This window comes from Petrotoga halophila DSM 16923 (assembly GCF_002924615.1).
In genome coordinates this window covers 1-57,671 of record NZ_JALY01000131.1, presented here as the reverse complement: position 1 = coordinate 57,671, position 57,671 = coordinate 1, and the positions used below count along the sequence as shown (strand labels likewise).

Below are 57,671 nucleotides of genomic sequence, written 5' to 3'. Positions count from 1 at the left end.
GCGAAGGGGCGCTAAAAGAGCCTAAACACAGTAAAAAATAACTAAAAATTGGAGGATGGAAATGGAAGAAGAAAGAGAACTAACCTTTTCAGACATACTCAGAATTTTTAAAAGAAGAAAATGGACTTTTCTAATTATTTTCCTCTTAACTATCTTTTTAACAGCGTTTTATCTGTTTTTCGTTGCAACTCCCACGTATGAAGCAAAGCAGGTTATAGAGTACAAATCAAGTTCTTCCCAACCAAGTGTCTCTTTAGGGTCTATGTCTTCTGCAGCAAACTTGTTAGGAATCAGCCAACCCTCTGATTCAGGTTTAACTACCGAAATTGAAAGGATGAAATCCGATTGGGTGTTGGCAAACGTTGTAAAAGAGCTCAACCTTGTAGAAAAAGCAAATGAAAACAAAGGATTAATTGCAAGGTTAAGAGGCACAGAAGTAACAGAAAGAGACCTCATTGATTCACTAAAAGAAGGTATAAATATACAAAATGTTCAAGATACCAATATGATAGAAATAAGTTACCAAAGTTCCGATCCAACTATGGCTGCTTCGGTTGTCTCACTTGTATATTCTTACTACACCGAATATGCAAAAAACCTTTATTTTGAGGATTCACAGTCTTATTTGAATCAAGTTGAAACGTTATTTGAAGATGTTTCTCAGCAATATGATCAGATAAATAAAGAGGTTTTGGATTTCCAAACTGAAAATAAATTGGTAGCCTCTTCCTCAACTTCATCGGGAACATTCGACAGTTTAATTAGTTATTACTCAGAAACCTATATGAATATACTGAAATTAGACGCCGAGAAAAACCAATTAGAAATCAGAAAGCAAGCTATAGAAGATAATATTTTCAATCTGAGTCCAGAAACTAAAGAGTTTATACTAACAAACACAGAAAAAGACACGCCTGTTAAGGATATAAAATCTAAATTAGTAAGTGACAAAATAGAATTAGAAACTTTAAAATTAAATTCCCCTAGTTCTCCAAGAATTGGAGCTTTGGAAGCGGAAATAACGGTTTTAGAAAACGAACTGAAAACGAATCTTGAAGCGATTTTTTCCAACGACTTAAACTTTCTTGCATCGATCGATATGGGAACTTTTAACGAATACACAGGGATAATTACACAACTCCAACTATTCGATGTGACCAAGCAGGTGTATGAAAACATGCTTCAAGTTATAGATGATGAGATTTCGAAAAGCTCTCCCATTCTTTACGAATATTTTCTGTTAAAACAACAGCAAACTATCCTTCAAGCTAGATATAATACTTTACTAACTGCCTTAGAACAAGAAAGGATGAAGGCATCACTATACGATAACAAATTCAAAGTAATAACCTCAGCCTACATACCAGAAAATCCTGTATCACCAAATACCACCCTCACTTTAGCTATTGGAGGGGTATTAGCAATATTCTTAGGAATTTTGGGTGTTTTTGTAAGAGAAGCAAGCGATAAAACAGTGAAAGATCTATATGAATTTGAAAGTTTATTTGGGGTTCCTGACATTATTTTAGATGACTCAAACGATGCTGAGAAAATAGTTAATTATGTTTATAAAAAAGATTTTAAAAAGTTCGGGTTGCTATTTTTGGGGAATTTTTCAGTTGCCCAGAACCTTTCTCAAAGAATTTACAACATCTTAAATACCATAAAACCTAATAAAACAGAGTATTTTACTTCAAAGGGAAATGAAGATTACAAAGAAAAATTTGAAAAGTTTGAAAAGTTTAAAAACACTAATGAGGCTTTTATCATGTTTGACAATTTCAACAACGGTGATTATATACTATACAGAGATGATTTAGAAAAGATTATTATATTTATAGAAGAAAAAACAACAAACTTGGAAGATATAAAGGAGATTTTCAAAAAAGAGAAGGATCCCACCGTTGTTTATGTGAAAAAATAAAAGTTCAACTAAAGATTAAAGAAATTTCATTTATTTTGGTATAATGATTTTATGGGAGAATTTAGTATTCCTGCATGAAGAACGTTAAAGCTCCCCTAGGGGGTTAAATATGGAAAACGAATTAACATTCGAGGATATTTTAAAGATATTCAAAAAAAGATTCTGGTGGTTTTTTTTAACCGTTGTTTTAACGGTAGTAATTACCCTAATCTACCTTTTTAACACTACTCCTATTTATGAAGCAAATACAACCATGAATATTGACCTCTCTCAACAAAGTTCGGTTTCAGATATTTTTGGTACACAGATGGGGATAACTTCATCTAAGATATCGACAGAAATTGAATTGATAAAAAGTAGAAGAAATCTAGAAAAAGTAATCGACAATTTAAACTTAATGGAATATTTTCAAGCAAAAGCTGAAAACCCACAAGAGGTCACAAGAAACAGTGTAGTTCGTGCTCTCGAAGGAATGATCACAGTCTCACCTGTTAACGATACAAATATCGTACGGATATCTGTTCAAAGTGAAGACAAGGAACTTGCAAAAAGTATTGCTGATAATTTAGCAATTGTGTATAACGATTTGTTAAGAAGCTTGTCTCAAATCGAGTACACGGCAAGAAGAAGGTTTATAGAAGAGCAAATTCCACTAGCTGAACGCGATTTGAACGCTGCTCAAGACAATCTCAGAAATTTTAAAGAGGGAAATAATATCTTTTTGTTAGATGAAAGGGCAAAATTTATATTACAATTTCTGGTTTCCTTCGATCAACAGATAAACACTTATCAGATCCAAATGGAAGAAACAAAGATAAGACTGCAAACATTGAATGATACCTTAAAAAGTATGGATCAAGAAATCATTTCATCTGAAACAATTTCGATAAATCCAGTCGTAAGTAATTTAAGAAATCAAATAGTTAATATCCAGGTTCAGCTCGCAGGCTTGGAAGGTACTAAATCTCCTAGTGATCCTGAAGTTTTGAGATTAAAGGAAGAGCTGAATCAAGCCCAAGAGATGCTAAAAAATGAGATAAGTACTATTGTAACTTCCCAAGTAAAAACCGCTAATCCAATGTATATTAGCTTGTATTCACAATTGATCCAAGAACAAGCCGGGCAGCAAGTTCTTCAAGGCACAATACAATCTTTAACAACGTTAAGAAACACATATCAATCCCAATTGAAGCAATTACCTGCATTGGAGCAAAGACTTATGAATTACGAAAGAGAGGTAAGAGTAAAAGAAAATCTTTATGTTCTTCTTTTAGAAAAATTAGAAGAGGCTAAGATTGCTGAAGCAGGTGTAATTGGGACTGCAAGTATAATAGACCCTGCCTTTGTTTCCCCAAATGCTGTTAAACCAAATAAAACTCTGACTGCCGCAATAGGAGGGATTTTAGGGATCTTTTTAGGTATACTTGTAGTTTTTCTCATCGAGTATCTGGATAAAAAGGTTAAAGATGAAAATGAATTGAAAATGATAGTTAAGGGGTACCCTGTTCTTGGTAGAATTCCTCATTTGCATGTAGACAACGAAACAAAAGATGAATTAATAGTATTAAGGGATCCAGTCTCACCAATCTCCGAAGCCTACAAGATGCTGGCTTCCAATATTAACTTTTCTAATGCTAAAGAACCTAATGTTATTACCTTTTCCAGTGGTGGCCCCGCTGAAGGTAAAACAATGACTGCTGCCAATGTTGCTATTTCTTACGCCCAAAGCGGTAACAAAACCTTGTTGATAGACGCCGATATGAGAAGACCCAGAGTTGAAAGGATTTTGAATTTAAAAAGTAAGAATGTAGGGCTAGTTAACCATTTATTGAGAGGAGTTTCTATAGAACAATCTGTAAAGAAGCCGTTTGAGTCTCTCAATAACTTTTTTGTTTTACCTGTTGGAACTTTACCTCCAAATCCTACCTCTATATTAACTTCAAATGAATTTAAAGATCTACTCGATAAACTCAAGGAGTATTACGATAAGGTCATTATTGATCTTCCACCAATAATGGTTGCCCCTGATGCTATGATCGCATCTAGATATTCAGATGGACTGGTATTAGTGACCCGTTATGGACAAACTTTGAAACCAACTTTAAAAGCTGCAATTGAAAACATAACAACATCGGGGTTAAAACTTATTGGAACGGTTATAAATGATGTAAACGAAAAATCTTCTAATTACTACTACTATTATTATTACTCTGATGACGGGGAGAAAAGCAAGGAAAGGAGGAGGAGAAGCAAAACCAGAACATAAGGGCGATAAAGGGGATAAAATAAAATGTATATTGACATTCATTGTCATCTATTACCTGGAGTTGATGATGGTATAAAAACTATTGAAGAAACATTAAATGAACTGAGAAGGTATAGAGAAAACGAAATTACCGATGTTATCTTTACGCCACACGTTAACCATCCTTCTGTTAAAACAGATATAACCATCATCAAAGAAGTTTATCAAAAGGTAAAAGAAAGAATAAAAAATGAAATTGGTTTAAGGACTTATCTTGCCTCTGAATTATATCTAACTCCAGATTACAAAGATTTTATTCCGTTTAATTCCTTTATCTTGATAGAATTTCCAACACAACCTATGCCTATTTATGCCCTCGATTCGATATTTAATTTACAATTGGATGGTTATGAAGTTATTCTCGTACATGTGGAAAGATACAAATGGTTATATGAAAGCAAAGACATCATTCAAAGAATGAAAGAAATGGGTGTACTCTTCCAAGTCAATTTTGAAGGTTTAAAGACGCAAGAAGGTAAATATTATTTTGATAATTACTTGGTGGATTTTTTAGCGACCGATAATCACGGAAGTTCGAATAGAGAAGAAGTGGATTTAAGCTTATTTAAGAAATATTCCGAAATAACTAAAAACGCCTTCAATATTTTAGGAATGAATTCTTAACTAGAATTTTTAAAATAATTCCTTATGGGGCGGTGGGCGGGAAAAGATAGCAATTTTTTAGATAATTCCTAAAGATACTTTTTAGATAATTCCTGAAGTAGCTAATTTTAAGTAATTCCTTATAGGGCGGCGGGCGGGAAAAGATAATAATTTTTTACATAATCCCTTATTTAGCTTTTTTGCATAATCTCTTAAAAAACTTTTTTAATAATTCCTTAAGCTACTTTTTTAGATATTCCTAAAGATACTTTTTAGATAATTCCTGAAGTAGCTAATTTTAAGTAATTCCTAATGGGGTGGTGGGCGGGAAAAGATAACATCTTTTGGAGGTGTCGGTAACGAAGCTCGAATTAATGAGCAAAGAAGAGTTTGAAATATACAAAAAGAAAATGTACGAAGAATATTCAAAAGTTTTGGCTGAGAATTTGTTGATTCCATACCAAGAAGCCTTGGTGAGAGCTGAGGATCAAATTGATACCATCTGGAACGAAGATATGAAAAAAGGGAAAAACTACGGTTATAATGTTATAAGCACTAATAATGAACACGTTGGAAGAATATGGGTTTTTGTCAATTACAGTTCTAAAAAAGCGTTTATATACGATATTAGGATTTTTCCTAAGTATCAAAAAAGGGGATTTGCAAAGAGCGCTATAAAAGAATTAGAAGAAATATTAAAAAAAGAAAAGGTAAAATTTCTTGAATTGAATGTTTTTGGGAATAACAAAGTTGCGTATAATATGTATAAAAACCTTGGATTCGACGAGACAAACATTAATTTGATGAAAGGGTTTCAAAAACAGAGAGTTGTTACTTTACCAAAATTTTTGAGGTTTTTAGAAACTCTCTTTTTAAAATCAGGGTATAGAATAGTCGCTATCGAAATGAGAAAAAAATTAAAATAAAAAACCTCCGTAAGGAGGTTTTTAAGTTATTTTGTTTACTTTTAAATTAGAATTGTACGCCTGCGTAAACCTTGAATTTTGGTCTCAACTGGAACTCACTCTTATAAACTTCGTCATAATCCTCAGCTACTGTTGGTTTTTCAAATAAGACATCTGCACCTACATTCATATTGAGGTTTTGAACTACGAAGTTTGCTCCAGCTCCACCGCCGAAACCTAAACTGCTTGTTACAACGTCTCCTAATCCGAAGGAATAGTTAAACAAACCTTGTACATACATTCCAAATGGTAAGTCTGGCAAGAAAGCGTTTAAGCTCTGTCTGTAACCAGCGTTGACACCTAAACTCATTTGAGATAAATCTGTAGCTACATCACTTTCATTGACAAATTCTGCTGGAAAATAATAATCAAAAGAACCGCCGACTAACAACGCTCCACCTTCTACACCTAATTCATCGTACAGATAGTTTGCACCAACACTAACACCATGCATCATCACAGATGTTGCAACATCTGTGTCACTAGCCGCTAACGATGCATTCACATAACCACCTGTGACTTCAAATGCAGCGAAGCTAAAAACAGCCAACATACCTACCAACAACGTTGCAAAAACCTTTTTCATCTTTTTTCCCTCCTCTCTGAGATTTTATAGAAACTATGATAAAAAAACCCCACTAATCTTTAGTGCTTATTGTATCACATTTATTTTATATCTCTAAGAAAAAATAAATACATTTTGTTGAATTTCGATGAAATCCGGTGTACTTTGTTTTAAAAGATTAAGAGAAACTATGTAATCTAACCTACTGTTTTTTTGAACAAACTTGTTTGTTAAATCGTTTTTATAAGAGTAATCGTTTTTATAATTTTTGTTTTTGACGTTTGGATCTGATTTGATAAATTTGTCAGAATGACTTTTAGATCGGTTGTGTGATGTACTTGCCATTGCGTTAAAAGCTGAATTATAGTCTTGGTTATAGTTTAGATCATTTAACTCTTTAATTTTTACAGTGTAATCATCTGTAGAAGCTAAATAATATACACCTATCGTAATCGTTGATTTTTCTTTTTGATCCACTTCCATTTCGCCAATCAATTCCATTAAATTGAGATTACCATGAGTTGAAGAAACTAAAGACAAATTATCCAAATCGGTAAATCCAGTGTAAGACGTATTACTTGCAAAAGATGAAAAAACAAACAATAGAAAAATTAATAATATGCTAGTGAATTTTGTAGCTTTTATCATAATTACGTCACCTCCTGAAATAACCCATTGTACTATTTATGAAAACTTATATCTACGCCCCTTTAATTTGTTTGCTTTCAATGGTATAATAGACTACGTTCCTTAAAATTAGATTAAAAGAAAGGGGTAGTTCAGATGTTTGATCCATTAAAATTTGCTTATCCATCAAGAAGGATCCCCATTTATGCGAAAAACGGAATGGTAACAACAACAAACCCATTAGCTTCTGAGATAGGTATAGATATTTTAAAAAAAGGTGGTAATGCCTTCGATGCGGCTGTTGCAGTGGCAGCAGGCTTGACCGTCTTGGAACCTACTTCCAACGGTATAGGTAGCGATGCCTTCGCTATACTTTACAAAGACGGTAAACTATATGGATTGAATTCCAGCGGATACGCTCCAAAAAATCTCACCTTGGAACTAATGAAAGAAAAAGGGTTTGAAAAAATACCTCCGTTTGGTTGGGAATCAGTAACTGTTCCAGGTGCTCCGGCTGCTTGGGCAACTTTGTCTGATAGATTTGGTGTCCTTCCTTTTGAAGACTTATTAGAACCATCCATAAAATATGCAAGTGAAGGTTTCCCTGTTTCGCCTGTGACAGCAAAATCATGGCAGAGCGCTTTTAAAAGGTATAAAAAAGAGTTTAAGGGAGAAATTTTTAAAACATGGTTTGAAGTATTTGCCCCGAATGGGAAGGCACCTGATGTTGGAGAAATTTGGGAATCAACTTATCACGCCGAGACTCTAAAATTAATTGCTGAGACAAAAGCAAAAAGTTTTTATTCTGGAGAGTTGGCAGAAAGGATGGTTACATTTTCAAAAAAGACGGGGGGCTACTTTTGCCAAGAAGATTTAGAAAGTTTTGAACCTATATGGGTAGAACCACTTAGTGTAAATTACAGGGGATTTGACGTATGGGAATTACCACCAAATGGACAAGGTATAATTGTTTTGATGGCTTTGAACATACTAAAAGGCTTTGAAATGAGATGTAAAGAAGATCCAGAAAGTTACCATAAGCAAATAGAAGCCTTAAAGTTAGCTTTTAGCGAAGGATTGAAATATATTACTGATATAGAAGAGATGAAAGTATCAGTAGAATCGCTTTTATCAGAAGAATATGCAAAAAAGCGAAGAAATCTTATAGGTGAATATGCACTATTACCAGAGGCTGGAGATCCATATTCCGGAGGAACGGTTTACTTTGCAACCGCGGATAAAGACGGAAATATGGTTTCTTTCATTCAAAGTAACTATATGGGATTTGGTTCTGGAATAGTAGTTCCAAATACTGGTATAAGCCTTCAAAACCGAGGAACAAGTTTTTCTTTGAATGAAGAGGATCACAACTGTTTAAAACCATTAAAAAGGCCATACCATACGATTATACCTGGATTTATAACCAAAGAGAACAAAGCGATAGGGCCTTTTGGAGTTATGGGAGGGTACATGCAACCACAAGGTCATCTACAATTTCTTAATAATTTTATTGATTTTCATTTGAATCCTCAGGCAGCTTTAGATGCTCCAAGATGGCAATGTGTAAAGGGCAAGGAAATTATGGTAGAAAAAGAATTTCCAAAGTATATCCTTGAGTCTTTAATAGATAAAGGTCATCAAATAGAAATTTCATTAAATCCTTCTAATTTTGGAAGGGGACAATTCATATATAGAACGGACGATGGTGTACTGATAGGGGGCACCGAACCAAGAGCGGATAGTAACATATCTTGCTTTTAAAAGAAATTTAATGTAAATTCCAAAAAGATTCTAAAAAATGGTGGTACAATATAGTTAGATAAGCTAACTATATTGAGGTGAGTAAACTGACGCAAAAGGTTATTAATCTGCTTATTTTTTCGTCCATAAGTAGCTCTTTTTGGGCAATTTATAGGGTTGTTTTTAATTTATTTTTAAGAGATTTGGGTTATACAAATCAGTTCATTGGTCGAATGACCTCTTTTGAGATGTTGGGTGCTGCCATCCTAGGGATCTTAATAGGGATCCTGGGGGATAGAATCGGAAAGAAAAAAATGATAATTATATCTTCCATAAGTTTTGGCATTCTATTATTGATCAGAAGTACGTTTCCCTATAAAAATATTTTATTAATCCTTGGATTTTTAAATGGTGGATTCATGACCTCTAGGAGATTACTTTTGGATTCTTATCTGATGGATGTTACCGATAGTTCAACTCGAGGAGCTGCTTTTGGATACAATTTTGCTATTTTTATGGCTAGCGGTGTTTTAGGGAATTTCGTAGGTGGTTTTATGGGAGAATATCTGGGTTTAGGGTTGACTCTTTACATAACAGGGATATGTTATGCCATATCACCCATATTATTAAGAAAATTACCCGAAAGCGTTAGAGATAAAAGAGTCACCCTTCAAAAAGTTTTAGACTTTTCCCAATACAACAAAGAAGAAAAATACATTTTAAAGTACTATCTTTTAAGAACGGCAGCAATATCTTTTGGAGCGGGATTGTTTGTCAATTTTGGGAATATTATATATAAAGACCTATTTAACATGTCCCCTTCTTTGATAGGTATATCTCTATCAATTGCACAATTTGGGGCCGCTGCTGGCTCTGCCCTTTCACCAGTACTTGGCAAAAGATTTGGCCCTTTTAAATATACGTTCATTTTAAATGGGATAGTTATTCCGTTGATTATAAGTTTGGGTTTTATCCGAAATCCTTTTATTTTTATTGGTATTTACGCTTTGAGATTCACTTTTATGAATATGACCAACCCTGTGGAAACATCCTCTGTTTTGAGTGCACTACCAAAGAACAGAGTCACATCGATATATAGCCTGAGGAATGCTGCCAATTTTTTGACAAGATCTTTGGCTGCTTTCATATTCGGAATCGTAAGTGTATTACCCAATGGTTATACTTATTTGTTCTTAATTAGCTCCGTGTTTTATACCGCGGCACTGATTTTTATGTATAAATTATTCGTTCCTTTGAGGAAAAACGGCATTTTACATCAGTTGTACAGTAATAATTCATGACAAACGCTTTAATACTACTTCTCTTTTAGGGATTGAAGACTGGGCTCCTTTTCTTTCAACAGAAATTGCGGCAGCGGTATTGGCAAAGTTAAGGCTTTTCTGTAAATCCTTTGTTTCTGAAAAGGCTACGGCAAAGGCTCCATTAAAGATGTCTCCAGCACCGGTACTATCAACTGGGTTTACTTTTAGGGGTTCAATTTTCCCTAAGTTTTCATCTTCATCAATGTATTTAACCCCTTTATCTCCCATCTTCACAATTAAATTTTTTACCTTACTAATTCTTTTAAATTCAAGCATTGATTTAGCAAGGTTGTTTTCGTCGAAATCTATCTTTTCTTTTTCACAAAGGAACATAAACTCTTTATCGTTGGGGTTTAAGAAATCTATACCGTTTAAACTTTCCATCTTTGTACTTCTAACAGGAGCGGGATCGTAAATAACAGTTATTCCTTTTTCTTTTAACTTAGAAATAGCATACTCAACGCTTTGGATGGGAATTTCATTTTGCAATAAACAAATATCTATTTCATCACCATATTTATCAAAAAACTTATCTATTTTCTCCTTATCCACCTTATCGTTAGCACCTGAGAAGATAATTATTCTATTCTCACCATTTTTATCAACCTCTATATAAGCTCTACCTGTTCTTTCATTCTTTTGCACGTAATAACCTTCTATTTTATACTTTTTAAAGTTTTGAGAAATTTGATTCCCATATTCGTCATCACCTAGGCAACTACAAAAGTAAACAGGCTTTTCAGATAACTTAGCAGCTGCAACGGCTTGATTTGCCCCTTTACCGCCAAAATAAAAGTCTAACGAAAGGGCTTTTTGGGTTTCTCCAGGAAGTGTAAAATGTTCAACGTTGAATACAATATCCATGTTACTGCTACCAATAACAGCGATCATTGGCCTATCTCTCCTTTGAATAATTTCAGTAAAAGGGGCATAACGCCCCTTTTTAAGTTATTTTGTTACTAATTGAAGTGGAACGGGGAAGTAAATTGTCTCTGTACTCAAATATTCATAAGCTTTTTCAACTGCCAGTTCTCCCATTTTGTAAGGTTGTTGAGCTATTGTTGCACTAAGTTCACCTTTTTCAACAGAAGCTAATGCATCGGGAGTGGCATCAAATCCCACAACAATGATGTCTTGTAACTTACCAGCAGCCTTTATTGCCTCCAATGCACCCAAAGCCATTTCATCGTTATGAGCAAAAACGGCGTCTACGTCTGGATAAGCCTGAAGTAGGTTTTCCATAACAGTTAATCCTTCAGCCCTATTGTAGTTTGCTGTTTGTCTGGCTACGACTTCAATACCAGGATATTTCGATATTTCTTCGTTGAAACCTTGGCCTCTTTCTCTTGCAGAAGAAGTTCCCGGAACTCCGACCAATTCTATGACTTTTCCTTTTCCTCCTAATTGTTCCGCAATGAAACTACCTGCCATCCTTCCTCCAGCAATGTTGTCTGAAGCTATGTGAACTAGAACTTTTCCACCATTTGCACTTCTATCAACAGTTATTACTGGGATTTTAGCGTCGTTTGCTTCTTCAATAGCTGCTACAATAGCGTCGCTGTCAGTAGGATTTACTAAAATCATGTCGACTCTTTGTAATATCAGATCTTCTATATCGTTTAGTTGCTTTGCTGGATCGTCTCGGGCATCAACTACCAACAGTTCTATCCCTAATTCATTAGCTTTATCTTCTGCACCGTTTACTAAGTCTACAAAAAATGGGTTGTTTAATGTTGAAACCGATAAACCTATCTTTACTCCAAAACTAAACGTTGAAACAAACAGTACTAACAAAACAAATACTAACACCTTTCTCATCTTTCTCTACCTCCTTTGATATGTTTTTCTCAGCGCCCTTCCCCCGCTCCCCACCCAACAGGAAAGTGGAAGCATTATCCCTTCGCCTATCGAAAAATGGTTTTATTCCTCTTTTTCTGAAAGAACAGCTAACAGTATTATGACTCCTTTAACTAAATCTTGATAAAATGGGGAAATATTCATCAAGTTCATTCCGTTGTTAATTGTTCCCAGAAGAAGGGCACCAAACAACGTTCCTAACACTCCACCTTTTCCTCCAGCTAAACTTGCTCCGCCCAAAACGACTGTTGCTATTGCGTCAAGTTCATACCCTTGTCCAAAAGTGGCTTGAGCACTGTTCAATCTTGCTGTCAAGATTATGGCGCTGATCGCACTAAAAAGTCCGCTCAACATGTAAACAACGGTTTTATATCTATCTACGTTTACTCCACTGAGTTTCGTGGCTTCCTCATTTCCTCCAATTGCGTATATATACAATCCCAACTTTGTTTTTTTCAGTATGTAAAGGGAAAGAAAAAATATACCTAACATGATCAAAATGGGCACTGGTATACCAAATATATCCCCTCTGCCCAAAAATCTAAAACTATCGGGGAAAAGTGATATGGGGATTCCTTCAGTGTATGCTAAGGTTAAACTCCTTCCTATAGCCATTGTAGCTAATGTTACAATGAAAGGCTGAATCTTGCCTTTCGATATGACAATTCCATTAAATGCCCCTATCGCTGCGCCAATTAATAAGCCTACAATTATTCCTAATAGGACTCTTCCATCTTTGACTATGGAAGCCATAACAACAGCACTAAAAGCAAAGGTTGAACCAACAGATAGATCTATTCCTCCAGAAATTATTACAAGTGTCATTCCGAAACCGAGTATAGCCATTATTGAAACTTGTCTAATGACATTAACGATATTATAGAGATTAAAAAAACTGTCTGTAAAAATTGAAAGTACCACAAACAAAATGATAAAACCAACAAGGGCAGGATTTTTTCTCATAAAAACTAAGAGAGATTTAAACAATTTCAACCAACCCCATTCCAGCTTTTAGTATTTTTTCTGGTGTCATTTCTTCCTTTTCCAATAAAGCTGTTTTTCTTCCTCTGTGCATTATCAGAACTCTGTCACATAACCCCAAAATTTCCGGAATCTCTGAAGTCACTAATATCACTCCCATTCCTCTATTAGCTAAATCGTTTATAAGCTTATAAACTTCTATTTTAGCTCCAACGTCTATTCCTCGAGTAGGTTCTACAAGGATCGCAATTTTTGGTTGTTTCAACAAAAATTTTGCTAATACAACCTTCTGTTGGTTTCCGCCAGATAAATTTTTCACCTTCTGTTTGTCAGACGATACTTTTATATTATATTTTTTGATCTGATTTTTAGTCTCTTCTATAGCTTTTTTCCAATCAATATTGAAAATAGGAGCGAATTCTTCAGCATTTGGAATAGTTATGTTATCAACAACAGTCAGTAGCTGGACAAGCCCTTGAGATTTTCTGTCCTCAGGAACCAAAACTATACCTTTTTTTAAAGCTTGAGAGGGAGTCTTAAGCTCTTCTATCTTTTGTTCATCAACAATAAAGTTTTTGAAAGTTGATTTGTATGCTCCGAAAAGTCCTAATGCTAGTTCTGATTTTCCACAACCAACCAATCCTGTTATTCCAAATATTTCCCCTTCTCTAACTTCAAAAGAAAGTGGGTAAACCTTACCAGGAATTTCAAATTCCTCAACTTTTAGGGCAATTTTATCTCTTACCTTATTAAATTTAGGGAACATATCTTTTATTTCCCTTCCTACCATCATCTTTATCAGGTCATCTTGGTTTAGTTCTTCTAAATTTCCAAAACCTACCAATTTACCATCTCTAAGGACGGTTACTCTATCAGCTATTTGATATACTTCTTCAAGTTTGTGGGTTATAAAAATAATAGAAATACCTTTTTCTCTAAGATCCCTCATAACCTTAAATAAAGTACTTGTTTCGTGTTCGGTAATTGTAGCGGTAGGCTCGTCCATAACGATAATTTCGGCTTGTGATGCTATAGCCTTCGCAATTTCCAACAACTGTTTTTCTGATACGTTTAGATTAGAAACCTTTGTTTTCGGGTCGATATCAAAATCAAGCATATTCAGATATTTTTTTGCTTCGATAGCCATAGATTTAAAATCGATATTTAAGTAATTGCCTTTCTCTTTTCCTAAAAATATATTTTCAGCAATCGATAAATTTTCAGCAAGCATTAATTCCTGGTGTATTATGGCTATTCCTCTTTTTTTAGCTTCTATCGGCGATCGAAAGATTACTTTTTCCCCATTTAAAATTATCTCGCCGCTATCTGGCTGATAAATTCCACCAAGTATTTTGATTAACGTACTTTTGCCGGCTCCGTTTTCCCCGAGCAGGGCATGTATTTCTTTTTCTTTTAAGTTGAAACTGACTTTGTCAAGTGCCACAACCCCTGGGAAGGTCTTTGTAATATCTACCATCTCTAATAACATTAAAAAATCACCCCTGAAATCAATATAATGTTTGAAAAGGGTGTACATTCTCCAGTTCTTATAAAAAATTTGGAATTTTTTGCCACATCTTTAAACTCTTCATGTGATTTTTTCTCTATCTCAATATTTGAAAATATATCGATCACTTTTTGATAATTTTTAAGATTATTTGCTTCCATCTCATCAGCAATAATTACTTTCTCAACTTCTAATTCGCATAAAACTATTTTGATAGTATCAATAAAATTTGGTATACCTTTATCAAAAACTAAGTCAACAAATGTGGCATCTTTAGGTATTGGATAACCCATATCAACTATACTTAACATATCTTTATGTCCCATTGAAGCAACAAAGTATGATATCTGAGAATTGAATATGCCTTGCTTTTTCAACTTAATTTCTCCTCCTCGTACTTTCTCGAATTATTATTTCGTTCTCAAACTGTTTTACAGGAGTGTGATCTGATTTCCTTGAAAGTATTGTAAAGATCATTTCTCCGGCCGTTTTTCCCATTTCATAAATAGGTTGTTTCACAGTAGTTAAGGGTGGAGAGAACATTTTACTAAAAGCAATGTCATCGTATCCAGTAACGCTTACATCATTTGGCACTTTCAAGCCCTTTGATTTAAAATGTTCTATAACTCCATAAGCCAACAAATCATTTGCACATACTACAACGTCGGGAAGATTTTTAATCTTTTTAGCCACCGAAAGCCCCGATTCATGGGTGTACTCTCCCTCGTATATTTTGTAATCTATCTTATATTCATTTGCAAAATCTTGGAAGGCTCTTAATCTTTCAGCTGCGCTGAATATTTCTTTTTGGCCGCTTATAAATATGAATTTTCTGTGATTTGAATTGTATAGGTATTCCAGTAATTTATACATTGCGTTGTAGTTGTTTGAACAAACGTAAGAGAATTTATTGTTTTTAATGACCCTGTCTATGAAAACGGTTTTAACATTCCTATTTATGAGATTTTCAACATGGTCACCTATGCCTGAGTACAAAATCCCATCGACTTTCTTTTCGATTAATGTTTTAAATAATTTTTTTTCTTCAACAATGTTGTTATCCGAATTGCATATCATCAAAGAAAAGCCTTTTGATCTTAGAAAATCTTCTGCTCCTCTTACTATAGTTGCAAAAAAGGGGTTGGCAATATTTGGGATGATTATACCTATTGTCTTTGTGTATCCAACTCTTAAACTCCTGGCAAGAGAATCAGGATAATAATTAAACTTTTCAATTGCCTTTAAAACTTTTTCTTTCGTTTCTTTTTTTACCGGTAAGGAACTGTTTACCACCCTTGAAACAGTTGATATGGAAACCCCCGCTTCTTTTGCTATATCTTTTATAGTTATTTGTTTATTCATAAAAACCACCTTGTTACAATTATTATGCAAACGTTTTCGAAACTGCTTGTTTTAAGTATATCTCTAAATAATTTAAATTGCAAACTTGATTATGGGGGATTAGAAGAAATTAGACGGAATTATAGTCGATTAACTTGATTTTTCTTTTGTTTTCTTAATTTTATTCATTTTTCTTCTTTACTTTTGTTGGAACTGTATAAGAATAAGACTACCAAAGTGATCAAATAAGGTAACATGGAAGTGATTTGTGGTGGAATATTGAAGTTTTGAAGGGTGAAAGTTACACTCTCAAAAAATCCGAACAGTAAAGACATTAAAAGTATTCCTAAAGGACGACCTTTTACCAAGATTATTATAGCCAAAGAGATCCATCCTCTACCGTTTGACATATTTTCACTGAAAAGGGTAACATAGCCTAAGGATAAGTATGTTCCACCCATGGAAGAAAGTATACCTGAAAGTAGTATAGAGGTAAATTTCATTTTATTAGGGTTAATGCCTAAAGATCTTGTGGTTTCTGGATCTTCCCCTGTTGCTCTAAGTCTGAGACCGAATTTCGTGTGAAATATTATAACTTCTAGCAACAAAGCTAAAAGTATTGATACGTAAACAATAAAGGGATGATTGTTCAATATTTGTGAGAGTATAGGAATTTGATTTAAAATAGGTATATCCCATGTTGGAAGAGATTCTATCCTTGGAGATATGAAAGCACCTTTTACATCGAAGATGTTCCTTAAAAGATACGTAGTTCCGCCCAAAGCGAGCATATTTATACCAATACCAGTTAAGAATTCGTCTGTTTTAAGAGACAACGCAAATGCTGAAAAAATCAGAGCAACAACAGCTCCGGAAATCACTGCAAACAACATACCCATTGCCCAACTTTGAAAAAGATAGCTTCCCAAAACTCCGAAAAAAGCCCCGATGAGCATCATACCTTCCATAGCAATGTTGAATACGTTAGCGTAATAGGTAAAAGTCCCCCCCAACGCTGCAAGGAGTATAGGAGTTGCGCTACTAAAACTGTCTCTAATTAATAAAGAAATTATATTAGTCAGAGGATTTCACCACTCTTTTTGCTTTCAGAGAAGCCTTGATTTTATCGCTGTAGTAAGATATCGTACTCCTTGTTGAGACAACCAATAAAACGATTATAGCCTGAAGAACCATTGTGAATTCAGAAGGTATGAATACCTCGAATTCCATACCTATCCCACCTGCTTTAAGAAATCCGAAGAATACGGCAAAAACAGATGTTTCAATCACTCCGTTACCCCCCACTATGGCAAGCATTACTCCATCCCAACCGTAGTTTGCTCCGATTCCTTTAATAAACCTATGTTGAGTTCCACCCAATATCAACAAAGCCCCCGCTAATCCGGAAAGGAACCCTGTGTAAAACATAACCCAGATTAAATTTTCTTCATTTTTACATCCGCCAATCTTTGAAAAGTCATAATTATGTCCCATCATCCGCCATTCGTAACCTTTTTTTAGATAAGTTACAACAAAAAATGAAACAAAGACCATAAAAATCGCTATGAAAAAACTTATATTTATTCCGTTTATAGTGGGAAGAAAAAATTCTCTTTTTATCATATGAGTGGCAGGAACGTACGATTTTTCATCCAAAAATGGATATGTTGCCAGGTACAAGGTCAAGTAATCTGCTATGAAATTCAACATCAAAGTGGTTATAAATTCATCCATTTTGTAATACTTTTTTAGTACACCAGCCAAGCCACCATATAAACCACCAATGATACCAGAAATTATCAAAATAACAAATATCCCCAATACTCCTGGTATGGGTAGATAGTATCCCAAAAGTGCGGCGGTCAAGGCTCCGACAATCAATTGTCCTGGTTCTCCAAGGTTCACCACATTTGAACTGAACGCTATCGCTGCAGACATGCCCGTTAATATCAATGGGGTAGCGTTGTTTAAGGTCGAAGAAAGAGAAAACCATGAAGCTAATCCGTAATTAAATAATGCTCGATAAGCATCGATAGGCGAATTTCCCTGAAGTTTAATCAGAACCGCAGCTGCAAGAAAAGATAAGGCTATACCAACGATTCCTGTTAATATTTTATTTAAACTTTTCATAGTTTAGCCCCCAGCATGTACTCTCCCACTTCTTCTTTTGAATGGATGTTGGGGTCCAATTCAGCAACTATTTCCCCTTTTCGTAAAACGTACAACCTATCGCACATAGATAAAAGTTCATCCAGATCTGCAGAGATCAACAAAATCCCTTTTCCTTTTTTTCTCATCTCAAGGATAACGTTATGAACATATTCGATTGAACCAACATCTAATCCTCTGGTTGGCTGGTCCAAAAGCAAAAATGGTGCATCGAGGCTGAATTCACGCGCAACTATTAATTTCTGCTGATTACCTCCCGAAAGACTTTTAGGAACATCGTTTATACTTCTTGAAAGGATGTTGTATTGATTGATCAAATCTTTCGCAAATTTTTTAGCCTTTTTCCAATCCATGATATATTTAAATTTTGATAATTTTTCGCCTAAGTGGTGAGTCATGGAAAGATTTTCTGTTAAAATGGCATTCAAAGCTAATCCGTATCTTTTTCTGTCAGCAGGGATATAACTTATTAGTCTTCTTCTTTTTCTGATGGGGAGCTCTGTGATATTTTGATCTTCTATAAATATTTTTCCGTGGTGCGGATAAATTTCACCAATTATTGTTTGTACGATCTCGTATTGACCATTGCCTTCAACGCCTGCTAAACCCACTATTTCACCTGATCTAATGACAATATTGATGTTTGACAATAGATTTATCTTTGTTTTATTAGAAGCAACAGTCAAATTTGCACATTTAAAAATTTCTTTACCTGGTTCTTTTGGAACCTTCTTCACTGTTAGCATAACCTCTTTACCCACCATCATTTTTGCCAATTCACCTTTTGAACGTTTTTCGTTCTTTAAAGTTGAGATAATTTTTCCTCTTCTCATAACTGTTATAATATCTGAGATTTCCAATACTTCTTCCAATTTATGACTGATAAAAACAATAGTTTTGCCAGTATCTCTAATATTTCTAATCTCTTTGAATAGTTGTTGAGTTTCTTGAGGTGTTAGTACGGCTGTTGGTTCATCAAAAATCAGCGTGTCAACCTTTCTGTACAGCAATTTTAGGATCTCCACTTTTTGTTGGGCTGCGACAGAGAGGTTAGAAGTAGTTGCTTGTAGATCGACAGACAGATTAAATTTTTTGGTAATCTCTTCTAATTCATTTAATATTTTTTCTTTATCTAAGAAGCCGAAATTTTTTGTCTTTTCCAAACCCAAAACAACGTTCTCGTATACCTTAAAAGAAGGAACGAGCATAAATTCTTGGTGAACCATACCTATACCAAGTTTGATAGCTACGTTTGGGTTAGTTATTTTTTGTTCTTGATTATTGATAAAGATCTCACCACTAGACGGAGGCACCATACCGTATAAAATCTTCATCAATGTACTTTTTCCGGCTCCGTTTTCGCCTATAATAGAGTGAATTTCTCCTTTTTCTAAGGAGAAATTCACTCCTTCTAAGGCTAAAACATCAGGTGGGTATATTTTATATATATTTCTTATTTGTATATATGACATTTAAACCACCTACGGATGATTATTCTCTATACTCTTTGACCACAATCTTTCCATCCGCAACATCTTTCTGAACCTGTAATATTTTTTCTACAGTTTCTTTCGGAAGAATCTGATATGTGTATTCATCGATTGCTAATCCTACCGCTCCGGCTTTTAATCCGAGTTTGTACAACGTGCCGGGTTCATATCTTCCATCTACTATGTCTTTAAAAACTAGTTCAATGGATTTTCCAACTTCTTTAAGATCGCTGGTGATCACATGACCTGGGGCAAGACCATTTTGATTTGAATCTACGCCAATAGCATATTTTCCTTCTTCTTGGGCTGCTTGTAAAACTCCCGATCCTGTTAAACTTGCGATTTGAAATATTACATCCACACCCTGAGAATAAAGTTGTAAAGCGGCTTGTTTCCCTTTTGCAGGATCATCCCAACTTCCCACGTATATCGTTCTTACTTCAATTTCCGGATCTATGTAATGTGCCCCTTGTTCATAACCATATACAAAGGATCTTATTACTATATCGTCATCTCCACCTACTGCTCCTATTAGTTTTTGAGGGTTTATTCCTTCCAATTCCGTCATTGTTGTAACGATACCTGCTACAACTCCAGCTATGAAAGCCCCTTCTTCTTCAATGAAATCAACGTTTGATATTATACCCTGTTCATCTTCGACTACGGTGTCAATATTTACGAATATCTTATTGGGAAATTGTGTTGCTATGGTTTTTAATTCTTCTTCAAAACCATAAGAGATTACAAATACAACATCTGCCCAATTTGCAGCTGTGAGTAAACTTGGATAATAGAGCGAAGGATCAAAGTTGCATTCAATTACCCTTGTTTGAACCCCGTAATCATTCTCCAGTTGTTTTATGCCAGCATAACCGGAATCATAAAAGGATTGATCCCCAAGGGAACCGTTTATTACGTAAGCGACCTTTTGTGGTGCTGCAAAAACTGTGAAAGAAAAGAGAATAACAATGAACACAAAAAATGTGAATCTTTTCATTTTTTACACCTCCCGTACGATTTATTGTACTGACTTTATGAACTTTGAAATCTACGTTAGCGCCCTTCGCCCCGCTCCCCACCCATAATCTTTAAGGGGCTTGGCCCCTTAAGAACCCCAAGTTCAAGATCAAAATCATTTAAAAACATTGTTTGCTCACTGCGGCAAACAGGGCTCCGCCGTGTACCCCTTTTAAAGTCAAAATCTTATTTTTGAAAATCTTTTTATTGCTAAAGTGTTCACGATTTATTAATACCATTTTGGGCGCTTAATTGAAAAGTCCATTGGGCTAAAGTGGAAATTTGGATCTTTGAAAAATCTGGTAAATAGGTTTCCAACGTGTCTTTCAAAGGGGATGACCAATAAGTCGGAAAATCGTTTGCACCATATATGATACCTAATATCGTACCTACCTCACCAGCATTACAATCAACGTCATAACCGAAAGAAGAAACGATCTTCATGGTTTTATCAAAATCCCCTTCTCCAAACCATAAAGAAGTTAAAATCGAGGCAGTATTTGGATACAGATGAACCCAATTATAACTTTGGAAATACTCCTCTGTTTTTCTAAGGACGCTGATCCAATCATTATTTGTTTGGCAATATTTTACTACATTATCTACGACTTTTTTAAATTCAGTATTTTTTGGAATATAATCCAATGATTTTTCGATTATTTTTCTTGGATCTTTTTCAGAAAAAGCCAAAGATGTCATAACAGCACTATGTACGCCACCGTATATACCGTTACCACTGTGAGATACCTGTGAATCTATAAACGCTAACTTTGCGGCATTATATGGATCGCCTGGTTGCAATAAACCATGAACCATGCATCTCATCTGTGCTCCTATCCATTCTTGAAATGGATTATTAAAAAATCCTGACTCGGGTGGGAATATTCCTCTTTTAATATTTTCAAGAGCTATCAACTCAGCACTCCATCCAAATGGTATGTAGGATATCCAATTTTTTGCTAAATCCTTTGAAGAGATCTCTTCCCCCTTCTCTTCGTAAGTTTTGAGAAAAATTAATTCATAGGTTACATCGTCGTTAATCGTTGAAACTTCACCTATGTAAGTACCCAATTGTTCAGAATATGTTTCTTCCAACTCATCATGGGTGTATCCTTCAAGTTTGGTTCCCATAGATCCACCTGCAAGTTGGCCTAACCAACCACCATAAATCTTGTCTTTTAGATTATCAATATTATTACACTTTAGCCTAGGAAAAGAGTTAGAGATATCTTTCCATTCCAAAGGTCTATCAAACTTTTCGTATGCGTTATTGTACATTGAATCGGCTTTGGAAAGAGAAAAGAAAATTTCTGAGGTTATAGCCTTTAATTTAGAGTAATCTTTATTTTCTAATGCTTCGAAGCCTTTATCCAGCAGCAACTCCGCTTGGTTTACGTTTTTTCCCATATTTTCTAAAGATTGGACTGCACCAACGATGAGAGATTCTGGGGCGTTAGAACCTGGAACTTTACTATCCCAAAGGGTTACTAATATCTCTTTTGAGAAAACATTCATTTTTTCTACGTCTTCCCATTTTTCGATGTGATCTTTTTTTGGTTTTGCGTTTCTTCTTCTATTAAATTCGTTTTCCCATGCCTTCATAATTTTTCTCCTTTCTTGAAACAAGAGGAGCTCTAATGATATAATTATTTTATCACATTAGTTGCTTAGGAGGATGATTAAAAAAATTATGAATGAATTTCTGATTTTAGGGCATAGGGGGTACAGGGCAAAATTTGTCGAAAATACGATCGAAGCTTTTAAAAAAGCCAGAGAATATGGTGCCGATGGTATTGAATATGATTCGAGATTAACTAAAGATGGAACGTTGGTTGTTCTTCATGACGATAATATTAACAACAGAAAGTTGAAGAAATTAACTTACGAGGAGTTAAAACAAATACATTTTAAAAATGGAGAGACCATTCCAATGGTCGAAGAAGTTATCTCTAATTTAGATGAGCAAGCTATTCTTAATTTAGAAATCAAAGAAGTTGAGGCGGCTGTTCCTTCCTACGTAATAACTAAAAGAATGAATGCAATTGATCGAACCCTATTTTCTTCTTTCAAAATTGACGCTTTGAGAAAGGTCAGAAGTTTGGATAAAAGTGCAAAAGTTGGATTACTGATTGAATATGATCCTTTAAAATACGTAGATGAATTGAATAAAGAGATCGATCTTTATTCTTTGAATCTTTGGATAGATGCTTTAAAAGATAATATAGAAATTTCTAAAGAGTTCTTGCATAAATGGAAAGAAAAAGGTTTGAAGATATTTTTATGGACGGTGAACGATCCCAAGGATTTACACACATTCAAAGGTTTATACGACGGTATAATTACCGACGAGGTTGAAAAAATAGTTGAAGTAAGAAGACAAATCGCAAAAGAGAAACTTTAGAGATGAATCTTTCGGGGAATGGGTACGTTGTATAGCTCTTCTGCTGGTTTTTCATTGTAAAAAGGACGTGTACACCATGGACATCCCGAGGTTTTTTTAGTTTCTTCCATATCTACTTTCACTTCTGGCAATTTTTGAAGGTTACCTTTCGAATCAAAGAGAAAATCAGCTTTTTCCACCTCGTATTTTAGGATGATTTCTCTGGCGATCTGGATTTTTCTGTACCTAGATAAAGAAGGAGGTAAAAGATTTTCAAATTTTGTACCCTTTATGGGGGTAAAAGAAAACAGACTTACCAATATCTTAAACTTTTTCATTTTTAATAAAAACTCTATAATATTTTCGTCAGTTTCTCCTAATCCCACGATTATGTGTGTTGTAATTCTATTAGGGAAATCATTTGAAGCATTTATGAGCATTTTTTCGTAGAATTCGTATCTACCGCCTCTGATTTTTGAGAAAAGTTCTTTGTTTGCTACATCTATAGCCATTCCAACCCTATCAACGTTGTACTTTTTAAACAAGGTTCTAACTTCTTCAATATTTCTTGGCCTTATAGAAACAGAGATAGGTATTTCTGTTTCTTCCAAGAAAGATAATAATTCGTTTAATTCGTTCCAATAATCTAAAGAAGAAACAACTTGGATACATATACGTTTGAATTTTGTTGGGATGAAGATATTTTTAAAAGTTTCTACAGATATTTCAGGCCATTTAATTCTTGATAATAGATCTGTGTTACTTTGAGCATTCCTGGCTTGTGCACAATAAGAACAGTTGAAAAGGCACTTTTCCCCGATCATGAGATAAGCTGTGTAGTTTGGAAAGTCAATTTTTCCTTTTTTTAAACCGAGTTCTACAGCTGTAGCATAGGATAAACGCAATTTAAATATTCCTCCATTCACCTATTGTTTCGATATATTTGTTACTTAGCGTGTATTTTCGATGTATACGAAGTCATATCCCTTATATTCAAAAACATGAATAGTCGCTTCTTTCGTTGTTGTCGATATTGTTTGTTTAATTTCATAACTATTCAAAAACTCTTGAGGCGTTAACGCAAAGATTTCTTCCACTTCATTTATTAATTCAAAGGCTTCTGTGATTTCCTTTTCTTTCAAATTTCTGTATTCAAGGATCCGATAGGCATATTCATATGAAAGCACAGAAAAGATCAACGTTGGGATCATAATAACAAAAGTCAACACTACTTTCAAATTAGAACGACCCCAGAAGTATAATAATTAAAATTATCAAAAGTATACCTATTATTGAGAAACCAGCTATTATCAGTACATCTAATGAACCTATTTTTTTATCAATAGGTATACTTTTATCATTTTTCATTTGGACGTATAAATCTCCGATAGTTTTTGTTTCGTTTTCGTGTTCAGTTTTTTCTTGAGACTTTCTTAAAATTTGAAGTCGATTTTGGTCTACTGAAACCTTTAACTCTCTATGAACTACCGCTTTACCCAAAACCCCATTCCCTAGATCTACTTTTAAAAATATATAGTCGCTTGAAGGAATCAACTCTTTAGATATAATTTTTCCCTCGACTACTTCTCCCATTTTTTTTTCGCCTTCATTTTTATTTTCAATTGGTAAAACTATTATAGGTTCACCTATATCCAATTTAGAAACGGAATAACCTTCTATGGGGTCTATTATTGGATAGATTTCGGTTGCATTTTTAACGTCTTCTCTAGTTAAGTATTCTTTTAAACCTTCTTCACCTTTTTCTTTAACGGCTGTTATCCAGGTTAGATCCTTATAATCAAATTTTTGGGCTACAAGCTTGATCTTTGTATCTCCAGACCATTCACTTAAAATATCGCTCAAAATTGATTTTAAAACATAAACATCTTCATCTTCTATAGCCATAAAGATTTTTGTCCCTGTGACCTCGAATTTCATTTTTTTTAGCATGCTGTAGAAGTAGGCTTTGAACTGAGTTAAAAGGTTATTATTTTTTTCCTTAGACAATTGATAATACAGCATATCGATGTCTGATTTAAAATCGAGATAATCTTTTGTTATATCAGGAAGATCTATTTCTCTAAGTTGAGCCCTACTCAACAAAAGAACATTAAAATAGGGGGTTTGAGCCTTTTTACCAAACATATATCCCACATACGTTTCACCAGTTAAATTTGAGGTTGCTAAAAATTTTAATGCATAAAAGTCCATATTTTTTCCCCTTTTCTTGAATATACGTTTTTTCTAAAAATTTTTTGTTCACTTTGATATTCCTTCCCCACTTTTTATTTCTTCCACATCATAATCATTTAAATCTATCTCGTTGTCTATTACACAATTTTTCCCTATTATCATCTTGTCTTTTATCTTCGAGTTGAAGCCTATTACAGTTATATCTGAATTATAGATCTTTTTATCGACTTTTGATTCTGAAAATTTGCCTTTTCCTATCTCAACCGAATCACCGATAATAGTGTTTTCAGCAATAATTGTTTTTTCTATATACGAATTTTTGCCGATAAATACGTTATTCATTATTATGGAATCTTTTACATAAGTTCCCTCTGAAACGGTTACCCCCTGGAAAATTACTGAATTTTCAACTGTACCATATATTTCTGATCCTTCACTAACAAAGCTTTTTATTACACTAGATCCCTTTGCAATGAAAGCAGGTGGTAACTCTTCCGATTGAGTGTATATTTTCCAATTTTCATCATGAAGGTCTAACGGAGGCAAGGGAGAAATTATCTCAAGATTACAGTCAAGATAAGATTCTAAAGTTCCAACGTCTCTCCAATACCCTTCAAAGTTGAAAGCATACAGTTGAGAATTTTCTACTAGCGATTTGGGAATAATATTTTTTCCAAAATCATGTTCAGAAGTATTATCTTTGGCATCTCTTATTAGAGCATCTTTTAGAAAATTCCATTTGAATACATATATACCCAAAGAAGCCAAGGTTCCTCTTGGTTCTTTGGGCTTTTCTTGAAATTCGATTATTCTATCGAAAGGGTCAGTGACCATTATACCAAATCTATGTGCTTCGCTCACTGGTACTTCCATACAGGCTATAGTACCATCGGCATCTTTTTCTATATGATAATCTATTATATCGTTGTAATCCATTTTATATACATGATCCCCTGACAACAGTAACACAAAATCAGGTTTATACCTTTCTATGAATTCTATGTTTTGATAAACCGCATCGGCTGTTCCTTGGTACCAAGAAGTTCCTGATCTGCTTAGATAAGGGGGCAAAATATGTAAACCTCCGCCTTTTATGTCCAAGTCCCAGGGTTTTCCTATCCCCAAATGTTCTACTAGCCTATGTGGCATATATTGAGTGACAACACCTACTGTATTTATATTTGAATTAACGCAATTACTTAAAGTGAAATCGATCATACGATATTTTCCACCGAAGGGTACGGCGGGCTTTGCTAAATTGTTTGTAATTACCCCAAGTCTTGTTCCTTGACCTCCAGCTAAAATGATAGCTAAAACACGCATTTCAATGCCTCCTTTATAGAACAGCCCCTTTTTCTATAACGTTGATCTCGTTACCTATGCCTTCCAACTTTCTCCCTGATCTTATCCTTACGTTTTTATCAATTATTGTCTTTCTAATTACACTTCCTTCCTCTAAATAACTTCCTTGAAGTACTATACAATTTTCTATTACTGAACCCGCTCCAACGTACACATCCCTAGAAAGGACAGAATTTCTAACAACTCCATTTATTATACAACCATCAGATATAAATGAATTGGAGACTTCGGCGTTAACGTTAATCTTCGGTGGGACCGAATCTTTGAGCTTAGTATATATTTTTCTTTCTGGTGAATAAAACAATTCATTTCTGACCTCTTCTTTTAGAATATCCATATTAATATTATAATAATCTTCCACAGATTTTTTTATATTTTTCCAATAACCATCAAAATCGTAAGAAAAAACTCTCATCCTGGATAAATTGGGAATGATTATATCTTTTAATAGATCGAATTTACCGTTTGATACGTTGGCATATAGAATTTCCATCAAAAATGCTTTGTTTATAAAATACACACCTAAAAAAATCTTATCAGAGCGATATTGGGAGTCCTTTTCATAGATTTGTGTGATTCTGTTATTTTCGTCTGTAATGACTTGTCCATATTGGCTAAAATTTACTCCCTCTTCTACAGTTTTTGTTAGCAACGTAATATCTGCGCCGTTTTTTACATGGTATTTAAAAAGCGGTCTAAAATCAATATTATATATATGATCTCCAGAACCAATTAAAACAAAATCTTCGTATGATCTTCTCAAAAAGGTCAAATTTTGAAATATTGCATCCGCTGTTCCTTCATAGTACATTTTATGACTTTGAGGGCTTATAAATGGCTGAAGTATGAATAATCCCCCTCTTTTTCTATCCAAGTTCCATTCTTTACCGCTTCCCAAATGATCCATGAGAGACCTAGGATTGTATTGAGTAAATACTCCTACGTTTGTGATGCCAGAATTTACCATATTACTTAACGTAAAATCTATTGCTCTGTACTTACCAAAAACAGGAACGGCTGCACTAGTTCTTTTTAAAGTTAATTTATCTAAATTATCTTTGGTGGATCCAGAAAGAATAAGACCTACAACCCTCATAAACCTCACCTCTTTGATGTTTACAACTCGTTTTCAAACCCGCATAGATATTCAAAAATCTCATTTTCTTCAAAGAAAATTTTCCACTCTTGTTCAGCACTTTGAATCGAATCTGAGGCATGTACAATGTTCTTTCTGACACTTATCCCAAATTCTCCACGAATGCTTCCTGCTTGAGCTTTTAGGGGATCCGTTTCACCGTTTATACTTCTAACAGCTTCAATAACCCTTGGGCCTTCTATAATCATAACAACCACAGGTCCAGATAGTATGAATTCTATCAATGGTTGATAAAAATCCTTACCTTGGTGTACTTTGTAGAGCTCTTCAGCTTGTGCTTTTTTCATCTTTATCATCTTCATAGCAACTACTTTTAGGCCTTTTTGTTCATATCTTTTGATTATTTCACCAATTAGTCCTCTTTTAACAGCGTTAGGTTTTATCATCACAAATGCTTTTTCCGCCAAATTAAGCTCCCCCTTCTATTCATCTTTTAAAGATTCGACAATATTGAAGCTCGCTGCTCGCCTTGATGCGACATAACTAAAAAAAATGGATACAAAACTGTTTATTAAAAAGGCTATCAAAAAAGAGCTGGCTGTTATCTTAATGGGTAAATATTCCACATAAAAGAGGCCTTCGGGTAATGGGATCTTTAAAATAATTAGAAACCAGCAGGTTAAAACACCGGCAATAACTCCAAGTACAAATCCTACTAGAGATATTAAAAAAGTTTCTAAGATAAAAATAGTAGTTACTTGTCTTCTTTGAAAACCAAGAGCCCTTAAAATAGCTATCTCTTTCTTTCTAGTAAAGACAGAGAAAGAAACCGAGTTTGATATACTGAATCCAGAAATCAAAAGAATGAAAAAAGTTATCATAAAAGCTATCAAGCTATCAAATTGGACTGCCTTAGCCAAAGTTTCATTGGACTCTTCCCAAGTGAGGGCGGAGTAACTAGAAAGATATTTTTCTTTAAATTGTTGAGCCTTGTTTGGATTTTTTAAAAAAATGCCGGTATATTCTTTTGAGTTTGAATTTTGAGACAATATGAAAGTTGAATCGTACGAATATACCCCAGAATCGAATATTCCTGTAATGGTACTTTCTTGGAAAATCGGTAATAGGCCCTTTGTTCTAACAGTTATTATGGTATCACCAATTTCAACATTGAGATTATTCGCTAATTTATTTCCTAATATAAGCCCGTCGGTACCCTTTTCCTCATTTATAAATCCTTCATAGATTGATAGATCATCCAATTCCATAAGCTGAGAGAAGGCAATTTTAGATTGGTTTATAACTGCTACAGAGGAGATGTTGAAATTTACAATTTTGTCTATTTCTGATGAGTTTTGAGTGTAATTTCCTCTAACAACTAGATGAGGATAAAAATTAGTTATTGAATCTATTAACAAGCTATCGAAACCATTTATTATTGAGGTAACTACTATAATACCCCATACCCCTATTATCATAGCGATGAGTGAGAATTTAAAGTTTTTTTTCGACCTTGTGAAAAAAGAAATAGCCAAAAGTAAAACCGGATTATTTCTTTTACCACCTTTCATTGAGAACCACCAGAGCATCGTAATCCGTTGGATCGTTCAAATTTTCTGAAATAAAATCTATCAACTGGAAATATTTGTACTTATCTTCTATTTCGATGAAATTTGTTCCGAACGTCTCTTTCAAATCTGCCTTTATCTTTTCCTTAGTTTCTTCTTCGACGTTCCTAAAAAAAACATATGAATATTGGTCACTTAAACCATCAAAAGTTTCATCCAACACCTTAATCTGATACCCCGGTTTTTTCCATACGTCAAAAACATATGTATAAAAATTATATAATTTACTAGAAAAATTTTTGGTTATGAGAATTTTTGGTTTATCATTGCTTTGGTCAGAATATGTTTCAAAGGTTTTCAACTTGTATTGAATTTGGGGTATTTTACTTTCATCAACAACTACATAGCTATCTTTGATTAGATAGGGGAATGAGATAAATTCCATCTGGGCATCCTTCGCTTGGTTATACAAAAAAAGTAGATCTTGGATTTCAAAAGAATTAATCGTGTCAGATAAACCTATATTAATAGCTTCAAGGAGTTTATTTATTCCAGCAGATTGAACTTCATCCAATAAAGCCAATACAACATTTTTTTGACGTTCCATCCTTCCTAAATCTCCCGATGTATCTCTATACCTTACATAATATAACAATTCTTCACCGTTTAACTTATTATACCCTTTTTTAAAATCTATGTGTAAATTTTGATGGTAATCTGAGTAACTCATATCTGATTCTATGTATATATCTATTGGAGCAAACAAGTCACCAATACTTTTAAATATAGAATAATCAAAAATTATGTAATCTGAAATCTGAACACCGCTTAATTTTTCGACCTCTTCTTTTAGCCTGTCTATGCCGTAAATTTCATAAACAGAGTTAATTCTTCTTTCACTTTGATCGATACTGATCAAAAGATCCCTTGGTATGGGTAGAAAAACGATTTTTCCTTTATCGATTCCCCCTAAGATTATGACATCAGTTCTTGTTGAACTTTCGATGTTCTCGTCCATTCCCAGGACTAAAAAATAGTAAGGAAATTCTATGGGGGATAAATCTAATTGAATATTCTTACGTAAAGGTATTATAAAACTGAGTGTCAAAAAAATCAGAAAAATGAAAGATAATATTCTTAAGATATGTATTTTCAAATAATAATCACTCCACGATCTCTTTGACCCTTTCAAAAGCCTCTACATCCGCGTATTTTCTTTCGATTGTTTGATTTGCTATATTGATTTGAATAGGTTCATTTAAAAGGAGTGGAACGGTTAATTTATCGTAATTGGTAATAGAGTACTTTGAAAAGCCATCAATGAGGGCATAAATACCTTCTTCGTCTAAATTGGTCGACCTATCGTAATTTTTGACTATATCTACGTATCCTCCCAAACTGAAAACTTGCCAAAATCTTATCTCACTATTCTTCAAAACGTCAAAAAATCCATCGATACCTTTTAAGTTGCTGCCTCCTAATTTACTTATAAACTCGTTGGCAACTTCATCATTTAGGTAGAAATAATAATTAAAATTTGAGTTAAGATCAAACAACTCCAAAAAATCGTTTGTCACTTTATCTAAATTTTCAGAAGATAGAGTAATGTAAGACTCTGGAAATGTAGTTCCATCTTCTACTTTGACTATCATTATCTTTCTGTTATCGTTCAGAACCCTTATAAAATATAGCCCATTGTCATAAGATGCTGTATAAGTTACACTGCTCGAAGCTGCTACAGGATTGTTGATGAATTGGTTGTATCTATATAACATGAAGCCTAAAAAAGCCGCGATTATAGCGATAATTATTATCAAGATAAGCCATATTCTTCTGCCTCTTTTTCTTTTTCCTCCAACATACACATTTGCCACAAAACACACCTCCAACATGCGAATTCCTTAGATAATTTAGAAATTAAAAAACATCAACGAGAGATGCTCTCAATGAGCATCTCTCAAAAATTTTATTTGTTTTCTAAAAAATTACTTAAAACTTCTTCTAAATCAGGTTTACCGATTTCTTGCAACTCGTAAGTTACCCTAACTGTAGGTTTTTTTATGTCCATAATTCTTGTTAGATCAATTGGTGTACCTATAACCACAACTTCGGCATCGGATTTATTGATGCTTTCTTCCAGTTCTTTTATCTGTTTTTTTCCATAACCCATTGCGGGAAGTATTTTATCAAGATGAGTATATTTCTTATAAGTATTTACTATTGAACCAACTGCATAAGGTCTTGGGTCAATTATTTCAGAAGCTCCAAACTTTTTGGCAGCTATGAAACCGGCTCCATAGGTCATTTCGCCGTGAGTTAAGGTTGGACCATCTTCAATAACAAGGCATCTCTTTCCTCTTATAATAGAAGGATTTTTGACGAACAAAGGAGACGCAGCATCGATCACTGTTGCGTTTGGATTCCATTTTTCTATATTTGCTCTTACTTTTTCAATGCCTTCCAATGTTGCTGTTTCTTCTTTATTGATAACTAGAACATCTGCCATAATAAGATTCGTCATTCCAGGGAAATAGGATACTTCATGACCGGCTCTGTGTGGATCGACTACAACGATAGATAAATCGGGTTTATAGAATGAAAAATCGTTGTTTCCACCATCCCATAATATAACATCGGGATTTTCTTCTTCCGCCTGTCTCAATATCTCTTCATAATCAACACCTGCATAGATGACAGAGTTCCTATCTATATGAGGTTCATACTCCTCTCTTTCTTCAATTGTACATTCGTGTTTATCTAGATCTTCGTAAGTGGCAAACCTTTGTACCTTTTGCTTTACTAGGTTCCCATATGGCATTGGATGTCTGATTGAAACTACTTTTAAACCTTTATTTTTTAGAATATCCAAAACTCTCCTCGTTGTTTGACTTTTTCCTGAACCGGTTCTAACGGCACAAATCGAGATAATAGGTTTTTTGGATTTCAACATAGAATTATTGGGGCCCAGAAGTTTAAAATCTGCGCCACTAGCAAGCACCAAAGAAGCCTTTTCCATTACATACGAAAACGGCAAATCGCTGTAGGATAAAACTACTTCGTCGATGTTGTTTTCTTTGATAAGATTGACTAAATTTGCTTCTGATTCTATGGGTATCCCATTGGGATACAACTCTCCAGCGAGTTCTTTGGGGTAAAGCCTTCCTTCGATATCAGGAATTTGTGTGGCTGTGAAACAAACAACTTCGTAGTCAGGATTATCGCGATAATAAACGTTGAAATTATGAAAATCTCTGCCTGCTGCTCCCATTATCAAAACTTTTTTCCTCAAGAGTATCTCCTCCTTATAAGTGGCATACTAGCACACCTAGGGCCTCCCCTTCCTCTAGATAGTTCGCTGGAGGGTATAGTTAAAACTTCTATCCCCGATTTTTCTAATTCTCTGTTGGTAATGTAATTTCGGTCGTAGGTGATAACCTTTCCGGGTTCTATTGCCAAACTGTTGGAGCCATCATTCCACTGCTCTCTGTGTGATGCTATTATATCAGCGTTTCCACATTTAATAATTTCGACATGATCTAAATTAAGATGTTTTTTTAATATGTTTTCCAAACTTTCTTCTTCTTCATAAAAATCAAATCCCTCTTTAGACTTAGTAATAATGAAAGTATCTATATCTTCTCTTAAATTTGCATGTACTAGAAATTTATCGTAATCAACCATTGTGAATATGGTGTCTAAATGCATATAAGCCCTATTATCAGGTATTATAAAAGCAATTATCTTCTCAAAGGTGTCTTTATTTTCTTTTAGAAACTTCTTAGCTAGGATTTCAACAGCTTCTGGTGAGGTTCTTTGAGAAATCCCTACCGCTAAAACTTTTTCGCTTAACACTAAGATATCCCCACCCTCTATTGGATAAGGGTAATCTTTCTCGTAATACAATGGGGTGCCTTCAAATTTTGTGTTGTATTTTATGACATATTCCATAAGCATAACTTCTCTTCTTCTTGCTGAGGTTTTCATTCTGTTCACGCAGGCACCTTTTCCCAAAATCGCCACAGGATCCCTTTGAAAATATAGATTCGGCATAGGTGGAAGGAAAAAAGGTAACTCTATATCCGCTCTTCTAACCCTCAAGGAGAAGATGTTTCTGTTAATTTCTAGTTCATCAGAACGTATACCCGATATTATAGTATCCACCATTTCTTTGGTATCTAGGGAAAACAAATAATCTTTTAAAAGAGCATAAATGAAGCTATTGTATATTTCTGAGAATTGTAAAAACTCTTTGACAAATTTTTCTTTTAAATCCAAATCATTAAGCGTTTCCGTCAACAATTCAGTAAGATACAAAACTTCTACACCGTTCTCTCTTAAAACATTTGCAAAGTAATCATGTTCTTCTTGCGCTTTATACAAAAAAGGAATATCGTCAAATAACAGATCAGAAAGATAATGAGGAGATAAATTTTCTAACTCTTTTCCCGGTCTATGTAGAAGGATTTTTTCTAATTTTCCGATTTCTGAATACACAGATAAATTCATGACTTTTAAGCACCAACCTTTTCCTTTCTAATATTATACAACAAAAACTCTTCTAAAAAATCTCATAGCTTTGTAAAAGTGTTGGGGCGTTCAAAGTATCAAGCACTTTTTCTAAAAGTATGCCTTCCCTTTGGGGATATTTATAACCATAACTAGCTTTTAAACACGTAGAAACGAATTGAGTAGCCCTGTCTATTGCCATTGGTACACTGTCTCCGTTTAAAAGACTACCAACGATAACGCTTGCAAAGGAGTCCCCTGTACCAGGGTATAAGGCTTTTATATAGTTATTGGTGATTTTCCAAAACCTATTATTTGTCCTTTCATAAGCTAATACCCCTATTTTTGATTTAGATTCATCAGGAACACTTGTTATAATAACGATTTCTGGGCCCATGTCTGACAAACGTTTTAACCAGCTTTTCAACATCTCTTCACTAATATCTTGGTCGTACTTTTCATCCAAAAGAAAACAAGCTTCCGTTAAATTTGGTGTTATTACATGAGACTTGGAAACTAGTTTTTTCATATCTTTGACCATGCCTTCAGTAATGGTAGCGTAAAGTCTCCCGTCATCCCCCATTACTGGATCAACGACTACTAGAGTTTCATTTTTCTGTGAAAAATATTGTATAAATTCCATTACAATATCGATCTGTTTTTCTGAACCTAAAAAACCACTATAAATGGCATCAAAACTCAGGTCTAATTTTTTCCAATGCGATATTATATCTTTCATATTGTCTGTTAGATCCAAAAAAGAGTAATCCTCAAACCCCCCTGTATGGGTTGATAGTATGGCAGTGGGAAGTGGGCAGACTTGAATCTCCATAGAAGATAATATAGGAATTACAACGGTTAAAGAAGCTTTTCCAAAACCTGAAAGATCGTGAATTGCCGCAACTCTTTTGATGGGTTTCTCTTTCAAATACATCATTCCTTTCCCCTAAGATAGGATGTTAAACTCTTTTGCTATTTCTGCACCAAGTTGGGCATTGTTGTAGACTAATTCAATATTTGCTTTTAAACTTTCCCCTTTTGTTAATTCGTTTATTTTTGAAAGTAGAAAGGGGGTTAATTCCTTACCTTTTATTTTTCGCCTTTTAGCCTCTTCTATTGCGTTTTCTATTGTTTTATCTATTTCCTCAAAATCCAGTGAATACTCTTTAGGAATAGGATTTGCAATAAAAATGCCCCCTTGTAGGCCCAAGTCCCACTTTGTCTTCATTATTGATGCGATTTCTTTAGGAGTTTCAACTCTATAAGGTACATTTATCCCACTTTCCCTCGAAAAAAAGCATGGAAGTTCGTCTGTTTGATAGCCAATCACTGGGACACCGAAAGTTTCCAAATATTCTTTGGTTAATTGAAGATCTAATATAGCTTTAGGTCCAGCAGATATCACCGCCACGTTGGTTTTCGCAAGCTCTTGCAGGTCTGCGGAGATATCAAAAGTTTCTTGAGCGTTTCTATGTACACCTCCTATTCCTCCCGTTACGAAGACCTTTATTCCAGCAAGTTCAGCTATAATCATAGTTGCTGCAACCGTGGTAGCGGCGTTAAAACCTTTTGCAAGGATAACGGGGAGATCCATCCTGCTTGCTTTCAATATGTTTTTGGAGGTGGCCATGAATTCTAATTCTTCTTTTGATAATCCTACTTTCATTTTGCCATCTATTATTGCGATAGTTGCTGGAACTGCTCCCCTTTCTCTTATTGTTTCTTCTACATTTTTTGCCACTTCTACATTTTGTGGATAAGGCATTCCATGAGAAATTATAGTTGATTCCAAGGCAACGATAGGTCTATTTTCTTTTAAAGCTTGGTACACTTCTTCTTTTATTTCTAAATATGGGGTTGTATTCATATTAGTTTTCCTCCAAAAGCTGTATTTTTATTGTTTTACAAACTTTCTATAGCGCCCCTCCACCCCGCAGCCCTTTTAATTAATCAAAAATTTTAGAAGATAACTCATCTGCAACTGTTTTTGGACTTTTTAGGGTAATTTGAGAGGCTTTTATTCCATATTCAATGCATTTTTCTATATCAGCATCTTCATAAATACCATAGATAAGCCCGGCAGTAAAAGCGTCTCCAGCACCATTGGCATCGACTATTTCGGAGTCTTCGACTTCATCTACAGAAAAGAAATCTGCTTTTTTAATGCGATTGTTTAAAAGGAGAACCCCCTCTTCCCCGTTTGTTACAATTAAATTAAAAATATTGGGGAATTTTTCTGAAAAAGTCTTTTGTATACTTTTATAATCAAAAAAATTCAAGTTTTCTTGTTCTCTTAAGGATTTCAATTCTGAGAAGTTTAGGGTCAGATAATCTATTTTTCCAGTTATATTTTTTAATTTTTTTACTTTTAGATTTGATACGGCGTTAAAAACTGTGTAAACATTCGTGTTTTCAAGGATTTTAAGTATATATTCTATCGTCTGAGGTTCTAAATTTGCTTCAAGAAAGACAATTTTTGATTGGAGTAACGTATCTTTGTGTTTTTTTATATAATTTATATTTATCTCATTAATAATATCCATGTCTGATATAGAGACAAACATATCTTTTTTTTCGTCTAAAATAGCCAGGTAAACACCCGTACGACGGTTATCACAAATCTTGATAAAATTAGTATTTATCTTTAGATTATCTAATTCGGCTAAAATTATTTCACCAAATACATCGTTCCCAACTGCTCCAAATAAATTAACAGGGACTTCTAATTTGCATAAATTGTGTGCAACGTTCCTAGATACACCACCAGAGGAATAAAAAATACGTCCAGGGTTTGAAGTCTTGAGAGATAATTTTTCGTAAGAAGATCCTTTGAAATCTGTATTTATTCCTCCTATTACTGATACATACATAAAATTTCTCCTCAAATGTTTTTAGGGTTAAAAACTTTTCCTAGATCTTCACAACTTTTTCGCAAATTTTCTTCTTCTTGAATATCAAGTGGTGTGAATTCGTCTGCTGCTTTTATTAACCATTCTAAAAGGTTTATGTGGCTAGAGCATAATATAGAGGTTATTGGCTTAGTAAGAGAAAATCTTATCGTTGTCTTCACTTCTTCATAACTTTCAGAAGGAATATAAAGAAGGTCCGATATCCCTTTTTCTGCATTTATCTTCGTTATCTTTTTTATAAGATTTTGTTTACTTATTACGCCAGTTCCTTTTTCCTTGGCTTTAGAAATTACTTTTCTTCCATAACCAGTGTACCAATTCATCCAATCTATGGGAAAGGTAATCGAATCAAAATCATAACTTTCTAAAAGTTGTAATGCTATGCTTTCTTTGTCTGTTGAAAACCCTATGTACTTTACTAAGCTCAAATTTTTAGCGGCAAAGAACCCCTCCAAAGCGCCTTCAGGTCCTAGAATTCTGTGAATATCCTCTTGAGTTTTTACAACAATTTGGATCAAGTCTAAATATTGAAGATTGAATTTAGCTAAGAGTTCTTTTATGTCCTGTTGTATCTCATCACTACTTTTTGAGTAAGATCTACCTGCAATAAAAAGTTTATCTCTGTACAGATTTATTGGAAAAATGGCAGTTTCGGTTTTAGGTTCGAAGGTAGGAGAAATTTCAAAAAAATTTACACCACCTAGAATAAACTTTTCTAAAAACCTTTTGATTTCATAAGCATCTTCTCTTACCAAAAGTTTTTCCAAATCCAGACCTATTATAGAGAGTTCTTCTTGTGTCTTACCCAAAATCCTTCTCTCCATATGTTGTTCCTCCTTTCAATGGTACCCCCTGGAAGGAGATCAATACTTAAAAGAAGCTATGAAAAATTGCATATTCAATTATACCATAAAAAATAAATACTATAGAAAATTAGCGATTAGGAATAATTAGAGGTAATTAAGGACGATTAAAAGCGATTAGAAAGTTGTTTTTTGATTTTGAAATTATACCAATTACTGGTATAATGTATGGGTATATTATTCACATTGTGTCAAGTATGAGTTTTTTTTCACAAACTATATAAAGTGGAGGGATTGTTGTGAAGAAGTTTGTTTCAACTTTTGTTGTTCTTCTAGTAATTTGGCTGTTTTTGACTTCTTTTAACCTTTCTGAATTGATCGTAGGGTTCTTAGTTTCAATTGTTTTAGCAGGAGTCATTGCAGGTCTTGTGGATTATGAGTTTGATCTTTCCATTGTTTACAAACTACCTTTATTTGTGGTTGTTTACGTACCTGTTTTCGTCTACAAAATGTTTTTATCAAATATCGACGTTGCAAGGAGGGTTTTAACACCAAAAATACCTTTAAACCCAGGTTTTGTGAAAATTCCTATTGATTTGAAGGGAGATGTTGGTAAGTTAACTTTAGCCAATTCCGTTACTTTAACCCCTGGGACACTAGCGATTGATTCTGATGATGAAAACCTATACATCCATTGGATAGATATAAAAGGCAAAAACGAAAAAGATTACAAAAAGCATGTTACAGGGACTTTCGAAAAAATTTTGGGGAGGATATACAAATGATAGAGATTGTCGTATTTAGCCTCATTGGAATAGGTGTGTTTTTTTCGATCTTGAGAATGATAATTGGTCCTGAAGTAACAGATAGAATCGTCTCTTTGGACACTATGAACGTCATGATCACAGGAATTATTGTTTTGCTGTCGCATATTTTTAAAAATGAAATTTATTTGGATATTGCAATAGTTTACGGAGTTCTGTCCTTTTTGGAAACGGTTGTTCTTTCCAGATATTTGGAGGCGAAAAAATGAAGGTGATCGGAGACGTTTTAATAATAATTGGAGGAATTTTCTATCTGTTGGGAGGTTTAGGGATATTCAGAATGCCGGATGTTTTCAATAGAATACAGGCAGGTACGAAAGCCACTACTTTAGGTGCGTTTTCTTTAATTTTAGGAGTTGGATTTTTAAACCCTACGTGGTTTTTGAAGTCACTAATCTTAGTCGTTTTTATGACCATCACCAATCCGGTTGGAAGTTCCGTTTTAGCTCGCGCCTCCTACTTACATGGTGCAAAAATAGCAAAATTACAAAAAGATGATTTAAAAAGTTTGTATGAGAAAGAGGAGATGAGCCAAGATGATTGAAATAATTGCTGTAATCATTGGTTTTACTATGATTCTCTTCGCTTTGATGGCAATTGAATCGAAAAAATTGTTGAATTCCATCGTTTTTTTATCTATAACATCTTTGCTCTCAGTAGTGGAGTTCATAATCATGAAAGCTCCAGATGTTGCTATAACTCAAGCTGTTATAGGTTCGGGTTTGATGACCTCGCTCTTCGTATTTACTCTGATGACTATGAAAAAGAGTGGTGAAAAATAATGAAGAAGTTTATCTCAGCTTTAATGACGCTTGCCCTTGCTTTTTTTATTTTTTCATTATTGTACGATTCAGAAAGTTTCTTTCCAAAGTACGGTGAAAGAGATTTAAATAACACCGTTTCACAAGGATACATAGAGAAAAACGTCGATGAAACCAGACCTTATCCGGAAACAGGATCGGCTAATATTGTTACCTCTGTAGTTGTTAATTACAGAGGATTTGATACCTTAGGAGAATTAACAGTCCTTTTTATTTCAGCAATGGGGGTAGCCTTGCTTTTAAATGTAGGGAAAGAAAGGATTATCTTTCGAGTAAAACCAAATTTCATTCTCAAAGCTGGTGTTCGAATTATAACAGGCATTATATTGATCGTTGGAATATATATATTCATTCATGGTCATTTAACTCCGGGTGGAGGATTCCCTGGTGGTGCTATGATAGCCTCATCGGTTTTATTGATGTACATTAGCGATGATAAATTCAAAGAGAAGATGAACGCCTTCAATGTACTTGAAGGTACCTCGGGAGTTTTGGTTATAGTCTTAGGGTTAATTGGGCTTTTTGCTTTTAATTCATTTTTATACAACTTTTTGCCTTCGGGCGAGATTGGTCAACTTTTCAGCGCAGGATTGACACCTATACTCTACGTTTTGATAGGTTTAAAGGTTGGTTCTGAATTGTCAAATATTATAGGCAACTTTTTAACACAGGGGGGAGAAGAATGATTCAGTATTTATTTTTAGCTCTGTTTTTTGTTGGAATCTACGGCTTACTCTCATCGAAGAATTTGATTAAGATGCTTATTTCACTGAACCTTTTAGAATTAGGTTTGAATTTATTCATTATATCTATTGGATACGTTAAAGGTGGTAACGCACCAATTATAACGCTTGAATCTGTTTCAAATTATGTTGATCCACTCCCTCAAGCGTTAGTGCTAACTGCTATCGTTATCGGTTTTGGAACTACCGCTTTAGGCTTGGCTTTTATTAGAAAAGTATACTTTGAAAAAGGGTCTATCGAAATAGATGAAATTAGAGGTGGTTCAGATGATTAATCCTGTACTTTTAATAGTTATCCCTCTACTTCTGGCGTTCGTTGGGGTAATGTTTAAAAACTTTTCAAAATCACTTTTGTTTTTTGGGTTGGTTTTAAACACCATCTTTGCTTTTTTTGTACAAAAAGGAAGCTACGAGCTTGGAGGTTGGCAGCCACCATTTGGTATCAACTTGTTGGTAGATAATTATTCTTTATTCGGCATAGTATTAATTAATGTTTTGTTTCTCGTTTCCTTCCTGATTGGAATAAAGAAAATTGAAAAATATTCATTGCCTTTATTGATAGCTTTAGCTGGACTCAATGGAATGGTTTTAACTAACGATTTATTCAACTTCTACGTGTTCTTTGAAATAGCCACTATTTCAGCTTATATAATCTCTACTTTGCATGGAAAGTACCATCATACTTTTAATTATTTGGTTTTAGGTTCTGTGGGATCTAGTTTGTATTTACTTGGAATAATTATAGTATACGCCGTTGTTGGAAGTCTTAACATGTCTGATTTGTCCATACACTTTTCAGAACTTTCACAAAATATTCAACTGATAGTTTCTATTTTGATTTTTTCAGGTTTAGCGGTTGAGGCAAAACTTATACCTTTTAATAGTTGGGTTAGAGGTATTTATTCTAATGTGAACACTTTGACTGCCCCATTATTTTCTGCTGTTTATGCGTCAACGGTTTTTTTGGTATTTGGAAGGTTCTTTTCCAATTTAATTACCGTTAGTGGACCTTTGTTTAATATTTTTATCGCAATTACTTTCATCACTTTTATATTTGCCGAAGCTTCTGCTACAGCAACAAAGAATATGAGAGAGATACTTACTTTCTCAAGTATTGGACAGGCAGGATTAATTACTGGACTATTTTTAATAGGTGGGGGGTACGCAGCAATTTTACAAATTATAAACAATGCCTTTGCTAAGATAGTTATGTTTTCTACCGCTGCGAACGTTTATGAGAATAATTCAAGTGATTCTATCGATCAGGCCGCTGGGATATTTAGAAAGTATCCTCTAGTAGGTTTTGGATTTACTGTTTCTGCTTTGTCTTTGATTGGTCTTCCTTTGTTCTTCGGTTTTTATGCAAAATTCAATATTATAAACACTGCTTTCAATATCAACTGGATTATTCCATTAGTAATATTGTTGGGAAGTTTGTTGGAAGGTGTTTATTATATAAGGATGCTGGTTAAACTATGGGTACCAGGTGAAGAACACGAGGAGGCAACTGAAAAGTTGACAACTAGATTTTCTATGAACAAGCTATTTGTTATAAGTGTAGTATCGGTAGTTGTTGGGTTCTTATTCATCATGGGAGGAATTTACCCAGAACTATTCGGAGATTTTGTACAGAATGTATCCGCACCTTTGAAGGAATCCTTATCTTATTTGTCAGTGGGAGTGATGTAGATGGCGTTAAACTCTCTGTTAATTACAGGTTTGTTGTTGTCGGTTTTGACTTTTTTCTTGACAAAGATAAACAAAAAGTTGGGTAGTTACTTTACCATTTTTTCAACATTGTTTGTTTTAGTTTTTTTGTTTGGATATATGAACGATGTTGGAACAGTATTTAACCTTTGGTCTTTTGGAGGATTTTCATTGCAATTGGTGAGTTCTAATTATGGTTGGTTCTTTTCCATAATAATGGTCTTAACTTATTTTCTTGTGTCTTTTTTTAATCCCTATTGGGTAGAAAAAATGGTTAATCCCGCTTCATACAATATGCTCTACGTGTTTTCTGTAGTTTCTACGTTGGGGGTGTTCTTTGCCAAGGATTTCCTTACGTTATTCATATTTTGGGAGATGGTAGTTTGGTCTTCTTTGTTTATAATCCCCCTTGGTAAATCAAGGAAGGCCTCTGTAGTTTATTATGCAATCAGTACGATTGGTTCTTTCTCAATGTTTTTTGCAATAATGTATTTATATTCACTGTTTCAAACCTTTGATATAAAAAGTATTTCACAGAATTTAATTAGCAGTCCCAATACGGCTGTAATGGCTTATTTTGTAATTATTATCGCGGGACTTGCAAAACTAGGAATTTTCCCATTTCACACGTGGCTCCCCATTGCTCATGGGAACGCTCCTCATACCTTTTCCCCGGTTCTTTCGGGAGGATTAGTTAAAATGGGAGCATTTATAGCGTTGTTGGTTAGCGCAATTATTCCTACTTCACAGATCTTTTCTAACCATATTCATATAATCGGGGTCCCTTATGAAAATTATATAATTATGGTTTTAGGTGCAATAAGCATTATAGTTGGAACCCTTATGGCAATAAAACAAGAAGATGCTAAAAGACTGATAGCTTATTCCACCGTTGCAAATGGAGGATACATATTGATCGGTATCTCGCTTTTAGATCAAGTAGGATTCGCGGGTGGAATGATGCATATTTTCAATCATGCAATGGCATCAGCTGCTATGTTTTTAACTATTGGAGCGGTAGCTTATAGAACTGGTACCACAAATATGAGTGAACTGGGTGGGATGATTAAAAAGATGCCTGTAACCTTTGCCGCTTACTTAATTGCCATAATTTCCATTGCCGGGATACCACCCACCAGTGGATTCGCATCAAAGTGGTTGATCTTCCAAGGTTTAGCGAGCGAAGGGCTTATGTTTATAGCTTTTGCCACCTTTTTTGGAAGTATAGGGTCTTTCATGTACGTTTTTAGACCTCTTGCTACTGTATTTTTAGGTCAATTGTCACCTAAGCACAACGATGTGAAAGAAGTCCCCTTTATGATGCAGATTCCGATGCTTGTGATGTCTTTACTGACAATATATTTTGGTGTGTTTCCTTCTCAAATGTTAGGATTTATTTCGAAAATCCAGGCTTCTTTGAATATTGTTCCAATAAGTGTAGAAGGCTCAAAGATATATTCCTTCAGTGGCATGTGGGATTCTTTAGTGATTACAGCCGTCTTCGTAATAGGTTTCATTATAGCCGCATTAATTTTTTACACACATAAAAAGGCTCAGCCCGTTGATCAGATGAACACTTACACTGCTGGCGAATTTATATACGATCCTGAATCTTATCATTACGCCAAAAACTATTACGCCCCTTTTGAAAGATTGTATAAAAATCATCCATCAGTGGAAAAATTTTATGATGCCATAGCTTTAAGAGTAAACGAGTTTGGCCGTCTTGTCAGAAGTTGGTTCTTTTCTTCAAACGCTTCTGTAGGTGTATTTTGGATCTCTGTGATAATAACAATAGCCTTTTTCTGGGGTGATAAAATATGAGTTATTTGATAGCCTTGATGATAGTTTTCATCGGATTTTTATGGCAAGTATCTATTGATGGTATTCAAAGAAAAGTTACGGCTAAAGTTCATAGAAGAGTGGGGCCACCATGGTATCAAACTTTTATGGATATTTTCAAAGCTCTATCAAAATCATCTATAACACATGGTTTTATTTATGATTTTGGTGTGATGATGGCTTTGGGAGGAACGATAGCCACTTTTATGTTTTTACCTTTTGGCAATATCGTGGCTTTTAATGGTCTTGATAATTTCTTTGTAGTTGTCTATTTATTAGCAATAGGTTCTCTTGGGATGGCCATGAGTGCGTCTGGTTCTGGAAACGCCTGGGCAGGAATAGGTATTATGAGGGCGTTGACTCAGATGGTTGCTTATGAAGTCCCATTTATGATAGTTGTATTCGGAATGATACACGTTTATGGTACTTCTTCACTCAGTGAATTGGCACATGTACAACAAATGAATGGGATTCTTGGATGGCATATTTTTACCATGCCCCTAGGAGCTATAGTAGCTTTCATATCCTTACTTGGTATGCTTAACAAAGTTCCATTTGATACCCCCATAGCGCCGACAGAAATAGCCTCTGGGCCTATGGTTGAATATGGAGGAAAACATTTTGGGATGTTGATGTTACAACACGAGTTCGCAACGTTAGTTGAAGTTGGATTGTTCGTGAACCTATTTTTAGGAGGAGGAAATTTAATTGAATACTTAATAAAATACTTTTTTGTTTATACCTTAGTTACACTGATATATGCTGTTTCGGCTCGTTTTAGAATAGAGAATGTTGTAACATTCTTCTATGGAGTTCCGATAGTACTGTCACTTGTTCAAGCTGCGATAGTAATTTTTACAGGACTGGGGGTGAACGTATGACAAATGAAGAGAAAATAGAACAGATGAACATCTTTGAAGAGGATCTAAACGATACTATAACTTTTTGGGAAAAGATAAAGAATATCTTCAGAGGTAAATCTTTATGGATGCTTCATTATTGCACAGGTTGTGGTGCTGTAGAACTTCCTCCAACCATGACGGCCAGATACGACATGGAAAGGTTGGGTATGGGACCAATGGCGACACCACGGCAAGCAGATGTTTTGCTGATAACAGGTTATCTAAGCGTTAAAACTTTAAGAAGAGTTATATACACTTATGAACAAATGATGACTCCAAAATATGTAGTAGGATTTGGGTCTTGTACTTTAAACGGAGGAATATACTATGATTCCTATGCGGTGATCAACAGGTTGGATTATTATATTCCAGTTGATCTGTACCTTGCCGGATGTATGCCAAGACCTGAGGCTATAATGAATACTTTTAAAACACTTGAAAACATGATAACAAAAGGAGAAGCCAATGGATGGAAAAAATATGTTGAGAATTACGATTGGTATCGAAATAACCAAATCCGTTCCTTAGGGGAGGTGTATGTAAAGGATGAATTCCACGAATGATGCCAAAGAGATGATAAGCATTCTTGAACAAAGTTTCGATATAAAAGATTTCACTACACCAAAGAAAAATGAAATAAGTATAGTTGTTGATCAAAATAATGTACCGACAATATTAACTTATTTAAAGGACAAAGGTTGGAAACAGTTAAGCTTGGTAACCTGCATTGATTGGATTGAAGAAAACAAATTTGAATTAGCTTATGTTTTGTTCAATTGGACAAATGGAATTACTTTTTTAGTAAAAACGAAGATAGATAGAAAAAATCCAGAGTATATAAGCATCATTGATATTTTTCCTGGAGCCAGATACTATGAAAGGGATATCCACGAATTTTTTGGTGTGAAGTTTGAAGGTAATTCAGATTTTGAAAAACCGTTGTTCTTAGAATTATGGGATGATAAACCACCTATGAGAAAAGATTTTGATCCTTTAGAGTACTCTAAGCGTAAATTTCCTGATAGGAAGTATGATGTGGAACTTTCTAAAAATGCTGTGAAAGAAGTTATAAAAGAAGGTGAAATAAATGAAAGAACTTAAATTATACTTGGGGCCAAATCATCCGGGAATGCATGGGAATTTCAGCGTACATATGTATGTTGATGGAGATACTATCGTCAGGGCGAGGCCTATGCCTGGTATGTTGCATAGAGGATTTGAAAAACTTATGGAAAGAAGACTTTGGATGAATAACCTGGCTCTCATACCAAGGATTTGCGTACCAGAACCTGACATTAATGAGATGGTTTACGCCATGGCGATAGAGGAGTTAACAGGAATTGAAGTCCCTGAAAAAGCCCATTGGATAAGGATGATAATCTTAGAGCTAGCAAGAATTGCAAACCATCTAATGTCCCTAGGAGGAATAGGAGGACCTGTTGGACTTTACACTGGGCCCAATTGGGGACTCGCAGATAGAGATCTTATATTGGATATCTTTCAAGAGATAACTGGGGCAAGAATCTATCATATGTATATAGTGCCAGGTGGTGTAAGAAAGGATTTGAGTGAAGAAACTATTGAGAAAATAAAGAGTTTTCTCGATTATTTAGAAAATCGACTTCCAGAATACGAAGATTTGATTCTCAAGAACTCCCTCTTTCAAAGAAGAACCAAAGATAAGTTGTTGTTACCTGCCGAGGTTGTTTGGGAGTTGGGTGTTACGGGAATCGGTATGAGATCGGCTGTGGGAGAAGCATACGATATTAGAAAAGTAGACCCGTATGCAAGGTATGACCAAGTAGAATTTTATGTCCCAACCGCAAACTACTCAGATGGATATACAAGGGTCTATTTCAAATACCTCGAAACCTTTCAGAGCATAAAAATAATAAGACAGGTACTTGAAAAAATGCCCAAAAAAGGTAAAGTATGGAACAAAATATCTAGTGGAAGTGCCTTAAGATGGCGTGTTCCAAAAGGTCAAGTTTACACTCATATCGAATGTACAAGAGGAGAGTATGGGTATTATATGGTTTCAGAAGGAGAAGATAAGCCTTATAGAGTTGCTGTTAGAGGAGCATCCTATCCACAAGGTTTATTGGGGGTAGAAAAATATTTGCCCGGTACGAGAATAGAGGATGCAGCGCTTTGGATGGAAACAATGGGGGTATGTCCCCCAGAAATAGATAGATAAAAAATAAAGGAAGAGGTGAATATGATGAATACACCTGAAAAAAGTTTTTTTGCTCCAGCAAGGGCCTGGAAATACCTTACTAAAAAGCCTGTTACCGTTCCTATGGAGGATATTTTAATAACACCTCGAGAGGCTTCGGATAGATATAGAGGTTTTCATATAAACGATTGGGAAAAATGTATCGGTTGCGGTACTTGTTCAAAAATATGTCCAACGGATGCTATAACTATGATAGAGTTCGAAGAACTCCCAGATGTAGAAGGTTCTAAACCAGAAAGACCCTCGATAGATTATGGAAGATGCAGCTTTTGTGGTTTGTGTGTGGATATATGTACCACTGGTTCATTACAGATGACCAAAGAATATTTACATATATCTAAAGATCCAAACACCTTCTTTTTTATCCCCACAGAGGAAGGAATCCATGGAATTAAAAAACCTTTAGGTTATGTTAGAGATGAAGATTCAGACTTACTTGACTTAGAAAGAGAAGAAATGGAAATTGATCCACCAGAAATCAGAAAAACCTCATTCATAGAGATGGTTAAAGGATTTTCAAAAGAACAAGCTGTTAGAGAAGCTTCAAGATGTGTGGGATGTAGTATTTGTGAAAAGACATGTCCAGCCCATATGAACATAGCAGATTATATAAAAGATATATATGATGACGATCTTCAAACCGGGTTGAAAGATCTTTATAAAACGAATCCTTTGCCTGCTGTATGTGGAAGAATGTGTACTCACAAATGTGAGACAGTTTGTACCATAGGTCACAGGGGAGAACCAATAGCCATCAGATGGTTGAAAAGATATATAGTGGATAACGTTCCACAGGATAAATATCCAGAAATTTTAGATCAGGAAGTTATAAAAAAGGCTAACGCTAAGGTTGCCATCGTTGGAGCCGGACCTGCCGGACTTTCTGCAGCTTATTTCTTATCTTTAATGGGATATGAAATCACTGTTTATGAGGAAAAGAACAGGCCAGGAGGTGTTCTTAATTACGGAGGACCTTCCTATAGGCTTCCAGACACCGCTTTTGAGCAGGATGTAAATTATATAAAGTCACTGGGAGTGAAGATAATAACGAATACAAAAGTTGGAAAGGATATCACTTTAGAAGAATTAAAAGCAAAAAACGATGTAATATTTGTTTCAACTGGATTCAACAAGGGTAGAAAGCTTCCCATAGAAGGATCTGACCATGAAAAAGTCTTTGACTCTTTAACAATTTTAGAAGAAATGAAAAATTATGTCAGAGGAGAAGGCCCCAAGCCATATATACCTAAATCCCTTGTGGTAATAGGAGGAGGAAATGTTGCCATGGACGTTGCAAGGTCCATGCTCAGACTCCAAAACCTAGAATATAAAAAATCCGAAGTACATGTCCTTAGTTTGGAGAGAAACTTTGATGAGATGCCTGCTGATGAAGATGAAATTGTTGAAGGTAAAGAAGAGGGGGTAATTTTCCATCCAGGATGGGGTCCTGTGAAGGTAATAGTTGAAAATGGAGAATTGAAAGGTGTGTTGTTTAGGAAATGTTTAGAAGTATTCGACGAAAATGGAAGATTCAATCCAAAATACGATGAAAGTAACACTATTACGGTGAATGCGGATATGGTTGTAATGACTGTTGGGCAGGCTCCAGATTACAGCTATCTGCCGGAAGAAATCCAAAAAAACATGAAGATAGAAAGAGGAAGGATAAAAACAAACGAGTACGGTCAAGTGGAAGGAGTACCGTGGTTATTTGCAGGTGGGGATATAGTGCATGGTCCAGATATAATTCATGGAGTTGCAGATGGGCACAAAGCGGCTCAAGGAATAGACCAATATATAATGGACAAACAGCTTTCAAAATAAAAAAATAGAGGGGAGTTTGGTACCTCCCCTCTTTTTAAGATAATAATTGAATTAGAAATAATACTGCAAGTGAAATAAGCCCAGAAATCATAGGGGTTCCTATCCAACCAAAAATTACTTTCATTATTGTGCTCGTATCAAAAGTTCTAGTACCTGTTGCTATTCCAACGCCTACAATAGCTCCTATTGTAGCCTGTGCCGCACTGACGGGGACACCAATTAAAGAGTAGATCCACAGGGTAACCCCTGCCCCTAAAATCGATACGGATGAAGAAAAATGATCCAATTCGACAATCCCTTTTCCTACTGTATACAAAACCTTCTTGTTGGTAGATAAAATTCCAACGGCTATTGATGAACCACCTATAATGAGTAAAAGGCTAGGAGTAAATAAAACGTTTGCAAATACTCCAGTAACGTTTGCAACGTTGTTAGCTCCTAATGAATAGGCACTATAACAAATGGCGATCCATGTTAGTATTTTTAAAAACCTATCTTGGGCTGTAACCCCTAAAAATTTTCTAAATATTAGGGCCAAAAGTCTATATAATATAAAAGCAAAGAGCAAGGCACCAATAGGAGTAAATATCCACGAAACGAAAATTCTTGTTAAAATGGATGAGTTGAAATCTCCTTTTAGAATACTTACACCAATCAGAGCTCCTACAACAGCTTGAGTAGCAGATGCGGGAAGCCCAATCAAACTCATGAACATCATGGTTAAAAAAGCACAAAATAAAGCTAATGACAGTAGTTCAATATTTAAATTTGTCAAAGTCCCCAAGGTATTTAATCCATTTCTACCTCCAACAACAGAACCAACAAAAACAAGAATTGCAGATATTGTAATAGCTTTTTTGTATGGAACCAATCCAGAAGCCACAGCTGGTCCAAATACATTGGAAGAATTGTTGGAGCCTAAGGACCATCCTAACAAAATAGCCGGGATCAAGTAAAATAAAATCATATTAAAAATATTCCCCCATTTTAGGAAGATTTTAAAAAATTAAAGCCCATTTTCACCATATTGGCAATCATAGGCTTTTCTCAGAAGAGATTTTTCTATTTTAGCACCTATTTTAACGAATGTCAATTATTAGAAAATCAAAAAACACGAGGAAGTTAATTTAAAAATTATTAATTTATATTTTACAGGGGAAAGATTATCGTATGATATAATAACATTGTATTGGATATTCAATCGTTGAATCATTAAGGGGGAGGACAACTTTTGGACAGTCTTAAAAGAACAGCTGTATTTTTTATTATCTCAATTTTGGCTGTAGTAGCCTTTTCGTCTTATTCTATCGTTGAACATCAAGTTCAAAGCAATGAAACATTGTATAGTATTTCAGTTAAATACAACGTATCAATTTCAACTATTTTGGATTGGAATCCTAATTTATCTCCCAACAATTTAAAAATTGGACAAGTAATATTAATCCCTCAACCAGAAGGGTATCTCTATGAAGTTAAAAAGGGAGATAATCTAACTTATATTGCTAAATTGTTTTTCACAAGCGTTTCTGATATAGTTGAAGCGAACAACCTCGATTCAACAACTATTTTTGTTAATCAAAAGCTTTTTATTCCTAAAAGTGTTGTAGGAAAAGGTTTTAATAATGAAAGGAACATAATCTGGCCGGTTTATGGTACTATTTCTTCCCTTTATGGATGGAGGGTTCATCCTATAACTAAAGAGTATTCTTTTCATAAAGGGATCGATCTTGCAGCACCTACTGGCACACCCGTTTTTTGCGTTGAAGCGGGGAAAGTAAAATTCGTTGGTGTAAACGGCGGATATGGTTTGATGGTTGAAATAGAATCTTCCAAGGATTCTTATGTTTACGGTCATCTCTCTCAAATAAATGTGTATGAAAACCAATATGTCGAAAAAGGCGAAATGATCGCAAGAGTGGGGAATACGGGTCTAAGTACCGGACCTCATCTTCATTTCGAAGTTAAAAAAGCCGATACAAGTTACGACCCCTTGGTATTTCTACCTTCTAGCAATAGAATTTATGTATTGGATAACATAGAAAACGAATATGGCTTAGGTGGAAATTAATTCTAATTCATCAAATTTGACACAGGGTGTTCCATGTTTTATATGTATCTTCTAATATGTATCTCTCTTTAGCTAATGCATAGCTTATTTTGTTTTTTATCACCAATTTGTAACCTTCATTCAAAGATATGAACGATACCTTTCTTAGTTCTTCAATGCCTTCAAAATCCCTGTCATCTCCGGCTGAATCGGAAATAACAAGCGCTTTTCCTATATCTCTCATTTTTTCATAACCGCTCGTGTGATAATATATCGCTTGGTATATATCTTCGTCAATATGGAATTTATTTGCCAAAAATTCTGCGCTTACCTTTCCGTGCAGGAGAATCGGGCGATTTTTATCGAATTTATCGAGTTGAATTTTATAAAACTGGGCCAATTTGATTAACCTGGTTGGATCTACATCTCGAAATAAATCGTGTCCTAACGCGGCGACTTCAACTTTTTCTTCTGGAAGTTTGTGGAGTTGAGCTAATTTTTTTGAGAAATTAACAACGTTGTAGATATGTTCTAATCTTTTTTTAGACTTTATAGTTATTTTTAAATACATCTTTAATTCTTCTATAATGCTGGTTAAATCCAAATTATGTCCTCCTAACTTTGAGGTAATACATTCTTTAGAACTCTAAAACTTTGTGTTGGCGGCCCTTGGCCTCGCTCCCCCCCATAAGAATAAAGCGGTTTCTCCTCCTTTGCCCCGCAGGGGTCCACACTAGGGGAGGCTTCGCCCTGTAACCCTTTAAAAATCTGATTTTAAAAAAATATTTTAAAAGTATATATTGCGGTAATTTAACCATTAAAAAATTGAGTAGTCTTCCTTTTCAATCTCTAAACCATTATTAAGTTCGATGTCATCCTCAATTTGTTCAATAAGATTTAATAAGTAATCTCTACTTTGACTTAACGACGATACGAATATTCCCATGTAATTTTTCGAGTCGTTATAATTTCCTTCTAGAGCAGATACATTGTACTTTTTTCTTAATGAGTTTATCAGTGTTTTCACTACCGATCTTTTGTCTTTCAAAGAACTGATCCCAAACAACCTAATTTTCAATTCTAATTTGATGCAGAACATTTTAATTCCCTCACCATTTTTTGAATTCAATTTTATCTTCTATGTACTCTTCAAAACGAGCTAATACGAATAACAAATCAGATAATCGATTTACATATTTTTTTAAGGGTTCCGATAACTGTTCTTTTTTATCTAAAGAGATTATTCGTCTTTCTGCTCTTCGAGCTATAGTTCTACAAATGTCTAATTTAGCAGATTGCACTGTTCTTCCAGGTATAACGAAACTATTTAAATTCAACCTGTTTTCAAATACATGAACATAGTTGGTAATTTTAAGGACATCTTCTTCTTGAATAGGATATTTATATGTTTTGCTTTTGGAAGCTAACTCTCCGGCTACTTTGAATAAATTATTTTGTACTTCGTTTATTATTTTTTTCACCTCATGAGATTTTAAATAATAATTTGCTTCTGAAAGGAATGAGTTTAATTCATCTATGGTACCGTAAGCTTCAACCCTTATGTCATCTTTTGATACTCTTTCTCCACTCCAAAGAGAAGTTTCGCCCTTATCACCTGTTTTTGTTGAAATGGACACGATATATCTCTCCTTTTTATTAGTTAATATATTGTCTAACATTAAGGGGCTTCGCCCCTTAAGAACCCCAAGTTCAAGGTCAAAATCATTTAAAAACATTGTTTGCACACTGCGGCAAACGGGGCTTCGCCCTTTAAGAACCCCAAGTTCGCATAACATCGTTTGCGTAGCAAACGAGATTTTGGAAAACATTTCTAAAGCAACACATCATTTGTTTCACAAATGAGAATATGGAAATTGTTTCTAAGGCATTATAAAGAATCATTTTGCACAAAGCTGCAAAAAAACATCGTTTACACAATGCGGCAAACTTAAAAAACCATTTTGCACAAATCAGCAAAAGCTATTTAAAAATGGGGCATAGCCCCATTTTATTTCTGTAATTCTTCTTCCCTTTTTCTTTCTTCTATTATTTTGTTTTGTATATCAGGGCTTACTTCGGCATAATGGGAAAATTTCATAGTAAAATAACCCTTTCCTGAGGATATAGAACTGAGACGAGGTGAAAAATCCAACATTTCAGCCAATGGGATTTCAGCCACTATCTTATCGTATCCTTTTCCAGCTGATTCCATTCCTAGGGGTCTTCCCCTTTTTGCTGTAACTTCACCGATAACGTCTCCAGTGTTTTCACTGGGTAAGAATATTTCAACATGCATAATTGGTTCTAAAATAACTGGGTTGTCACTTTCCATGGCTATTTTAAATGCGTGCCTTGCAGCTATTTGAAATGAAATGTCTGAAGAGTCAACTTCATGGTAAGAACCATCAAAAAGTGTAACTCTAATATCAACAACTGGAAAACCAGCTAAAACACCTTTTTTGATGGCTTCTCTAATACCTTTGTCTACAGATGGTATGAAATTTTTTGGGATAACACCTCCAACGATTTTATCAACAAATTCATAACCTTTTCCTCTTTCTAGCGGTTCAATTTCTATTTTAACGTGACCGTATTGGCCATGCCCTCCGGTTTGTTTTTTGTGTTTGTATTCGGCCTGTGTTTTACTTCTTATGGTTTCCTTGTAGGCAATTTTTGGTTTTCCTACCTCAAAATCAATACCGAAATTCTTTTTCAATTTTTCTATCATGATTTCTAAGTGAATGGTTCCCATTCCACTTATGACCGTTTCTGCGGTTTCAGAATCGAATTCCCATTTAAATGTTGGGTCTGATTCTGCAATTTTTGCTAACGATTCAGTAATTTTGTCTATTTCATTTTTAGAATTAGGGGCGATGGACTTAGATATCATTGGTTCCGGAAATTCTGGTAATTTTAACCTATTTGAAGTTTCTTCACTGGATGCGGTTTGGTTTATCTTGCTTGATTTCAGTTTAGGTATAACCAAGATATCCCCAACGCCAGCCCTTTCTACTTCTTCATTCTTATCAAATCTAGGTATATTTATATGGGAGATTTTTTCTCTTGTGGATTCTTCAACAATATAGATACTGGAACCTGGTTTTAAAGAACCGCTAATGACTCTCAGATAGGTGAGTTTTCCAACGAATGGATCTACTTCATTTTTAACGATGATACCTACAAATTGATCGTTTTCTTGAGAAGAAATCTCATTCCCTTCTTCATTGTAAAATTTTCTTTCAAGCGGTGTCATTCCGAAACTTATTAAAGCTTTTATCAATTGATCAAAACCAATATTTTTTAAGGCTGATCCAATGAATACAGGAATTATTTTATCTTCATCGTAGGCTTTATGAAGTGAGGAAATCAATTCCTCTTGGCTTAATCCTTCTTCGCCTGATTCAAAATATTTTTCCATTAGTTCTTCGTTAGTTTCAACAATATCTTCTATTATTTCAGAATGGAATCTTTCTAAATAATCTTTAGCGTTATCTGGAATTTCGCTTTGTTTAGAAGATTTGCCTGTTCCTCCTTCATATGTAAATACGTCATTTGATAAAAGATTTATAACACCTTTAAAATCTGGGCCTTCCCCTATGGGAACCTGGAAAGGAACGATTCTTATTTCGTCTTCAAAACTTTCTTTGAGTTCTTGAATTAAGTTTTCAAAGTTAACCCCTTCTTTATCCATTTGGTTTACATAAAATACGATAGGTTTATTTAATTCTCTTGCCATATTCCAAATTCTTTCTGTTGTGACTTCCACACCAGCAGAAGCGTTTATTACAATAACTACGTTGTCCACAGCGTTTAAAGCTATTTGTATATCTCCTATAAAGTCTAAAGATCCCGGTGTATCAAAAAAGTAGATCCTTGAATCATCTAAATCGAACGAGAAAATGTGGTTGGAAAAGGTTGCTCCCTTTTCTTTTTCAACTGGATCCTTGTCTAAATGTCTTTGACCTATTCTATCAGTTAAACCAAGATTTACGAGGACATCGTCCATAAGGGTAGTTTTACCGCATCCATGATGTCCAAAGAATCCTACGATCCTCTTTTTTTCAGCGTTGTATTCACTCAATGTTACCCCTCCATTCTTAATCTATTTCTTAACTACGGGATTTTTTCATAAACACTTAAAAGTACCGGAATATAATTACGTGTTTTTTCGTTTTTGAAATTTTGTATCTTTCCCTCGTAATAAACTATCGAAGAACTACCACCATCTAGCATCATTGTGACTTCAAACTCACCAATTTTAAAGAGCAGGTTTCTTGTTTCATCGTATGTAAGACCGGTTTCTGAATTATTGAGGCCTTCAATGACCATTAAATTGATATTCTGATCTTTATCTATCGCTACCACGGTTCTGGGAGCTTTACCATAAATTATTCCATTGGAGTAACTTTTTTTCTCGGCATCTAATTGTTCTTGAGTATATTTGGAATGTATTAATATGGGCCCTCCCTCTAAAAGTAAAACAGGATCGATTGATAAATTTTCGCTTTTATTAAGCGTAAAATCAACTTTTGTTCCCAAAGATATATCTTCCAGGTATTTTTCGTATTTTTTATCTACAAGTATTAATTTTTCCCCTTCAGAAGGAGCTGTTTTGCTTTTTGATATAATTCGATTATTTTCATCGATTAAGAAAAAAACATAATCCTCTTCTGTTTCAGTTATGGTTCCTTTATAATGATGAGTATATAATTTAACGTCTCCTTTCCACGTAGAATTAATGGATTTTATCCAAAAAAGTAGGTTATCAATATTTATTTGGTATTCTAGTTTAATATAGTCGATGTCTAGAAAATTTGTTCCTATAATTAATGCAGGCCGTGAATAAGAGCTCAAATGTAATAGGGTGCTATCGGATATTATATTCCCCACTGGTTCTAAGGTTTGAGGGTCAAAAAAAGAAGCGTTAACGGAAAAGATAGGATTTTTATCTTTTAAAAATGAATACACATCGGAGCGTGTTCCTAAATTATTCAGATCAACTTTTATTTGATATCTTTTTGGATCAACGATTAATTGGTAAATTTTTAACCTTTGTCCGTTTAATTCCTCGGTTCTTTCAATGTACTGAAGGCCTGTATTTTCAGATATGGTTTTATCCATATCCGTATCATGGTTCGTCGAAATAGCTTTTTCATCGATAATAATAGATAAATTTTTTCCATTTAAATTAACTTCATAGTTGAAATCACTCTTGAACTTTAAATAAGCAGTATTGTTTGAGTATGAATAGTCGAGGTTATTTGGAATACTTTCCATCGGGGCAACAGGCTTTATGCTTAATAGGTAATCTCCATCTTTTGTTATTTTCGTTAAAGTGATCGAATTGTCTGAAAGATATGAATTAAATCCAATTTCGATTTCACTTGTACTCGCATTACAGGTGGTTATTTTAGGAATTTCTGAATAGAAGAAAATAGTGTCAATATCTTTAAAACTGTTCAACTGTAAGAATATAGATAAGACATCTTCCCTTATGTATACATTTTCATCAATAATAAGTACGGAATTATTGTATTTGTCTATAAAATTTATTTTGGAGTAATAATCGTTCAAACTAATTTCTAAAACATTTTTATTGTATATTATATACATTATTCTGGAAGTGCGATTCATTACCATATTATCATATTTGGAAAGATGCTCAACATTAATATAAAAATAATCTTGATTTTTGATAGCTTCCATACTGAGAGGAGAGTTTTTTTGAGATATAAAAATAGCTTCTTCAGAAAATAAATTTATTGCTATAATTATTAGAAAGAAGAGAAAGATAAGCTTTTTCATCAATGATCCTCCGGTTGTTTGACTTTATTTAGCGCCCCTTCACCCGAGCGTTAAGGGGCAAGCCCCTTAAAAACCCCACAATCAAAATCAAAGTTTATTATAAAAAAGTTTTTTGCACAATGCTGCAAAAAAACATAGTTTGCATACTGCATCAAACACTGCCCACCCATAAGGAAGAGGGGTTTGTCCATTTACTCGGATCCGCATCCATATTAACTTTTTTCATCAGAAAACAAAACATCAAAAATTACATTTTTATTTATATTTTTAGGTCTTTCTTTGCTAATGTTGTAAGCCTCATTTAAAAGTTTTAGAGAGGCATCAACGTCACTCTTTTCGCTGATAAACAACTTGGCTATTGTCTCTCCTACTTCAACTTTATCTCCAAGCTTTTTATTAATTGTTAATCCAACACTTTTATCGATAGTATCTTCTTTTTTTTGCCTACCCGCACCTAATACCATAGAAGCTAAACCTATTTTTTCAGTGTCAATAACGGTTATGTAACCTTGCTCCTTTGCCTTGAACTCTAAAGTTTTTGGTGCTATATTAAGATATTTACTAGGATCATCAACTACTTCTTCTTTTCCGCCCTGCGCTTTTATCCATTCTTTCATTTTTTCTTTTACTATGCCATTTTCTATGTTTTCTATTAATTTTTTCTTCGCTTCTTCATAGGTTATTATACCAGATAAAGAAGCCATATGAGAAGAGATCTCTAAACATAACTCAGAAAAATCTTTAGGCCCTTTTCCTTTTATCGTATCTATTGCCTCCATTACTTCCAATGCATTACCAACGTTTTCTCCTAAAGGTTGATCCATATTGGTAATTAAGGCTATAGTATTTTTATTGTATCTTTCTGCAATCTTTAGCATGATTCTACCCAACTCTTTGGCATCTTCTATATTTTTCATGAACGCCCCTGAACCCACTTTGATATCCAATAGAATTCCGTCACTAGTTATGGCGAGCTTTTTACTCATTATACTGGAAGCTATTAAGGATAGTTCTTCAACAGTTGCGGTAGAATCTCTTAAAGAATACAACTTTTTATCTGCAGGGGCTATATTTCCAGTCTGTCCGGAGACAACAATCCCTACATTGTTCGCTATTTCAAAGAATTCTTGAGTAGTTAGAGAGGTTTTAAAACCAGGAATAGATTCAAGTTTGTCTATGGTCCCTCCGGTGTGCCCTAAGGATCTGCCTGATAATTTGGCTATTTTAACACCTAGCGAGGCAACCATAGGCGCTATTGCTATTGTTGTTTTGTCTCCAACGCCTCCCGTAGAGTGCTTGTCAATTTTTTTACCTGTAATCTTTGATAAGTCTATAATATCTCCGCTTTTAAGCATTACATCCGTAAGATTATAACTTTCTTCCTCTGATAAATGATGGAAGAATATCGCCATTAACCAGGAAGAAACTTGATAATCTGGAATAAGGTTTTCTAAATAACCTTTGATCATAAATTCTATTTCTTCTCTTGTATTTTCTTTAGCATCTCTTTTGTTTTTAATTATATCATATGCTCTCAATTTTAAGCCTCCTAAGGAAATTGTGTCAGCGCCCTGTAACCCTTTGAAAATCTAAATCTAATTTTTAAAAATTACTTTATTTCTAAAGTGTCTATTTAAAATTATTGTTTTTAGAGACTCTAAAACCTGTTTCAGCGCCCCTTCGCCCCGCT

At 34.5% G+C, this 57,671-nt stretch carries 56 protein-coding genes; 21 read left to right on the top strand and 35 right to left on the bottom strand.

Annotation, left to right across the window (positions count from 1 at the left end; all coding sequences use genetic code 11):
• The first annotated feature begins 61 nt into the window (after nucleotides 1-61).
• From AA81_RS06360 to AA81_RS06345, 4 genes are all read left to right on the top strand, one after another.
• Nucleotides 62-1,924 (top strand): GumC family protein, encoded by a 1,863-nt coding sequence (locus tag AA81_RS06360; RefSeq protein ID WP_169999641.1) that lies wholly within the window; start codon nucleotides 62-64, stop codon nucleotides 1,922-1,924.
• 109 nt (nucleotides 1,925-2,033) lie between these two features.
• Nucleotides 2,034-4,190, top strand: a complete 2,157-nt coding sequence (locus tag AA81_RS06355; RefSeq protein ID WP_103898568.1) for a GumC family protein — start codon at nucleotides 2,034-2,036, stop codon at nucleotides 4,188-4,190.
• Between the two features lie 24 nt (nucleotides 4,191-4,214).
• A complete protein-coding gene (locus AA81_RS06350; protein WP_103898567.1) occupies nucleotides 4,215-4,853 on the top strand; it encodes a CpsB/CapC family capsule biosynthesis tyrosine phosphatase in 639 nt (212 codons plus the stop codon).
• A gap of 353 nt (nucleotides 4,854-5,206) precedes the next feature.
• On the top strand, nucleotides 5,207-5,758 hold the full coding sequence (locus tag AA81_RS06345) for a GNAT family N-acetyltransferase (protein ID WP_103077375.1): 552 nt from the start codon (nucleotides 5,207-5,209) through the stop codon (nucleotides 5,756-5,758).
• 46 nt (nucleotides 5,759-5,804) lie between these two features.
• Here the strand turns inward: AA81_RS06345 and AA81_RS06340 are convergent, their stop codons facing one another.
• The gene (locus tag AA81_RS06340; protein WP_103898566.1) at nucleotides 5,805-6,383 is read right to left on the bottom strand and encodes an outer membrane beta-barrel protein; all 579 of its coding nucleotides are present in this window, start codon (nucleotides 6,381-6,383) and stop codon (nucleotides 5,805-5,807) included.
• 93 nt (nucleotides 6,384-6,476) lie between these two features.
• The gene (locus AA81_RS06335; protein WP_103898565.1) at nucleotides 6,477-7,010 is read right to left on the bottom strand and encodes a hypothetical protein; all 534 of its coding nucleotides are present in this window, start codon (nucleotides 7,008-7,010) and stop codon (nucleotides 6,477-6,479) included.
• A gap of 135 nt (nucleotides 7,011-7,145) precedes the next feature.
• On the opposite strand from AA81_RS06335, the gene AA81_RS06330 reads away from it, so the two are divergent.
• Complete coding sequence (locus AA81_RS06330) at nucleotides 7,146-8,750, top strand: gamma-glutamyltransferase family protein (protein WP_103898564.1); 1,605 nt, start codon at nucleotides 7,146-7,148, stop codon at nucleotides 8,748-8,750.
• A 77-nt stretch (nucleotides 8,751-8,827) separates the two neighbouring features.
• Complete coding sequence (locus tag AA81_RS06325) at nucleotides 8,828-10,030, top strand: MFS transporter (RefSeq protein ID WP_169999639.1); 1,203 nt, start codon at nucleotides 8,828-8,830, stop codon at nucleotides 10,028-10,030.
• On the opposite strand, the gene rbsK is transcribed toward AA81_RS06325, so the two are convergent.
• The 11 genes from rbsK to AA81_RS06270 form a co-directional block, all read right to left on the bottom strand.
• Nucleotides 10,025-10,942 carry a ribokinase gene (rbsK, locus tag AA81_RS06320; protein WP_103898562.1) on the bottom strand — a complete coding sequence of 306 codons (918 nt, stop codon included), beginning with the start codon at nucleotides 10,940-10,942 and terminating at the stop codon, nucleotides 10,025-10,027. The genes AA81_RS06325 and rbsK overlap by 6 nt on opposite strands.
• Nucleotides 10,943-10,999: 57 nt before the next feature.
• Nucleotides 11,000-11,869, bottom strand: coding sequence for a ribose ABC transporter substrate-binding protein RbsB (rbsB, locus tag AA81_RS06315; RefSeq protein ID WP_103898561.1), 870 nt, complete (start codon nucleotides 11,867-11,869; stop codon nucleotides 11,000-11,002).
• 102 nt (nucleotides 11,870-11,971) lie between these two features.
• Nucleotides 11,972-12,871: an ABC transporter permease gene (locus AA81_RS06310; RefSeq protein WP_041534308.1), complete on the bottom strand. Its 900-nt coding sequence runs from the start codon at nucleotides 12,869-12,871 to the stop codon at nucleotides 11,972-11,974.
• Between the two features lie 16 nt (nucleotides 12,872-12,887).
• Entirely contained in the window at nucleotides 12,888-14,378 is a 1,491-nt protein-coding gene (locus AA81_RS06305; RefSeq protein WP_103898560.1) for a sugar ABC transporter ATP-binding protein, read from the bottom strand.
• Nucleotides 14,378-14,773 (bottom strand): D-ribose pyranase, encoded by a 396-nt coding sequence (gene rbsD, locus AA81_RS06300; RefSeq protein WP_103898559.1) that lies wholly within the window; start codon nucleotides 14,771-14,773, stop codon nucleotides 14,378-14,380. Before rbsD ends, AA81_RS06305 begins: the two co-directional genes overlap by 1 nt.
• Before the next feature lies 1 nt (nucleotide 14,774).
• Nucleotides 14,775-15,758: a LacI family DNA-binding transcriptional regulator gene (locus AA81_RS06295; protein ID WP_103078002.1), complete on the bottom strand. Its 984-nt coding sequence runs from the start codon at nucleotides 15,756-15,758 to the stop codon at nucleotides 14,775-14,777.
• A 164-nt stretch (nucleotides 15,759-15,922) separates the two neighbouring features.
• Complete coding sequence (locus tag AA81_RS06290; protein ID WP_103078001.1) at nucleotides 15,923-16,795, bottom strand: ABC transporter permease; 873 nt, start codon at nucleotides 16,793-16,795, stop codon at nucleotides 15,923-15,925.
• A gap of 16 nt (nucleotides 16,796-16,811) precedes the next feature.
• The gene (locus tag AA81_RS06285; protein WP_103078000.1) at nucleotides 16,812-17,867 is read right to left on the bottom strand and encodes an ABC transporter permease; all 1,056 of its coding nucleotides are present in this window, start codon (nucleotides 17,865-17,867) and stop codon (nucleotides 16,812-16,814) included.
• Entirely contained in the window at nucleotides 17,864-19,378 is a 1,515-nt protein-coding gene (locus tag AA81_RS06280; protein ID WP_103898558.1) for an ABC transporter ATP-binding protein, read from the bottom strand. Before AA81_RS06280 ends, AA81_RS06285 begins: the two co-directional genes overlap by 4 nt.
• A gap of 19 nt (nucleotides 19,379-19,397) precedes the next feature.
• Nucleotides 19,398-20,393 (bottom strand): BMP family ABC transporter substrate-binding protein, encoded by a 996-nt coding sequence (locus AA81_RS06275; RefSeq protein ID WP_103898557.1) that lies wholly within the window; start codon nucleotides 20,391-20,393, stop codon nucleotides 19,398-19,400.
• Nucleotides 20,394-20,632: 239 nt separating this feature from the next.
• Nucleotides 20,633-22,015 carry an ADP-ribosylglycohydrolase family protein gene (locus AA81_RS06270; RefSeq protein ID WP_103077997.1) on the bottom strand — a complete coding sequence of 461 codons (1,383 nt, stop codon included), beginning with the start codon at nucleotides 22,013-22,015 and terminating at the stop codon, nucleotides 20,633-20,635.
• An 88-nt stretch (nucleotides 22,016-22,103) separates the two neighbouring features.
• Here AA81_RS06270 and AA81_RS06265 point away from each other — a divergent pair, with 88 nt between their 5' ends.
• Nucleotides 22,104-22,814: a glycerophosphodiester phosphodiesterase family protein gene (locus AA81_RS06265; RefSeq protein WP_169926238.1), complete on the top strand. Its 711-nt coding sequence runs from the start codon at nucleotides 22,104-22,106 to the stop codon at nucleotides 22,812-22,814.
• Here the strand turns inward: AA81_RS06265 and lipS2 are convergent.
• From lipS2 to AA81_RS06190, 15 genes are all read right to left on the bottom strand, one after another.
• A complete protein-coding gene (gene lipS2, locus AA81_RS06260) occupies nucleotides 22,811-23,698 on the bottom strand; it encodes a LipS2 family lipoyl synthase (protein WP_103898556.1) in 888 nt (295 codons plus the stop codon). The genes AA81_RS06265 and lipS2 overlap by 4 nt on opposite strands.
• A gap of 45 nt (nucleotides 23,699-23,743) precedes the next feature.
• Entirely contained in the window at nucleotides 23,744-24,031 is a 288-nt protein-coding gene (locus AA81_RS06255) for a hypothetical protein (protein WP_041534063.1), read from the bottom strand.
• A gap of 1 nt (nucleotide 24,032) precedes the next feature.
• The gene (locus tag AA81_RS06250) at nucleotides 24,033-25,004 is read right to left on the bottom strand and encodes a DUF4899 domain-containing protein (protein WP_103898555.1); all 972 of its coding nucleotides are present in this window, start codon (nucleotides 25,002-25,004) and stop codon (nucleotides 24,033-24,035) included.
• Nucleotides 25,005-25,052: 48 nt separating this feature from the next.
• On the bottom strand, nucleotides 25,053-26,309 hold the full coding sequence (locus AA81_RS06245; protein ID WP_012208735.1) for a glucose-1-phosphate adenylyltransferase: 1,257 nt from the start codon (nucleotides 26,307-26,309) through the stop codon (nucleotides 25,053-25,055).
• A gap of 13 nt (nucleotides 26,310-26,322) precedes the next feature.
• Nucleotides 26,323-27,444 (bottom strand): glucose-1-phosphate adenylyltransferase subunit GlgD, encoded by a 1,122-nt coding sequence (gene glgD, locus AA81_RS06240; protein WP_012208734.1) that lies wholly within the window; start codon nucleotides 27,442-27,444, stop codon nucleotides 26,323-26,325.
• A 20-nt stretch (nucleotides 27,445-27,464) separates the two neighbouring features.
• A complete protein-coding gene (gene ndk, locus AA81_RS06235) occupies nucleotides 27,465-27,911 on the bottom strand; it encodes a nucleoside-diphosphate kinase (protein WP_012208733.1) in 447 nt (148 codons plus the stop codon).
• 15 nt (nucleotides 27,912-27,926) lie between these two features.
• Nucleotides 27,927-29,015, bottom strand: coding sequence for an ABC transporter permease (locus AA81_RS06230; protein ID WP_169999637.1), 1,089 nt, complete (start codon nucleotides 29,013-29,015; stop codon nucleotides 27,927-27,929).
• A complete protein-coding gene (locus tag AA81_RS06225) occupies nucleotides 29,002-30,168 on the bottom strand; it encodes an LCP family protein (RefSeq protein ID WP_103064916.1) in 1,167 nt (388 codons plus the stop codon). Before AA81_RS06225 ends, AA81_RS06230 begins: the two co-directional genes overlap by 14 nt.
• 7 nt (nucleotides 30,169-30,175) lie before the next feature.
• Nucleotides 30,176-30,886 carry a hypothetical protein gene (locus AA81_RS06220; protein ID WP_103064915.1) on the bottom strand — a complete coding sequence of 237 codons (711 nt, stop codon included), beginning with the start codon at nucleotides 30,884-30,886 and terminating at the stop codon, nucleotides 30,176-30,178.
• Between the two features lie 92 nt (nucleotides 30,887-30,978).
• Entirely contained in the window at nucleotides 30,979-32,280 is a 1,302-nt protein-coding gene (locus AA81_RS06215) for a cyclic 2,3-diphosphoglycerate synthase (RefSeq protein WP_103064978.1), read from the bottom strand.
• 17 nt (nucleotides 32,281-32,297) lie between these two features.
• Entirely contained in the window at nucleotides 32,298-33,518 is a 1,221-nt protein-coding gene (locus tag AA81_RS06210; RefSeq protein WP_103898553.1) for an arginine deiminase, read from the bottom strand.
• 52 nt (nucleotides 33,519-33,570) lie between these two features.
• Nucleotides 33,571-34,452 carry a pyridoxamine kinase gene (locus AA81_RS06205; protein WP_103898552.1) on the bottom strand — a complete coding sequence of 294 codons (882 nt, stop codon included), beginning with the start codon at nucleotides 34,450-34,452 and terminating at the stop codon, nucleotides 33,571-33,573.
• A gap of 12 nt (nucleotides 34,453-34,464) precedes the next feature.
• The gene (locus AA81_RS06200; protein ID WP_103898551.1) at nucleotides 34,465-35,385 is read right to left on the bottom strand and encodes a pseudouridine-5'-phosphate glycosidase; all 921 of its coding nucleotides are present in this window, start codon (nucleotides 35,383-35,385) and stop codon (nucleotides 34,465-34,467) included.
• 79 nt (nucleotides 35,386-35,464) lie between these two features.
• Nucleotides 35,465-36,388, bottom strand: a complete 924-nt coding sequence (locus AA81_RS06195) for a carbohydrate kinase family protein (RefSeq protein WP_103898550.1) — start codon at nucleotides 36,386-36,388, stop codon at nucleotides 35,465-35,467.
• Nucleotides 36,389-36,399: 11 nt separating this feature from the next.
• Nucleotides 36,400-37,251, bottom strand: coding sequence for an aldo-keto reductase family protein (locus tag AA81_RS06190; RefSeq protein ID WP_103898549.1), 852 nt, complete (start codon nucleotides 37,249-37,251; stop codon nucleotides 36,400-36,402).
• 278 nt (nucleotides 37,252-37,529) lie between these two features.
• On the opposite strand from AA81_RS06190, the gene AA81_RS06185 reads away from it, so the two are divergent.
• The 13 genes from AA81_RS06185 to AA81_RS06125 are packed head-to-tail and all read left to right on the top strand — an operon-like array spanning nucleotide 37,530 to nucleotide 48,129.
• Nucleotides 37,530-38,015 (top strand): Na+/H+ antiporter subunit E, encoded by a 486-nt coding sequence (locus tag AA81_RS06185; protein WP_103898548.1) that lies wholly within the window; start codon nucleotides 37,530-37,532, stop codon nucleotides 38,013-38,015.
• Nucleotides 38,012-38,263: a monovalent cation/H+ antiporter complex subunit F gene (locus AA81_RS06180; protein ID WP_041534061.1), complete on the top strand. Its 252-nt coding sequence runs from the start codon at nucleotides 38,012-38,014 to the stop codon at nucleotides 38,261-38,263. Before AA81_RS06185 ends, AA81_RS06180 begins: the two co-directional genes overlap by 4 nt.
• Complete coding sequence (mnhG, locus tag AA81_RS06175) at nucleotides 38,260-38,598, top strand: monovalent cation/H(+) antiporter subunit G (protein WP_012208721.1); 339 nt, start codon at nucleotides 38,260-38,262, stop codon at nucleotides 38,596-38,598. The genes AA81_RS06180 and mnhG overlap by 4 nt, the downstream gene beginning before the upstream one ends.
• Nucleotides 38,591-38,836 carry a Na(+)/H(+) antiporter subunit B gene (locus tag AA81_RS06170; protein WP_012208720.1) on the top strand — a complete coding sequence of 82 codons (246 nt, stop codon included), beginning with the start codon at nucleotides 38,591-38,593 and terminating at the stop codon, nucleotides 38,834-38,836. Before mnhG ends, AA81_RS06170 begins: the two co-directional genes overlap by 8 nt.
• A complete protein-coding gene (locus tag AA81_RS06165; protein ID WP_103898547.1) occupies nucleotides 38,836-39,561 on the top strand; it encodes a Na(+)/H(+) antiporter subunit B in 726 nt (241 codons plus the stop codon). Before AA81_RS06170 ends, AA81_RS06165 begins: the two co-directional genes overlap by 1 nt.
• The gene (locus AA81_RS06160) at nucleotides 39,558-39,893 is read left to right on the top strand and encodes a sodium:proton antiporter (protein ID WP_103898546.1); all 336 of its coding nucleotides are present in this window, start codon (nucleotides 39,558-39,560) and stop codon (nucleotides 39,891-39,893) included. The genes AA81_RS06165 and AA81_RS06160 overlap by 4 nt, the downstream gene beginning before the upstream one ends.
• Nucleotides 39,886-41,307, top strand: a complete 1,422-nt coding sequence (locus tag AA81_RS06155; RefSeq protein WP_103898545.1) for a complex I subunit 5 family protein — start codon at nucleotides 39,886-39,888, stop codon at nucleotides 41,305-41,307. Before AA81_RS06160 ends, AA81_RS06155 begins: the two co-directional genes overlap by 8 nt.
• Nucleotides 41,308-43,149 carry a proton-conducting transporter transmembrane domain-containing protein gene (locus tag AA81_RS06150; protein ID WP_103079409.1) on the top strand — a complete coding sequence of 614 codons (1,842 nt, stop codon included), beginning with the start codon at nucleotides 41,308-41,310 and terminating at the stop codon, nucleotides 43,147-43,149.
• Nucleotides 43,146-44,048 (top strand): respiratory chain complex I subunit 1 family protein, encoded by a 903-nt coding sequence (locus AA81_RS06145; protein WP_103079408.1) that lies wholly within the window; start codon nucleotides 43,146-43,148, stop codon nucleotides 44,046-44,048. The genes AA81_RS06150 and AA81_RS06145 overlap by 4 nt, the downstream gene beginning before the upstream one ends.
• A 23-nt stretch (nucleotides 44,049-44,071) precedes the next feature.
• Nucleotides 44,072-44,632 (top strand): NADH-quinone oxidoreductase subunit NuoB, encoded by a 561-nt coding sequence (locus tag AA81_RS06140; protein ID WP_103079445.1) that lies wholly within the window; start codon nucleotides 44,072-44,074, stop codon nucleotides 44,630-44,632.
• Nucleotides 44,616-45,170, top strand: a complete 555-nt coding sequence (locus AA81_RS06135) for an NADH-quinone oxidoreductase subunit C (RefSeq protein ID WP_103898544.1) — start codon at nucleotides 44,616-44,618, stop codon at nucleotides 45,168-45,170. The genes AA81_RS06140 and AA81_RS06135 overlap by 17 nt, the downstream gene beginning before the upstream one ends.
• Complete coding sequence (locus AA81_RS06130) at nucleotides 45,157-46,266, top strand: NADH-quinone oxidoreductase subunit D (RefSeq protein ID WP_103079406.1); 1,110 nt, start codon at nucleotides 45,157-45,159, stop codon at nucleotides 46,264-46,266. Before AA81_RS06135 ends, AA81_RS06130 begins: the two co-directional genes overlap by 14 nt.
• 24 nt (nucleotides 46,267-46,290) lie before the next feature.
• On the top strand, nucleotides 46,291-48,129 hold the full coding sequence (locus AA81_RS06125) for an FAD-dependent oxidoreductase (RefSeq protein WP_103079405.1): 1,839 nt from the start codon (nucleotides 46,291-46,293) through the stop codon (nucleotides 48,127-48,129).
• A gap of 34 nt (nucleotides 48,130-48,163) precedes the next feature.
• Here the strand turns inward: AA81_RS06125 and AA81_RS06120 are convergent, their stop codons facing one another.
• The gene (locus AA81_RS06120; protein ID WP_103079404.1) at nucleotides 48,164-49,096 is read right to left on the bottom strand and encodes an inorganic phosphate transporter; all 933 of its coding nucleotides are present in this window, start codon (nucleotides 49,094-49,096) and stop codon (nucleotides 48,164-48,166) included.
• Between the two features lie 264 nt (nucleotides 49,097-49,360).
• On the opposite strand from AA81_RS06120, the gene AA81_RS06115 reads away from it, so the two are divergent.
• Entirely contained in the window at nucleotides 49,361-50,197 is an 837-nt protein-coding gene (locus AA81_RS06115; protein WP_103079403.1) for a M23 family metallopeptidase, read from the top strand.
• 10 nt (nucleotides 50,198-50,207) lie between these two features.
• On the opposite strand, the gene yqeK is transcribed toward AA81_RS06115, so the two are convergent.
• From yqeK to AA81_RS06080, 6 genes are all read right to left on the bottom strand, one after another.
• Nucleotides 50,208-50,780 carry a bis(5'-nucleosyl)-tetraphosphatase (symmetrical) YqeK gene (yqeK, locus tag AA81_RS06110; RefSeq protein WP_103079402.1) on the bottom strand — a complete coding sequence of 191 codons (573 nt, stop codon included), beginning with the start codon at nucleotides 50,778-50,780 and terminating at the stop codon, nucleotides 50,208-50,210.
• A gap of 213 nt (nucleotides 50,781-50,993) precedes the next feature.
• A complete protein-coding gene (locus AA81_RS06100; protein WP_103079444.1) occupies nucleotides 50,994-51,275 on the bottom strand; it encodes a DUF503 domain-containing protein in 282 nt (93 codons plus the stop codon).
• Between the two features lie 10 nt (nucleotides 51,276-51,285).
• Nucleotides 51,286-51,855, bottom strand: a complete 570-nt coding sequence (locus AA81_RS06095) for a cob(I)yrinic acid a,c-diamide adenosyltransferase (protein WP_245863495.1) — start codon at nucleotides 51,853-51,855, stop codon at nucleotides 51,286-51,288.
• Between the two features lie 329 nt (nucleotides 51,856-52,184).
• Complete coding sequence (fusA, locus tag AA81_RS06090; RefSeq protein WP_103079400.1) at nucleotides 52,185-54,257, bottom strand: elongation factor G; 2,073 nt, start codon at nucleotides 54,255-54,257, stop codon at nucleotides 52,185-52,187.
• Nucleotides 54,258-54,289: 32 nt separating this feature from the next.
• On the bottom strand, nucleotides 54,290-55,981 hold the full coding sequence (locus tag AA81_RS06085; protein ID WP_103898543.1) for a phosphodiester glycosidase family protein: 1,692 nt from the start codon (nucleotides 55,979-55,981) through the stop codon (nucleotides 54,290-54,292).
• 212 nt (nucleotides 55,982-56,193) lie between these two features.
• The gene (locus AA81_RS06080) at nucleotides 56,194-57,519 is read right to left on the bottom strand and encodes a thymidine phosphorylase (RefSeq protein WP_103079398.1); all 1,326 of its coding nucleotides are present in this window, start codon (nucleotides 57,517-57,519) and stop codon (nucleotides 56,194-56,196) included.
• Nucleotides 57,520-57,671 lie beyond the last annotated feature (152 nt).

What these genes read in the sequence shown, in the direction of transcription:
- AA81_RS06360 (WP_169999641.1), top strand. Translation starts at nt 62, where the DNA reads ATGGAAGAAGAAAGAGAACTAACCTTTTCAGACATACTCAGAATTTTT.
- AA81_RS06355 (WP_103898568.1), top strand. Translation starts at nt 2,034, where the DNA reads ATGGAAAACGAATTAACATTCGAGGATATTTTAAAGATATTCAAAAAA.
- AA81_RS06350 (WP_103898567.1), top strand. Translation starts at nt 4,215, where the DNA reads ATGTATATTGACATTCATTGTCATCTATTACCTGGAGTTGATGATGGT.
- AA81_RS06345 (WP_103077375.1), top strand. Translation starts at nt 5,207, where the DNA reads ATGAGCAAAGAAGAGTTTGAAATATACAAAAAGAAAATGTACGAAGAA.
- AA81_RS06340 (WP_103898566.1), bottom strand. Translation starts at nt 6,383, where the DNA reads ATGAAAAAGGTTTTTGCAACGTTGTTGGTAGGTATGTTGGCTGTTTTT.
- AA81_RS06335 (WP_103898565.1), bottom strand. Translation starts at nt 7,010, where the DNA reads ATGATAAAAGCTACAAAATTCACTAGCATATTATTAATTTTTCTATTG.
- AA81_RS06330 (WP_103898564.1), top strand. Translation starts at nt 7,146, where the DNA reads ATGTTTGATCCATTAAAATTTGCTTATCCATCAAGAAGGATCCCCATT.
- rbsK (WP_103898562.1), bottom strand. Translation starts at nt 10,942, where the DNA reads ATGATCGCTGTTATTGGTAGCAGTAACATGGATATTGTATTCAACGTT.
- rbsB (WP_103898561.1), bottom strand. Translation starts at nt 11,869, where the DNA reads ATGAGAAAGGTGTTAGTATTTGTTTTGTTAGTACTGTTTGTTTCAACG.
- AA81_RS06310 (WP_041534308.1), bottom strand. Translation starts at nt 12,871, where the DNA reads ATGAGAAAAAATCCTGCCCTTGTTGGTTTTATCATTTTGTTTGTGGTA.
- AA81_RS06305 (WP_103898560.1), bottom strand. Translation starts at nt 14,378, where the DNA reads ATGTTATTAGAGATGGTAGATATTACAAAGACCTTCCCAGGGGTTGTG.
- AA81_RS06295 (WP_103078002.1), bottom strand. Translation starts at nt 15,758, where the DNA reads ATGAATAAACAAATAACTATAAAAGATATAGCAAAAGAAGCGGGGGTT.
- AA81_RS06285 (WP_103078000.1), bottom strand. Translation starts at nt 17,867, where the DNA reads ATGAAAAGTTTAAATAAAATATTAACAGGAATCGTTGGTATAGCCTTA.
- AA81_RS06280 (WP_103898558.1), bottom strand. Translation starts at nt 19,378, where the DNA reads ATGTCATATATACAAATAAGAAATATATATAAAATATACCCACCTGAT.
- AA81_RS06275 (WP_103898557.1), bottom strand. Translation starts at nt 20,393, where the DNA reads ATGAAAAGATTCACATTTTTTGTGTTCATTGTTATTCTCTTTTCTTTC.
- AA81_RS06270 (WP_103077997.1), bottom strand. Translation starts at nt 22,015, where the DNA reads ATGAAGGCATGGGAAAACGAATTTAATAGAAGAAGAAACGCAAAACCA.
- AA81_RS06265 (WP_169926238.1), top strand. Translation starts at nt 22,104, where the DNA reads ATGAATGAATTTCTGATTTTAGGGCATAGGGGGTACAGGGCAAAATTT.
- AA81_RS06250 (WP_103898555.1), bottom strand. Translation starts at nt 25,004, where the DNA reads ATGGACTTTTATGCATTAAAATTTTTAGCAACCTCAAATTTAACTGGT.
- AA81_RS06245 (WP_012208735.1), bottom strand. Translation starts at nt 26,309, where the DNA reads ATGCGTGTTTTAGCTATCATTTTAGCTGGAGGTCAAGGAACAAGACTT.
- glgD (WP_012208734.1), bottom strand. Translation starts at nt 27,444, where the DNA reads ATGAGGGTTGTAGGTCTTATTCTTTCTGGATCCACCAAAGATAATTTA.
- AA81_RS06230 (WP_169999637.1), bottom strand. Translation starts at nt 29,015, where the DNA reads ATGAAAGGTGGTAAAAGAAATAATCCGGTTTTACTTTTGGCTATTTCT.
- AA81_RS06215 (WP_103064978.1), bottom strand. Translation starts at nt 32,280, where the DNA reads ATGGGAGCAGCAGGCAGAGATTTTCATAATTTCAACGTTTATTATCGC.
- AA81_RS06210 (WP_103898553.1), bottom strand. Translation starts at nt 33,518, where the DNA reads ATGAATTTATCTGTGTATTCAGAAATCGGAAAATTAGAAAAAATCCTT.
- AA81_RS06205 (WP_103898552.1), bottom strand. Translation starts at nt 34,452, where the DNA reads ATGTATTTGAAAGAGAAACCCATCAAAAGAGTTGCGGCAATTCACGAT.
- AA81_RS06200 (WP_103898551.1), bottom strand. Translation starts at nt 35,385, where the DNA reads ATGAATACAACCCCATATTTAGAAATAAAAGAAGAAGTGTACCAAGCT.
- AA81_RS06195 (WP_103898550.1), bottom strand. Translation starts at nt 36,388, where the DNA reads ATGTATGTATCAGTAATAGGAGGAATAAATACAGATTTCAAAGGATCT.
- AA81_RS06190 (WP_103898549.1), bottom strand. Translation starts at nt 37,251, where the DNA reads ATGGAGAGAAGGATTTTGGGTAAGACACAAGAAGAACTCTCTATAATA.
- AA81_RS06180 (WP_041534061.1), top strand. Translation starts at nt 38,012, where the DNA reads ATGATAGAGATTGTCGTATTTAGCCTCATTGGAATAGGTGTGTTTTTT.
- mnhG (WP_012208721.1), top strand. Translation starts at nt 38,260, where the DNA reads ATGAAGGTGATCGGAGACGTTTTAATAATAATTGGAGGAATTTTCTAT.
- AA81_RS06170 (WP_012208720.1), top strand. Translation starts at nt 38,591, where the DNA reads ATGATTGAAATAATTGCTGTAATCATTGGTTTTACTATGATTCTCTTC.
- AA81_RS06165 (WP_103898547.1), top strand. Translation starts at nt 38,836, where the DNA reads ATGAAGAAGTTTATCTCAGCTTTAATGACGCTTGCCCTTGCTTTTTTT.
- AA81_RS06160 (WP_103898546.1), top strand. Translation starts at nt 39,558, where the DNA reads ATGATTCAGTATTTATTTTTAGCTCTGTTTTTTGTTGGAATCTACGGC.
- AA81_RS06155 (WP_103898545.1), top strand. Translation starts at nt 39,886, where the DNA reads ATGATTAATCCTGTACTTTTAATAGTTATCCCTCTACTTCTGGCGTTC.
- AA81_RS06150 (WP_103079409.1), top strand. Translation starts at nt 41,308, where the DNA reads ATGGCGTTAAACTCTCTGTTAATTACAGGTTTGTTGTTGTCGGTTTTG.
- AA81_RS06145 (WP_103079408.1), top strand. Translation starts at nt 43,146, where the DNA reads ATGAGTTATTTGATAGCCTTGATGATAGTTTTCATCGGATTTTTATGG.
- AA81_RS06140 (WP_103079445.1), top strand. Translation starts at nt 44,072, where the DNA reads ATGAACATCTTTGAAGAGGATCTAAACGATACTATAACTTTTTGGGAA.
- AA81_RS06135 (WP_103898544.1), top strand. Translation starts at nt 44,616, where the DNA reads ATGAATTCCACGAATGATGCCAAAGAGATGATAAGCATTCTTGAACAA.
- AA81_RS06130 (WP_103079406.1), top strand. Translation starts at nt 45,157, where the DNA reads ATGAAAGAACTTAAATTATACTTGGGGCCAAATCATCCGGGAATGCAT.
- AA81_RS06125 (WP_103079405.1), top strand. Translation starts at nt 46,291, where the DNA reads ATGAATACACCTGAAAAAAGTTTTTTTGCTCCAGCAAGGGCCTGGAAA.
- AA81_RS06120 (WP_103079404.1), bottom strand. Translation starts at nt 49,096, where the DNA reads ATGATTTTATTTTACTTGATCCCGGCTATTTTGTTAGGATGGTCCTTA.
- AA81_RS06100 (WP_103079444.1), bottom strand. Translation starts at nt 51,275, where the DNA reads ATGTTCTGCATCAAATTAGAATTGAAAATTAGGTTGTTTGGGATCAGT.
- AA81_RS06095 (WP_245863495.1), bottom strand. Translation starts at nt 51,855, where the DNA reads ATGTTAGACAATATATTAACTAATAAAAAGGAGAGATATATCGTGTCC.
- AA81_RS06085 (WP_103898543.1), bottom strand. Translation starts at nt 55,981, where the DNA reads ATGAAAAAGCTTATCTTTCTCTTCTTTCTAATAATTATAGCAATAAAT.